We start from the raw sequence: 57,671 nt of genomic DNA on the forward strand, positions 1-57,671 counted from the left end.
GTGGCGAATGTTTCAAGCGACATATACGACCCAGACATGAGCAACAACAGAGCTAATGCGACTATCACTGTGCCACCAGCAGCAGACCTTGCCATCACTAAAGTTGCTAACCAGACAGTGGTTAATTACCTGGACACTGTCAAATTCACCTTAACTGTTACAAACAATGGACCAGATACTGGAGTGAATGTTAGGGTAACTGACTTGTTACCAGCCGGATTACAATTCTTGAGTGCAAACGCTTCACAGGGAAGCTACAATGAAACTACTGGCATCTGGACCATCGGCGAGTTAGCAAATGGTGCTGTGGCAACCTTGGATATCATAGCCAAGGTTGTGGCAAGCAACACCAGCATAACTAATGTGGCTACCGTGACAAGTGACATAGATGATCCAAATCCAAGTAATAACAGGGATTCTGTGACGATAAAAGTAGGCAAAAAGCCAACGCCAAAACCGCCGAAACCACCAGGGCCGGGTGAAGTTCCAATGCAACCAACAGGAACTTCATTATCCTTGATGTTATTAGCAGTACTGTCAATTATCGGTGGATTCGCAGTTTCAAGAAAAGTATAATAGAATTTCTCCCCCTTTTTTCCTTTTTTGTGGATATCATAATTTTAAATTTTTTGTAATTGCACATTATACATCAAGTATATATGCCTTTTATGTGAGATAATGATTTCAACTGGATTATTCCCCGGTGATGTTATGAAGGATCTTTCAAGGGAGATAGTATCAAGGATAAATAAAATTTCACGGCCAGTTAAGATAATGCATGTCTGCGGATCCCATGAACATACAATAATGCAACATGGTATACGATCCCTTTTACCAGAGGAGGTTGAAGTTGTCGCGGGGCCTGGATGCCCAGTATGTTGCGTTCCTGCGAGGGAAATTGATGAGTGTGTGGAACTTGCAAGGCAAGGCGTTACCATCACGACATTTGGAGACATGCTCCGCGTCCCGGGATCTTATGGTTCTCTTGCTGATGCAAAGGCTGAGGGTGCTGATGTTAGAATAGTCTATGGTGTGAATAATGCTGTTGAAATCGCGAAGAACCTTGACCGTGAAGTTGTTTTCATGGCAGCGGGTTTCGAGACGACAGCGCCCACAACAGCTTCTGCAATCTTGTCGGATCCGCCAGAAAATTTTTCGGTTCTTTCATGTCATCGTTTAATACCTCCAGCCTTAAAGTTTCTCATAGAATCTGGGGAAGTGAATTTGGATGGTCTTATAGAGCCTGGGCACGTTTCCACTATAATAGGTACAAGGCCTTATATTCCGTTTTCAAGGGATTATGGGATACCTCAGGTTATAGCGGGTTTCAACCCGATTGATGTTCTATTGGCAGTTTATATGATACTTCGTCAGATTAGAAATGGTGAGGCCAAGGTTGAGAATGAGTATAGGAGAGTTGTCAGGGAGGAAGGTAACGTTAAAGCTCAGGAGGTTATGAGAGAAGTTTTCTTTGTTACGAGTAGGGAGTGGAGGGGCTTCCCTGAGATCCCGGATTCTGTATATGAGATAAAAGATGAATTTTCGGATTTTAATGCTAGGGAGAAGTTTGATATAGAATTAGGGGATGTGGTTGAATGTCCCACAGGTTGTATTTGTGGTGCTGTATTAAGGGGTGTTGCGAGGCCTGAGGATTGTTCGCTTTTTAGGAGCGAGTGCACACCAACTAACCCTGTTGGTGCATGTATGGTTTCAAGGGAGGGGACGTGTAATATTGCGTACCGTTATAGTTCATTTTGAGGATAGATTATGAGGGCAATTGCTGTGGACATTGATGGTACCATAACTGACCCAACAAGGAAGTTGAGCATACCCGCCCTTAAGGCGTTGAGGAAGGCCGAATCCTTTGGAGTGCCCGTTATACTTGTCACTGGTAACATTCTATGTTTCACTAGGGCAACTTCTGTACTTATAGGAACCTCCGGGGGTCTTGTAGCAGAAAATGGTGGTGTAATATACTCTAGGGGGAAAGTTAAAGTACTGGGTGATATTAAAAAGGCTGAAAGAGCATATAAGCACCTTAGAAGTTTTTATCCTGTAGAAAAGGTTCAATTTTCAGAATTCAGAGTTTCTGAGATAGCCATATGGCGGACAATACCTGAAGATATCATAAAAGAAACTTTAAGGGATTTTGACATTGAAGTCTATGATACAAAATTTGCAATTCACCTTACAGATCCACAAGTCAATAAAGGCTCATCACTTAAAATAGTCGCAAAAGACATGGGACTCAAAACAGATGATATAATGGCGATAGGAGATAGTGAAAACGACATCGACTTCCTCAAAGTGGCCGGGTTAAAGGTTGCAGTTGCAAATGCAGACCCCCAACTTAAAGAGATGGCAGATTATGTGACAACCAAGGAATATGGTGATGGGGTGGCAGAAGCACTTGAAAAATTCATATTCCAACGGAGGGGGATAGATTGTATGATATAGCAGAAAAAACATTCAAAGAAGCTCTTAAACATGCCCCGAATGTGGAAGTATATGTGCAAAAGGAGGAAACATTAGAAGTCGACATTCAAAGGGATAAAATAGACCTTGCAAAGGAACAACATTTAACAGGCCTCGGCTTAAGGGTCATACAAGATAAAAAGATGGGTTTCGCTTACACCACAGACATGCGCCGAATAAAAGAAACAATAAAAATGGCCGTCTCTAACATGGGAGCGAATGAAGCAGATGAAAATTTCAAATTTTCCAAACCATCACATTATCCGCAAGTGAAAAAAATCTATGATAAAAGATTTCACGATCTTGAAGTTTCAGATGCCCATGAATTCGCTGAGAGAATGATAGATAAGGTTTTTGATGAAGGTTGTGAGCCTACCAGTGGCGGCTTCACCGCAAGCCACTTGGAAACCCTCCTATTAAATTCCAATGGGGTTGAGAGCGAATACAAGAGCACGGGATTTTCTGCCCACATATCAGTTAATGCCAAGGAAGGTGACCTTAAATCTACAGCCTATGAATCTGATGCATCATGCCTAATGAGCATAGAACCGGAAAAGATATCCCAGACTGCCTGCAAGATAGCTAAAGATTCCATTGGAGGCGAAAAAATTGATACGGGCGATTTGAGCATACTATTAGACTATCACGCCATAAATGGCATTCTCGCGACATTCACATCAGCAATAAACGCCGATAACGTCCAAAGGGGAAGATCATACCTTGCAGACAAAATCGGGGAAGAAATAGCGAACCTAACCATGAACATATATGATGATGGGAGAATAACAGGGGGCCTCTACTCAGCCCCTATGGATGATGAAGGCACGCCATCACAACGCACACCCATAATAGAAAAAGGAATACTAAAAAATTTCATATATGACCTCTATACAGCCTCCAAGGGAAACGTTAAAAGTACTGGTAATGGTATAAGACCATCATTCTCAAGCATACCAACAGTTTCAACCACTAACATCATCCTAGACTTCCAGGATAAAATAACAGTTGATGATATCGAAAGGGGTATGCTCGTAACTGATGTTCTCGGCGCCCACACAGCCAACCCGATTTCCGGAGACTTCTCATTGGAAGCTAACAACCCATTCTTCATAGAAAATGGGGAGATAAAATATCCAATAAAAAAAGCCATGATTTCAGGTAACCTCTTCAACATCCTAAAACAGGTAAAAATGATAGACTCCAAGATAAGGCAAATAGGAGCCTTCATAACACCAAGGATATTCATAGAAACCATAAGGGTTATTGGAGGATAACATACAAAAGGCAGAGACCCCCCATATAATATATGATGCTAGAAGATTACCATCTTATAAGAGAAGATAAAAAACTTGCACGATTTAAAATAGCAGCATCCATAAAGGCCAAGGACGTGCCAAAAGACAAATTATGGGACGAACACGAAAGAATCCGCAGAAAGTTCAAAGAGTATTATGAAAAACAGACCATAAGATCTCATGAGACATCATTCCTAGATTTGAAGATAAAAATAGCAGACAACATATTTAAATCATGTCATTTTTGCGAAAGACGCTGCTATGTCAACCGCAAAAAAGAACCAGGATACTGCGGCGTACTAGAAGCCAGGATAGCATCAGAATTTTTACACTTCGGAGAAGAAGCACCACTCGTCCCAAGTCATACAATATTCTTTTCAGGTTGCACATTCCACTGCGTATTCTGCCAAAACTGGGACATATCCCAAAATCCCCAAGGAGGCGTCCACATAAAACCTGGGAAACTCGCAGACATAATAGATAAAAAGAGGCGAAGAGGATCATTCAATGTAAATTTTGTCGGGGGAGACCCCACACCCAACCTTAACTACATCCTAAAAGTCATCTCAAAATGCAAAGAAAACATCCCCATAATATGGAACAGCAACTTCTACATGTCAAAAGAGGCCATGAACCTACTAGATGGTATCATAGACTTATACTTAACAGATTTCAAATTCGGAAACGACAAATGCGCCAAAACACTAGCGGACGTGGACAATTACTGGGAAATAGCCACAAGGAACCACCTACTAGCCAAAGAATCGGCTGATATGATAATAAGACATCTTGTACTCCCAGGGCACATTGAATGTTGCACAATACCCATACTATCATGGATAGCCGACAAACTAGGCAAAAACACCCCAGTTAATATAATGGGACAATACAGGCCGGTATACCATGCCATGGAATACCCCAGGATAGACAGATACCCTACAAGAGAAGAAATCCACACAGCAAGGGAATATGCAAGGGAACTAGGCCTCGCCAACCTACTATAAAATGATGTGGAGGATAAAAAGATTGAATATCATAATAACAGGAAAACCCGGATCTGGGAAGACAACACTAATCAAAAAAATAAAAAACTATCTAGAAAAAAAGGGGGCTAGCATAGGTGGAATATTCACACCAGAAATAAGAGAAGGTAAAAAGAGGATAGGCTTCGAGATAATAGATATAATGACCAATGAAAGGGGTATACTAGCAGAAAAGGGAGCTCCAGGGCCGAGGGTAGGATCCTATGGTGTTAACCTTGAGACGATCAAGAGGGTGGGCATACCCGGGATCGAAAAAGCCATTAAATCCGCGGATTACATCATAATAGATGAGGTCGCGCCAATGGAACTTAAAGACCCAAACTTCCTAGTTAAAGTGGAAGAAGCGTTTTCAAGCGACAAGACAGTGATAGCAGCCTTCCACAGGAAACTCATCCAGAACATAAAGGATAGAGAAGACGTGCAAATATTCAAAATCGACCCAAAAAATCGTGAAATAGTATACGAAGAGATAAAAAGCATAATAGAGGGAAAATAATGGAATGTGACGATTATGGGCTTGCAAGAGCCATTGAAAGGGAAAACCTAAACTTAAACCCCCTCCAGAGGGGTGGTGTCCTCCCAGCAGATGCCCGTGAAGCACTTTATGAATTCTCAGATGGTTATAGTATATGTGATTATTGTGAAGGAAGACTAGATCAGATAAGAAAACCAGACATCACAAGATTCCTTGAGGATCTCGCAGACTTCATAAACATTGACATTGTAAGAACAGTCCATGGTGCGAGAGAAGGAAAATTTGCCGTGATGCACGCCATCTGCGACAAAGGGGATACTATAGTAACAGATGGGAACGCGCACTATACCACACATTTAGCAGCCGAAAGAAACCGCCTTAAAATCATCGAAGCACCCAACAATGGATATCCAACATTCGAAATAAAACCAGAAACCTACAAACAAGTACTAGAAGACGCCATCGACAAGACAGAGATCAAACTAGCAGTTTTAACACACGTCGACGGAGACTATGGAAACCTTACAAATGCAAAAACAATAGCATCTATTTGCAGAAGATTAGGCGTCCCACTATTATTAAATTGCGCATACTCCATGGGTCGAATGCCAATAGACGCCAAGGAGATAGGTGCCGATTTCATTGTTGGCAGCGGACACAAGAGCATGGCAGCCTCCGGGCCTATAGGAGTGCTTGGCATGACCAGCGAATGGGAGGACATCATACTTAAAAAATCTGAGCGTCACGAAAAAAAGGAAATCGAAATGTTAGGCTGTACAAGTAGAGGTGCTCCAATAGCAACACTGATGGCATCATTCCCACACGTGAAAGAAAGAGTACACAGATGGAACGATGAAATTAAAAAAACAAGACACTTTATAAAAGAAATGGAAAAATTAGGGGAAATAATACAATTAGGGGTTAAGCCAAAAGAGCACGACCTGGTAAGATTTGAAACACCCATATTCGATAGTATAGCACGTTCACATCCAAGAAGGGGCTTTTTCTTATATGAGGAGCTTAAAAAGAGGAAAATAGTTGGTATAAAGAGGGGTCAGACACGATGGTTCAAATGCAGCGTATATGCCATGACCATGGAACAAGTAGAATATATAATCAACGCCTTCAAAGATATCATAGAAAAATACCAAAAATCCTAGATTATGGGAAACTGTATCTCCACTCTACTCCCATGATATATCTCCCTCGGTGAACCTATAACATCTATCTTATTCTCTTCAACAAAATCTATGAGAGAATCATAAGCAGCTCCCCTACCCGAACCTTTATAGAAAGTGTATAAAACCCTATGCTTGGGGATAGTCACAATCTTCACACGATCAGTACCCTCGACCTCCTCCTCTATAGGGAACCCCACATCATATCTTCCCTCATCCTCAAAGGGGCTAGTATAGAATATCACAAAACCAGAACCCCCAATCTTGACCTTATACTCCCTAAGCCATTCCTCGAGTTCTTGAAGTAACTTTTTGGTCTTCTTAAAACAGCCAGTATAACTTATAACAGCTATAAGCTCATCAGGGACCATTTTAGTCTTTATCATGACAGCACACCCAAGAGAGAATAAAATGATTTTTTGGGACGCCGGGACTGGGATTTGAACCCAGGAGGAGCAAAGCTCCACGGGATCTCAAGTCCCGCGCCTTACCTGGCTAGGCTATCCCGGCACATAAAAAAAGGATCACAAACTACAATGATAGGGAAGGGCTGCTCTTAGCCCTTAAGTTCTATTTCTATACTAACATTATCTGGTACGTTCACTTTCATGACCTGGCGCATGGCCCTTTCATCGGCTTCTATCCCCACGAGTCTCTTATGTATTCTCATCTCCCATTTTTCCCAAGTAGCGGTTCCCTCACCATCTGGGGATTTACGGGTTGGTACTATAAGCCTCTTAGTGGGGAGGGGTATGGGACCTGATATGTCAACTCCGGTTCTCTCTGCTATCTTCTTTATCTGTTCACAAACGTATTCTAATTTTTTTGGGTCAGTTCCTGTGAGTTTAATCCGTGCCTTCTGCATTTACATCCTCCAAAAAAATATAATATGGGGGAGCGTTTTATTTTGCTGGTACTAGGTCTATGCACATCCCAGCTGCGACTGTCTGTCCCATGTCCCTTATGGCGAATCTTCCCATGTGTGGGATGTCCTTGATCTTTTCTATTACGAGTGGTTTGGTTGGTTGTATTTTAACCACTGCAGCGTCTCCAGTTTTGAGGTAGTCTGGGTTTTCTTCTTGCACTTCACCAGTTGCAGGGTTTATCTTCTGGACGAGTTCTGTGAATGTGCATGCGACCTGAGCTGTATGGCAGTGGAATACCGGTGTGTATCCTACTGTTATAACCCCTGGGTGTTGTAATACGACTACCTGGGCTGTGAATTGTTTCGCGACTGTTGGTGGCGTGTCAGGATGTCCTGCTACGTCACCCCTTCTTATATCATTCTTTCCAACACCTCTCACATTGAATCCTATGTTATCACCGGGTTCTGCCTGTTCTATACGTTCATGGTGCATTTCTATGGATTTGACTTCTCCGCCAACGCCTGGTGGTTCGAAGATGACATTGTCACCAGTCTTTAGAACTCCGGTTTCAACCCTGCCAACGGGTACTGTTCCCACTCCTGTGATGGAATATACATCCTGGATTGGTATCCTTAATGGTAAGTCCACTGGTTTTTCTGGTGGGTTTAACTGGTCTAATGCCTCGACTATTGTGGGGCCCTTGTACCATGGTGTTTTATCACTCTTTTGGGTTATGTTGTCGCCTACGAATGCTGAGACTGCCACGAATGGGACTTCATTGGGCTTGTAACCGACTGTCTTGATGAGTTCGCTCACTTCATCTTTAACTTCATTGTATCTGTCTTCGCTGTAATCTACTAGGTCCATCTTGTTTATCGCGACGATTAACTGGTCTATGCCGAGTGTCCTTGCAAGGAATACGTGTTCTTTTGTCTGTGGCATCACACCATCGTCTGCTGCCACGACTAGTACTGCAGCGTCTGCTTGTGAAGCTCCTGTGATCATGTTTTTAACGAAGTCGCGGTGGCCTGGACAATCCACGATTGTGAATTCATATTTTTTTGTTTCGAATTTTGTATGTGCGAGGTCTATTGTCAGTCCTCTTTCCCTTTCTTCTGCTAATCTGTCCATAACATATCTGAATTTGTCTTCTCCTTCAGCTAGTTGCTGTTCAGTGATGACTCCTGCTTGTAGGAGAAGGTGACCTACAAGTGTGGATTTTCCATGGTCTACGTGTCCAATAAATGCCAAGTTTATGTGTTCTTTCTCTTTAGCCATAATATTACCTCCAATATTCTGTGATGATTTGAAGTTTGACCTTATTGGGGGTTAAATCTCCTATATTTATTATCTTATTATATAAATTTATGTGCTTTTTTAGCTGAGGTAATGGTCAGCACCATATGGTTCGGGTGATAATCCTTTCCTGGTTCTTATCTCTCTTATGATGGTTTTTTGGAGTTCATCAGGTAATTTCTCAAATCCTGCGTTTTCAGTGGACCAGAGGCATCTTCCTTCTGTGGCTGATCTGATGTCCCCTGCGAAGCCGAACATTTCAGCAACTGGAACCTTAGCCTCTACTGTTACCATGTCACCCTCTTGGCTCATATCTAAGATTTGACCGCGCCTGTTCTGTATCTCCCTTGTAGCGTTACCCATGTATTCTTGTGGAACGTTTATGAAAACTTTCTGTATTGGTTCGAGGATCTTAGGTTCAGCCATCATCATAGCAGCATACATAGCCCTTCTAACCGCGGGGAGCACCTGTGCGGGTCCCCTGTGCACGGCGTCCTCGTGGATTTTAGCATCCACGAGTTTTACTTTAACGCCCATCACCTTTTCCTTTGCTAGTGGACCATCATCTATCGCACTTTCAAAACCGTCTAATATGAGCTCTTTTATCTCATCAAGGTATTGTATACCTCTTGTCATGTTTATGAAGAGGTTCTTTTCATATACGTCCCATACTCTTCTAGCCTCTTCTTTGTCTAGGCCCGCTTTTATGAATTTATTCGCCATTTCTTTTCCTTTTATCCTACCCTCTTTGATCTGACCATCCTGTATGGCTTTGAATACTGACTCCTCCAATGGTTCTATGGTTATATAGAATCTGTTATGTTTGTTGGGTGATTTGCCCTCAACCGGCCCTGCAGTGTCCATGACAGTCTCCCTGTAAACTACTATGGGCTCTGAGGTTTCTATTTCAACACCTTTTTCGTTTATCCTATAGGCGATTATTTCAAGGTGTAATTCACCCATCCCAGATACGAGGTGTTCACCTGTTTCCTCGTTTATCTCGACTTTTACTGTCGGATCTTCTTTGGCTATCTGCCTCAATACCTCTATAAGTTTTGGAAGATCCTTTGTGTTCTTTGCTTCAACTGCTACTGTGACAACAGGCTCTGAAATGTGTTCTAGGCTCTCAAACGCTTCTATTTTCCTCTCGGTATCGCATATTGTTTCACCTGCAACCACATTCTTGGCACCGGTTATTGCCACAATGTTACCAGCTGGGACCACATCAGTGTTTATCCTCTCTGGGCCCATGTAGACTCCGACCTGTTGGACCCTGGAGGTGGTATGGGATCCTACAAGGAATATCTCATCACCCTTTTTGATGGTCCCACCGAATATACGACCAGTCGCCACTTCACCAGCATGTTTATCTATCCTAACATCTGTTATCATGACTGCTAGGGGCCCATTGGGGTCTGTTTTGAGCATTGCTTGGCCTTCTCCACTTTCTAGGTCTCCTTGCCATATGACGGGTACTCTATAAGTTTGGGATTCTGACGGGCTTGGCAGGTGTTCTACGACCATTCCGAGGAGTACTTTGTGTAGGGGGACTTTCTGGGCTAGTTCTTTTTGTCTGTCTTCTTTACAGTATTGGTATATGTCCTTGAAGGTTATGCCAGTTTCTTGCATTATTGGGACGTTTATGGCCCAGTTGTAGTAGGCTGATCCAAAGGCCACGCTCCCGTCTTCTACCCTTACTTGCCATTTTTCTTTGAATTCTTTGGGTGCCATGCTTTTGATTAGCTTGTTTACTTGGCTTATTATTTTTATGAATCTTTCTTGGAGTTCTTCTGGTTTGAGTTTGAGTTCGTTTATTAGACGATCCACTTTATTTATGAATAGTACTGGTTTCACGTGTTCTTTGAGGGCTTGTCTTAGTACTGTTTCTGTCTGGGGCATCACACCTTCGACTGCGCAGACCACGACCACTGCACCGTCAACAGCTCTCATTGCACGTGTAACATCCCCTCCAAAGTCTACGTGTCCTGGGGTGTCTATGAGGTTTATGAGGTATTCTTTGCCATTGTATGGGTGGACCATGGATACGTTAGCTGCATCAATAGTTATACCCCTTGCCTGTTCTTGTTCGTCGAAGTCTAGGAATAACTGGTCGCCTGCTAGTTCTGCTGATATCATCCCTGCGCCGGCTAGTAGGTTGTCTGATAGTGTTGTTTTTCCATGGTCTATGTGGGCGACTATGCCAATGTTTCGGATGTAATCTGGTTTGTACATTAATTCTTTGATCTTACTAATCATTTTAGCACGTCTACTCACTAAAATCACCTTAATGTGCTGATCTGGCTATTCTTTCTTTTTCTTCTTTCTTTTGGATTGCGAAGCTTCTTGTATCATACTCTGAGGCTAATATGATCTCTTGGGCTAGGCATTCCTCTATTGATTTCTTGGTTTTGAAGGCTGCTTGCATGGCACCCTTTGTGAGGAAGTTCAAGGATAAGTCGAGTCTGCGTTGTGGGGACACGTCAACGGCGACTTGGTAGGCTATACCCCCATATTTTATCCTTGTTGTCTCCTCTCTTGGGGATGTGTTCTCTATGGCCTTAACTAGGACTTCTATTGGGTTCTTCTTGGTCTGCTGGTTTATTATCTCAAATGCCTTTTTAACGATCTTGTATGCTTTATTCTTTTTTCCAGTGTTTTTTTCTGTTCTCATGACCTTGTTTATTAGTCTTTCAATTATTGAAACCTTTGATTTTGCGAATTGTCTTTTCACGTGTCTTCCCATTGTATGTGGGACTAGTACATCTGCTAGGGAGATGTATTTGGCCAGTCCCTTGTCTTCGACTTTCACCTCTTTTGTATCCCATTTATCAAAGACTAAACTCATAAGTATTACCTCACTGGTTTCTCTATCTTACCCTTAACCATTTCTTGGAGTGACACATTATTGACTTTAGTGACCTTCCAGCGGACGCCTGGAATGTCACCCATTGCTCTTCCAGCAGGGCCTCCTATACCTTCCACGATTACTTCGTCGTGTTCGTCGATGAAACCGATCGCACCATCTCCAGGGGCGAATGCGGTTATCTGTTTACCGTTTTTGATAAGTTGGACCCTTACACATTTTCTTATAGCTGAGTTTGGCTGTTTTGCCTCTATACCAACTTTTTCTATTACTATCCCCCTTGCCTGTGGTGCTCCTTCAAGGGGGTCTGCTTTAACATCTAAGCGTAATGCTCTTCTCTTATATTGTGGGTCTTTCCATCTAAACTTTTGTCTGTCTTTTTTGAGCTTTTTTGCTGCGAAAAGTCCTGGCAAGTGTGATTCCCTCCATTATTTAATTATGATGTTACTTATGTTATGCTGTCTCCTTGCTAATATCCTGGCTCTTTCAATATTCTGGCCCCTTCTCCCTATTACTGCCCTTCTATCCTTTGGGTTTACTTCTATAGTGGCTATTTTCTCCCCATTATCTCTTTGGAGTATTCTTATACTCCTCAGTTTGATGGGGGCGAAGAGGTTGGCTATGAATTCAACGGGATCGTCTGAGTGTTCAATTACTTCAACACCCTTGTCAACGGCCTTCTGGACCTTGGCCACGTTGCTGCCTCTTCTACCGATGGCGAGTCCCATGTCTCCTTTTTTAACAAGGAATGTTATCTTCCCATTTTTATCATCCACTATACAATCTTTTACCATTGCACCAGTCATGCTTTCGAAGAGTGCAATGTATCTTATCTCGTTTGTGGTGAATTTTATATTCACGGAATCTACCCCACTATTTCTAGTATTGTTGAGTCACCAGGATCTTGTATGAGGAGAGTAGTGACAGTGAATGGTTTACCACATACTGAGCCTAATTCAACGCTACTCCCATTGTAAACATAGACGGGAATATTGGAAAGTTTAGCATAATATTCTACGTCTTCTTTTACATCCTCTGGGGCGTTTTCGGCTATTATTACTAGTTTGCCTTTACCTAGTTTCAGGTTTTGGATGGATTTTTTCGAGCCTAATATAACATTACCGGTATCCACGGCTACTCTTATTCCTCTATCTATGTCCATTTACTTCCTCCTATCCTCTTGTTTCATTATAATGCTCACGGAGCCTGTGCCTAATGGTATGGGTTGTCCTATTATAATATTCTCTATGATGCCGTTGAGATTATCTACTTCCCCTCTTATGCTAGCCCTTAGGAGGTGTTTTCCGGTTTCTTCGAATGATGCTCTTGCAAGGACGCTTGCTTTCTCGCCGCTGACACCATGTCTTCCAATGGATTTCACTGTGCCGTCTGCTGTCATCATATCAGCTACTAGCATGATGTGTCTTATGTCTACTGTGAGTCCCTGTTCTTCCATTGTCTTCTTTGCCTCGTGTATTATGGCGTTCCTTGCCGCTTCTATCCCTAGAACCTTCTCTATCTCATGTATGTCATTTGTCATTGTCCTGACTTTATCAACACCATCTATTTTGAGAACAGCTCCAAGGTTCGAACCTTCAGTATGTATTACCCATTCGTCTTCTTCTTTTCTGACAACTACTTTACCTATATTTTTAACTCCACTTATTTGGTAGTTGCGTACTTTATCAGCTAAAAGTCTAAGATCCCTTATAGTACGTTTTGAAGGTTCAAGTTCAAATATTAGTATATGATTATTTATTTTTACTTCCTTAAAAGCTTTTTTTACACGTTGGATTATATCATCATAGTTAAGTCTCTTTTCCTTGATCTTTTCCTTGTCTAATTCAACTACGATGTTCATCTCAGCATAATTAATATTAAACTTCTTCAAAACATCATTTAGGGTGCTTTTACCAATCTTGTTAGCAATTTTTCTCACAAATTCTTCGTCATCCCTTTTATCCTCTTCAAAGTATATGTCCATTGTAGGTGTTGAAATCTTTTTACGAGCATCAACGATCTCTATAAGCCTAGGGAGGCCAAGTGTAACATTAAGTTCAGCCACACCAGCATAGTGGAAAGTACGCATTGTCATCTGAGTACCTGGCTCGCCAACAGACTGCGCTGCAACAGTACCTACGGCCTCTCCCTCCTCTACCTTAGCCCTTTCATATGCTCGATGAGCCCTATCTATCAATTCGTTGAGTTCATCATCATCTAACTGTTTCTCTTCCACTACCCTAGCCATTTCTAATATGAGTTTTTCTGGGAATTCAAGATTCTTTTTTTCCACAAATTTTTTAACTTTTTCTAATGTTTCCACGAAATCACCCACAATGGGATTTATTTACCTGCCCTAATTTCATCCACTAGTTTTTCAAGGTCTACTATTTCACCATAATCGCTTTTTGCTGGGTCGACCCCGTCTTCTCCGTAGAGTCTTTGGATTACAATTCCTCTATTGTCGATTACCATACCATCATCTGTTACTGTTAAGTCTTGGAGAGCGTTTACAAGTCTTCTCTGCATGTAACCACTTTGAGCCGTTCTGATAGCAGTGTCAACAAGGCCTTCCCTTCCCCCCATTGCATGGAAGAAGAATTCCAGCGGATCTAAACCTTCTTTGTAACTGGAGTGTACGAATCCTCTTGCTTTGGCGCCCAGTTCGCCTTTTTTGAAGTGTGGTAGCGTCCTCTTGTTGTATCCTCTTGTGATTCTGCTTCCTCGTACTGATTGTTGGCCAACACATGCTGTTATTTGTGTGAGGTTGAGCATGGACCCTCTTGCACCGGTGAGGGCCATTATTACTGCGTGGTTCTCTTCCATGTCGAAGTATTCTTCTGCTATTTCACCTGATTTGTCTCTGGCTTCTCCTAATACTTGCATTATTTTCATTTCGAGTGTTTCTTCAAGTGTTCTCCCAGGCAATGGTTCTAGTTCGCCGTTTTCGTAAGCTTCGATTAGTCTGTCAACTCTCTTTTCGGCGTTTTTTAGGTGGGCTTCTATTCTTTCTTTCGCTTCTTTGGGTATTTCCTGGTCTCTGATGCTTGTTGTGAATCCTACTTTCATTATGGCGGCTATGGCCAATTTTGTGGCCGTATCTAGGAATTCTCGGGCCTTGTCTGTGTCGTATTCTTTCACGATGTGGTCTAGTATTTTGCCTGAGAATGCACCGTAGGCCTTTTCGTCTATCACGCCGGATTTTAATTGTCCGTTTTCTATTATGACGTATGCGTCGTATTTACATTCTTCTTTGAGGCATTCGTCACATTTTCTGCATATTTCTGCTTTGTATGTCATGTTAAGGTCATCAGGCAATACCATGCTGAATATTTCCTTGCCAGTCCATTTCCTGCCCTTTCTGTCGGGTAGTGGAATGCCCGCCCTTTTTAGGAGTTGGAATGCGTCTCCTTCATCGAATTCCGTGCCTTTTCTTGTTAACAAGTATGCTCCTGAAATGTGGTCGTGTATGCCCCCGATTATAGGCCCGCCAAATCTTGGTGAAAGTATATGTTCTTGTACCCTCATTAGGGTCTTTGCTTCTGCACGGGCCTCCTCTGTCTGTAGGACATGGAGGTTCATCTCGTCCCCGTCAAAGTCGGCGTTATATGGTGGGCAGACGCATAGGTTTAAGCGGAATGTTTTGTATGGTAATACGCGGACTTCGTGGGCCATCATTGACATTCTGTGCAATGATGGTTGTCTGTTAAATAATACGATGTCACCGTCTTTTAGATGTCTTTCGACGATGTAGCCTGGTTCTATTTTTTCGAGTATGGCCTCTTTTGTTTCCTCATAGATTCTTATTTTGCGGTTGTCTGGTCTTATGACATAATTTGCGCCTGGATGTTTGTCTGGCCCGTTTTTGATGTATTTTTTGACTTCGTCTATGTTCCATTCGGTCACGTAAACAGGTACTGTGACTTCTTTGGCTATTATCTCGGGGACACCTACTTCGTTTATGCTAATGTTTGGGTCGGGGGATATTACTGTACGTGCGGAGAAATTAACCCTTTTACCTGAAAGGTTTCCTCTGAATCTTCCTTCTTTTCCTTTTAGTCGTTGAGCTAATGTTTTAAGGGGTCTTCCTGATCTGTGTCTTGCTGGTGGCACGCCAGATGCTTCGTTGTCAAAGTATGTTGTCACGTGGTATTGTAGGAGTTCCCATAAGTCTTCTATGATGAGTTGGGGCGCTCCCGCTTCCATGTTTTCCTTGAGGCGTTGGTTGATCCTTAGTATGTCGACAAGTTTGTGTGTGAGGTCGTCTTCTGAACGTTCACCAGTCTCTAGGGTGATTGAAGGCCTTACGGTTACGGGTGGAACTGGCAATACTGTGAGGACCATCCATTCTGGTCTTGCAACCTCTGGGTTAACTCCTAGGAGTAGTGAGTCTTGGTCAGTTACTTTTTCAAGCCATTCTCTGACTTCACTTGGAGTTAACTTGTAATCGATCATGTCAAGGAGTTTTCTGAAACTTCTGATCTTTTCCAAGACTTCCAGTGGCCTTATGATTTCCTTTAACTCTCCTTTAATCTCTGAGATTTTCTCCGGGCTCTCCTGAACTTTCCTGACTATTTCAAGGAGTCTCCTGATTCTTTCCCCAACTTCTGGTTCGTCTTTTAAGGTTTTGTCGAATTCTTCTAGTATTTTTGTTTTTTCTTTGAAGTTTATCCATTCGGTTGCCTGGTTATTTGATACTTCCTCTGGACTTTCATTTTCTAGGAATTCTATGATTTCATTGAATGTTGATTTTTTACCAGTTTTTTCAAAGACTCTTCTGAAACTTTTAACTTCTTCTATGTATTCTATGATCTCTTCTAGGTTTTCGTCAAGTTCTGCGGTTAGTCTTTTGATTTCGGTTGTGGTTAGTCTGTACTTTCTTTCTAGTAGTTCTGTTAGCTCGGGTGATGTTAGTGTATGGCCTTCTCCTAGCATTTCAATTATATCTTCTATCAGTTCTATGATTTCATCGGTTGTTAATTTGTAGTCTTCTTCTACGATGGAGACTGGCTTGTCTATTTTGATGTCTCCTTGGTCTTCGTCACAATGCGGGCACCTTTCACGCCTTGCAACATCATAAACTTCCTTTATGATATCTGTAAGGTTCTCCTCCCTCTCCATAGCCTCCTGGAATAGTGACGTATACTCCTCTATCTCATTATCATCTAGGAGGATCCTTCCGCATTTTCTACATGTTGACCTGAGAATCTTATGTATAGTGTCGGCGAATCCAACATGTATTACAGGCCTTGCGAAATTTATATGGCCGAAGTGGCCTGGACAGTCACCTCCTTTGGCTCCGCATGTTTTACATTTCAAGCCAGGGTCTATGACACCAAGGCGTCGGTCCATCAGCCCGTTCTCGATGGGGTATCCATCTTCATCATATGTGTCAGGTGTTATGATCTGGGCTACTGACATTTTCCTTATCTCATCTGGTGAAAGCAGCCCAAATTCGATCTTGGAAATCTTTTTAAGAATGCCTTTCAAGGTTGGTCTCTCCCCCTTCTTCTATGCCTTATCTTCTAGGATAAGTTTTGGGAATATGCAGAGGCTTTTAAGCTCATCTAATAATAATTTGAATGCATAGGATATTTCAACTGGGAATGATTCTGAATCTTCACAGATTGGACAATATGTTTTACCCCTTATAAGATCGTATATTGCTAACATACCACACTCGGAGCAGACGAGAGCCTCATACTTGTCCGATTCATCTAGGAGTCTCTCCTTGAGTGTTAATGCCGCTCCATGGGCTATTAGGCAGTCTCTTTCCATTTCACCAAATCTTAGACCACCTTCTCTGGCTCGGCCTTCTGTGGGTTGTCTTGTAAGTACTTGTACAGGACCTCTTGATCGTGCATAGACTTTATCTGTTGTCATGTGATGGAGTTTCTGATAGTATGCCACTCCTATGAATATTTCTGCTTGGAGCTTTTCACCTGTAACACCATCATATAATGTTTCAACCCCAGCGGTTTCGAACCCATTTGCTTGGAGAGCCTCCTTTATATCCTCTTCCTTTTCACCTGTGAATGGTGTCCCATCAACTCTCTCAGCGTCCATGCAAGCGGCTTTGCCAGCCATCATCTCAAGCACCTGTCCGACGGACATCCTTGAGGGTATTGCATGGGGGTTTATGATAAGATCTGGTATTATTCCATCCTCTGTGAATGGCATGTCCTCCTCTGGCACTATAAGTCCTACAACACCCTTCTGTCCATGTCTTGAAGCGAACTTATCACCTAATTCGGGCTGGCGCTGATCCCTTAAACGTATCTTAACCAGCCTATTGCCTTCGACAGTTTCCGTGAGGAGAACAGCATCTACAACACCCTTTTCACCATGTCTCACGGTGACTGAAGTCTCCCTCCTCCTCTCAGCAACAGTCCCGAACTCGTCTATCTCTTCAAGGAAACGTGGTGGGGATGTTTTACCGATTAGAACATCGCCAGAGAAAACCTTTGATTCAGGGTTTACTATCCCGTCCTCATCAAGATGTCTATAAGCTCTCTCTGAACGATAACCTCTCACACCCTTCTCGGGTATTTCGAAACGATCCTCCTGGCCCCCAGGATATCTTCTCTCAGAAGCCTCATAGGATCTGAAGAATGTTGATCTTGCAAGTCCCCTTTCAAGGGAGGCCCTATTTAGGATGAGAGCATCCTCCATATTGTAGCCTTCATAGGACATCACTGCAACTACAAAATTTTGTCCGGAGGGCCTATTATCATATCCTATAACATCTATTATCCTTGTCTTCACAATGGGCTCTTGTGGGTAATGGAGGAGGTGGGCCCTTGTATCTGTTCTAAGCTTATAATTGGATGCGTAGAAGCCTAGGGCTTGTTTGGTCATGCCCGCCTCCATTGTATTTCTTGGTGATGAATTATGGTTTGCGAAGGGTATGATACCAGCGCATATTCCTAACATTGTTGAAGGGTCGATTTCAAGGTGTGTGTGCTCTTTTGTCAATTCATCTTCTGACATTGCGATATAAGCGTTTTCTTCTTCTTCGGCGTCTAAGTATTCTATCACACCCTCTTTTATCAGGTCATCCCATCCAATTTCGCCTTCTTTTAGAAGTTCTAGATGTTCTTCTGTGAGGAGTGGTTTACCATCTTTTACTATTATGAGGGGTCTTCTAGCTCTTCCAGGGTCTGTGAAAATGTAGATTTCATTATTTTCAGGATAATATGTGATGTTCATTTCATGGGAGACTTCTCCTCGCCTCCTTTTTTCTCTCATCTCCTTGACGAATTCTTCGGGTTCATCGCAAGTGCCTATGAGTTCTCCGTTAATATAAATTTTGGTCATTTTACTAAACCCCTCCATTTTAGTTTATGATCCCCATCTTTTTTATCACATCTTTTATCTCGTGTGGATCCGCGCCCTCTGAAATTTTAACCATTAATGCGAGGTTTTTGACTAGACCGCAGTTGGGGCCTTCTGGGGTTTCATTTGGGCATATTTTCCCGAATTGTGTTGGGTGAAGGTCTCTGGCCTCGAAGTGTGGTTGGCTTCGGCTTAATGGGGATACTACCCTTCGAAGGTGTGATAGTGTGCCCATGTAACTTGTACGGTCGAGTAACTGGCTTATACCTGCTCTGCCACCCACCCAGTTTCCTGTGGCGATTGCATGTTTTATGTTCTCTGTGAGGACGTCTGAACGGACTGCCTGTCTCACTGAAGGTTCTTTGCCCCTTGCAAGGCTCCTTTCCAACTGGTATGTCATGTCCCTTGTTAAACTTGTGAATGCTACCCTGAAAAGGTCTTCCATAAGATCCCCTGAGACTCTTAATCTCTTGTTTGTATAGTGGTCCTTGTCATGGGGTTCTCTTTCACCGTATATGACTTGTAATAGCATTTCAGTCATCTCGGCAAGGTAAATTGCTTTATCGATCCTCTTTTCAGGTTCGGTGCCGATATGGGGTAATAAGTAGCGGTCTATCACGTCTTCCGCCCTTCTTATCCTGTAATCTTCTGTCATCCCCTTGGCTACCCGGTTACCAATATATTTAATGGCGCTTAATATCAAGTATTCTCGACGTTCTTCCTTGTCCAATCCCTCTAATTTCTCATAGTCTATTTTGAGTTTTTCAGAGGAGACTTCTATGTCATCAGTAGCTACCATCTGATAATTTAAGTCGTCAGAGATGCTTGTTATGATTTCTTCGTCTGTGGCTAATCCTAGGGCTCTTAGTAATATTACGAGGGGTATTTCTCCTGGGAGGTAGGGGAATGATATCCGTAGGTATACTCCTTTTCTCCTGGGCTTTTTATATTCAACTGATATCCTGGCCCTGAACCCACTTTTTATCGATGTTACAATGGCCCTGGCCCTGTTTTCTTCGATTTCACCCATTCTTTCTAGGATGATCTTGTTCGGGGCTATCTCTTCTGTAGTTACTAGTGATCTTTCTGATCCGTTGACTATGAAGTATCCTCCAGGGTCTCGTGGATCTTCTCCTTTTTCTATGAGTTCTTTTTCTTTGAGCCCGTGGAGATGACATATTTCTGATTTTAACATCACTGGTAATTCTCCGATGTAGACTTTTTCGAAATCTGGCTCTGGAGCCCCTTCTTTTAAAAGTCGCATTTCGAGGCTCATATGTGCGGGGTAGGTTAAGTTTCTAAGTCTGGCTTCCATTGGGAATATTTTAGTGGTGGATCCGTCAGCTTCCTTGATGAAGGGTTTCACTATTTCAAGTTTTCCTGTCTCCACCTTATATTTCCCTTCTTCGAATTCGATGGGTTCGCTAGTATCTATTATCTCCTGTATTCTATTGTTTACGAAATCGTTGTAGGATTCCAGGTGGTGGTCTACTAGATTGTATTTGTCAAAAAACGCATCTACCAATTTCCATGCACTTTTTTTCATGGACTTCCTCCAAAAAATAATAATATGATCAATCTTGAACTATCCTATATGTTACAAATTTACCTGCGGTTGGACTTTCCCTTATTATTTTCAGTATATCCCCCTCTTTCGCCCCTATAGCTTTCACTACAGGGTCATCAGTTCTTATACTAGGTAGTTGTTCGGCGTGGATTTTCATTTCCTTGAGGACTTTCTCAGCCTCTTCTTCAGATAAAATAACATGTTCCGGTACCAGTTGGTGTTTTAATATATCCTTCTTCACAATTTATCCTCCACACGAAAAATATGGCCTAGAATCAGGGGAACGGGCCCGACGGGAATTGAACCCGCGACCACTTGGTTAAAAGCCAAGCGCTCTTCCAGACTGAGCTACGGGCCCTATGGGGACGCCCTGGCCGGGAATTGAACCCGAGTCGCGGGCTCGACAGGCCCGCATGATAGCCCCTACACCACCAGGGCAATCTTCTAAAATGAGATTATCCCAATTTATCCATCTCACTCCTTTAAATATTTTACCCTCCATCTATTATCAGGATTTAAACATTTTTTTGATGAGAGCCTACACACACTATAATTGGAGTGTGATCATATCTACTCTATAGAAACGTTGAATATTATATATCTCTTGTAACATTTTATAAATATTTTTCCCTTTTTATAGTATTCTGGTGGGGATTTATAAAATTGGTAGGGGAGGTGGGTAAAGTCCCGCCTGCCGGACTTGAACCGGCAACCCTCGGATCTACAGTCCGATGCTCTGCCAAATTGAGCTAAGGCGGGTCTATAATATGGTATGGGACCACCCGGATTTGAACCGGGGTCTCAGGCTCCCAAAGCCCAAAGGATCGACCAGGCTACCCTATGGTCCCATTAAGATTATGTGAAGCCCCGGACGGGAATTGAACCCGCGACCACGAGATTACAAGTCTCGCGCTCCACCAGACTGAGCTACCGAGGCATTCATCATATTAGTCATTAATATTTAAATATTTTACGGTATAAAATAATATGCTATAAAGGTATGATATATTTTAAATATTCATGGGATTGCAGAGCACCTTGACAGCTGGTAATTCCTCACCAGCCAATAAACTTATAGCAGCACCACCACCACTACTTATATGGTCTATACCATCTTGAAAGCCCATTTGAACCACTGCAGCGGCTAAATGGCCGCCTCCTATTATGGAAAACCCAGAGGATGATGAAATGGCGTTAAGCAGATCCTCAGTGCCTATACTAAACTCTGGGTTCTCGAAAACTCCCGCAGGACCATTTGCAACTATCATTTTAGCGTTCCTTATCTTCTCTGCATAGACTTTTATGGTTTCTATGCCGATATCATAAATTGGAAGATCTGGGATATCCTTTATGGGAACATCTAATCTTTTATCATCTTTGCATACTGCCACATCGACTGGTATAAGTATTTTGTCCTTGAATTTTTTCATGAGCTTCCTAGCCACTTTTATGAGATTACTGTAGCCTCTTTTCTTTATCAGTTTCTCGTTACATTTACCTATATCTATTTTAGCCGCTTTCAAAAACACGTTAGCCACAAGACCCGTGGTCAATATATAATCAGCACTACCCTTCCCTAGGACATTTTCCATGACTTTTATGGAGTCATCGACTTTAACGCCTCCAAGAACATAAATGCAAGGCCTTTTAACATTTTCAAGGGCACTATATAGGATCTTTAATTCCCTTTCCATGACTCTCCCAGCCGCGGATGGTAGTTTCACTGCGAAGCCTACCAGTGAGGGTTGGGATCTGTGGGCCGCGGCAAATGCATCATTGATATAATAATCGATAAGGGGGGATAGTTTTCTGACAAGGTGGGTTTTTGCTTGGATTCTAGGCTCCCTTTTTAGGATTTCCTCTGAGTAAAAACGAACATTCTCTAGGAGTATTATATCACCTTTTTTCATCTTGGAGATTTCTTCCCTGGCAGCGCATCCAAAGATATCCTCCACGTATTTTACAGGACGTCCTATGATATCTGATAGAATCTCCGCATGTTTTTCTAAGGTTGTGAAATCCTTTTTACCTGGCCTGCTTTGGTGGGCTAATATAACAACTTTCGCTTCCATGCCCGCAAGCTCATCTATGGTTTCTGAGTGAAGTCTGAGGCGCGTATCATCGAGTATTCTCCCTGTATGGGGATCTACAGGCGAGTTTATGTCGATCCTTAAAAGTACGGTTTTACCATTTAATTCAAGATCATCTATGGTCTTGAAATTTAATGACATTCAATGTTCACCCCAAGGTTACTTATATTTTACTCACCAAGTCCAACAGAGCTTCACGGGGATTATCGGCTAATATGACACCGGATGCTAAAAGCACGCCCTCTGATCCAAGATCCAAGGCCGCTTTAAAATCTTCACCTGTAGATATCCCAGCCCCACAAAGCACTTTAACATTAGGGTTTATGTTTTTAACAGCATCCACGGTCCCGGTGACCACTTCAGGTTCTGCCTTGGATACTGGGATGCCAGATCCTATAAGTTCTGGGGGTTCCACTGCTACGAAATCAGGGCCCATTGCAGCTGCAGCAGCGCTTGTATCCACGTTATTTGTACAGACTATGCTAATGAGGTCTGCTTCTTTAACTTTTTCAATGACTCTTTGGACATCTGCGAGTTTCATCCGCTTCTCTGAGTGATTTATAAGGGTTCCTGTGGCTCCGGCTTCCTTTGCGCATTCTAAAAGGATGCTACCAGTGTGGCCACCGGCATCTATGGGGTCGATATGTTGGGCAACCACTGGTATTTTAACTCTTTGAGCCACCCTAAAAAGATCCATATGCTGTGGCGCGACCACAATATTAACACCACTTTCATCAGCCACTTGTTCACAAGCACGGGCTAAATTCACAGCATTTTCACCGGTAGATTCAATATAAGTTTTAAAATTCAATATTACAATGGGAGTATCATATTTCAATGATAAGCCTCCAAATTATTGTTCCACCCCTAAATTTAATATGGATATAATCATTTTATAAAAACTATTAAATAATCCCTCCTATTATTATCTTTTTTATGACCCTACACAGATATTATTATTGTTGGAAAAATCTTAATATTATTAACCTTTGACACACTCTCATGTTAGATCAACTCCAAGGTTACTGATAACATTGGAGGGAGTGTACTCCCTTTGGTTGATCTGTTGCGTATGAGTATGGGAACTATTTAGGTGGATGGATGTGTTTATTTCAAAATTTGAGAAACTCAAAAGATTAGAGAGGATGGGGTACAGGTTCGTTGGTAAAAATGCGCATACAGCAGTGAAGACTTGTCTGTGGACAAAAAAGAGCATATTAGATGAAGGAACATGTTACAAACAGAAATTTTATGGTATCAAAAGCCACAGGTGCTTGCAAATGTCCCCAAGTGTATTCTTCTGTCAACAAAAGTGTCTTTTCTGTTGGAGAGACCTCAGATACACGAAAACGGAATGGGATGGGGACTATGATGAACCAGCAGATATAGTAGATGAGTGTATCAACGCACAAAGAAGCTTACTTTGCGGATTCTTCGGGAACGAAAAAGCCAACAAAGAAAAACTCATTGAAGCACAAGAACCCAATAATGCAGCCATATCATTAGCTGGGGAACCGCTATTATATCCAATGATAAATGAACTCATCAGAGAATTCCATAAAAGGAAATTCACAACATTCCTAGTTACCAATGGCATCAATTACAAGGCGCTTGAAAGTCTTTCAGAAGAACCCACCCAACTATACATTTCACTAGATGCACCCTCCAAGAAAATCCACAAAAAACTTTGCCGACCACAAACAGAAAACGCATGGGAACATCTAAACAGATCCTTAGAATTACTCCCAACTTTTAACTGTCGAAAAGTTCTAAGGATAACAGCAGTCAACAGGAAAAACATGACAAAACCGAGTGCATACGCTTCCCTTATCAAAAAGGCCCAACCAGACTTTGTGGAGGTAAAAGCTTACATGTATCTTGGATATTCACGTCAAAGATTAGAAATGGAAAACATGCCATTATTCTTTGAAGTTTATGAATTCGCAGATAAAATAGCTAAATTAGCTAACATGGATATAATCGACAAATCAAAGGAGAGCAGAGTAGTACTATTAAGCTAAATTGGGGGGATTCCAATGAGATACATCCTATTAACTTTAATATTTTCCATATTTTTTGTTTATGGGGTTTCCGGGCTTTCGATCACACTAGGAGAGGCCACTTATAACAATCCAGAGTATAAAAAGGCTATGATAGATTATTTCCAATCAAAAACAGATAAAAGTATAAAAGATGTTAGTGTAGAGGTTATCAAGGCCCAGGATGTTAATAGGATATCCGAGGATGTTACAGGCGAAGTATATAAGCCGGATCAAATATTTTCATGTGCAATGGTTGATCTGGACAATGATAACCTTACGATAGTCGTTGATCAGAGTAAAATAAAGAATGTAACGCCTCAAATGTATGCGAACAGTTTAAAATCTGCTGGTATAGAGAAGGGTTATGTGGTGGTTTCAGCACCATTATCAATATCTGGAGAAACAGCTCTCATGAGCATATTCAAATCTTATGAAACCCTCACAGGAACTGAGATACCAGATGATGTTAAAAAGGCATCCCTTAGGGAACTGCGCCTCCAGACCAGACTAGTTACTGAGACTGGTGAAAATGGTGACACTATTGCCCAGTTAATTAGTGAAATTAAAAATGGATCTGAAAATATAAATGATACTCAGAAGATAAAAGAGATAGTCATTCAAGCCGCGGATAAGCGAGATATTGATCTAAAGAGTACCCAGATAGAGGATATATCACAGGTAATCGCAGATTCACAGAAAGTACAAGGACTAGCCACTAACTTCAAAAAGAGATTGGAACATGAGACTGGTGGTGGATTAGAAGATCAATTATATTCATGGTTGCAAAGTCGCTATGATTACCTAATAGATTTATTATCAACATGATCCAGGAGTATTAACATGTTAATAGCAAAGAACAACCTCCAGTTCATCATAGAAGTTGCCATAATAATCCATATAGGTTTAGTAATATTATTCAACCTAGTAGGAGTTTCTCTGAGCTTGGTCCTCTTTCTAGGCACTATTCTCACAATATTATTCGCCTTCTTATTCTCCGTTGATACCATCCTATTAATTTTACCTTTATTCACACATCAAGAATTCACACACCCATTCGGCCCATTCGCAGTCTTATCATGGGTTAGTGTACTGGCAGCGTCAAATTTATTATCAGAGGCTGGTATACGTTCAACTTCTATCAAAACGCTGAATTACATCCTATTTTTCGTCATAGCAATTGCAGGGGGTTTGATGCACCGATCATTCCTGCTTTTATGGTTCCTTGGAGGGGCCCTAGGATATTATATAATGTCTAAAAGTTTCAAAAGGAGTGCGAGGATAACAAGAAAATCGGTCATAGGATTCATATCAGCCCTTATAGGCGGATTCGCACTCATGGAATTCTTAGCAAAGATACTTGACATGCCAGTTTTAAGTCCACTTCTTAGGATTGCAAGGTTGGAAAATTATACTATCCCTAGTCTAAAGTTAGTCCTTACAAAAACAACATTTTGGGGTCATGTAGTAGGATCCTGCTATTGGAAGTCGGAGTGTCTAGGCGGGGCTGATGGTTATATAACACTCCCAGTGACGCTAATCCACAAGTTAGGGTTACCCTACCATATATTTTATGGTGTGCTCATCTATAAGAAGGATTATATAGATTATATGCTACCTGGTATATTCGCAGTATCCTTTGATGCTGGATATTTCGGTCTCTTATTCCTATTATCATGGGTGCTTATAGTGACCATCACAGGATTTAAAGTTCTTAAAATATACAGAGAGAGAAGATTAAATGGTATTAAAAGATATCTTGGGAGGGAGGCCATCCTTATAGGTTCTCTTTCGGCTTTTCTTACGCAGAGCATCATCGGCCTTTTCTTGTTTAATCGTTCATTTAATTCGTCAGCACTCCTTACCTATATTATATTATCGGCTCTTGTAATGGCACATTCTATAAATGTTAAAAGGAGAATATCATGAAAACTATAGTTTTCTCGCGATTTCAACAGCCTTTGCAGCGGCCTTTTCAAGTGATGTTTCGAATGGTATCCCCGCTTCTTTGAGGATTCTCTGCCCTTCCTCTTCGTTCGTACCCGTAAGCCTTATTACAAGGGGTATATCCCTCTCAGCATCCTTTAGAGCTTCAACAACACCCTTTGCCACATCATCTGCTCTTGTTATACCACCGAGCACGTTTAGAAAGACAACATCAACCTTAGGATATGATATTACATGGTTGATCGCCTTTCTTATAATTTCTGGAGAAGCACCACCCCCTATATCAAGGAATGTTGCTGGTTCTCCACCTTGTAATTTTATAAGGTCCATTGCTGTTAATGTGAGCCCTGCACCATTCCCTATAACTGCTATGTTACCATCCAATTTAACAAAGGCGAATTCGCTAGCCTCATACTCTTCCTGTTCCCTCAATTCAGGGTGTCTGAAGATAGAATCATCATCGATTTCGAGTTTGGCATCAACTGCGATCAGGTTACCTTCAGAAAGGGCAAGTGGATTTATCTCAGCGAGGAGCGCATCATATTTTCTGAAAAGATTATATAGTCTCCAGATTATGCCACCTACCTGGCTTATGAGTTTACCCTCTATGCCCATTTTTCTGGCGATCTCCCTAGCCTCATAGGGTAAGAATTCTCCAAGCGGATCGACATAATATTTAATGATCTTTTCCGGGTGTTCGCTGGCAAGTTCCTCTATTTCAACACCGCCTTCGCTACTTGCCATTATAAGGGGCTTTTTCATTGCCCTGTCAACTATAATACCAACATAGAATTCTCGTTCAATGGGGATCTTCTCTTCTACAAGGACCTTATCTATTCTCTCCCCTTTAATCGAAGAAGATAAAAGCTCTTCACCGACTTTATAGGCGCTTTCTGGGTTTTCAGCGAATCTTATACCACCGGCCTTACCCCTACCTCCTATGAGGATTTGTGATTTTATAGCTACTGACTTCCCTAATCTCCTAGCTATTTTCTCAACATCCTCTGGGGTTTTAGCCACACCACCATCTGGTGTGGGTATGCCCTCCTTTCTAAAGAGTTCCTTAGCATTATATTCATATAACTTCATCTGGGATCCCCCACTTCTAGTATTCTTTTCCCGGCTTCGAACGCTTCAAGGTTCTTCTTCTCAGTTCCGGGCGGCACACTATCCTCTATGGCCTTTTTAGCCGCCCGGTCACTGATCACCCTAGTAGCTTTTGTGAGGGCTCCTATCATCACCATATTAGCAACTATTGGGATGCCTATCTCCTCCTTCGCTGTTCTAGTAGCCGGGGCCCTATAATATTTTATCTTTTTTTTCTTGATGAAATCTTTTATCTCCTCTTCCTTGATCATGTCAGGATCGGCTATGAGTGTAGCTCCAGTTTTCAGATCATCCAAATAGGTTATAAGGGCTTCGTGTGACATTGCCACGAATATGTCAGGTTCACGGACCTTTGGATAATCTATTTCCCCATCACTTATAACTACTTCAGATCTGGATGCACCACCCCTTGCCTCTGGGCCATATGATTGTGTCTGCACGGCATAGAGTTCATCATATAAACTCGCGGCTTTCCCTATCACTATCCCCGCCAATACAACACCTTGCCCCCCAAAACCTGCGATCCTGATCTCCCTTCTCACTCCAATCATCCCCTATAAGCTGATTTTATCGACTTGAATCTTTCACCACACTTCTCCTCGATGAGATCATACATTACAGTGGTCAACTCTTCCTTCTCTTCTTTTACAAAATCTCCCACGATTATTTTACCCTCTAGTTCCTCTGGCTCCATCCTCAAAGCTTTCCTCCTATTTATACTATTGTCTTTCATCCATTGTAGCATCTCAACTGGGGATCTCATACGATTTTTACGGCCGAAATATGTTGGACATTGTGATAACACTTCTATAAAGGAGAATCCTCTATTTTCAAGGCCTCTTCTAATGGAATTTGCAAGTTGTAATGGATGGGCTGTTGTCCACCTGGCAACATAACTGGCTCCTGCAGCCTTCACAAGCTCGGCCAAATCAAAGGGTGTTTCGATGGCACCGTAGGGTGCTGTGCTACCATAACTTCCACGTGGGGAGGTTGGGCTTATCTGGCCGCCGGTCATGCCATAAATGTTATTGTTTATACAGATTACTGTGAGGTCGATGTTTCTCCTGGCTCCATGGATGAGATGATTACCACCTATTGCAGCAGCATCCCCGTCACCTGTGAAGACTACAACATCAAGGTTGGGGTTTCCTAGTTTGAGTCCGGTGGCGAATGCTATTGGCCTTCCATGTGTTGTGTGAAGGGAGTCACATTTCACATAACCTGGGATCCTTGATGAGCAGCCGATACCAGAGACTAGGACTATATTTTTGAAGTCAATATTTGCAAGTTCCATGCCTTTGAAGAATGTGTTCATTACGATCCCGTTCCCACACCCTGCGCAGAAAATGTGTGGGAGCCTATCCTTTCTCAAGTATTTTAGGAACGGATTTTCAAGGGTCATTAAGCGAATCCTCCTAAATCATGGATTTTATCTTAGCCTTTATCTCATCTGGGTCATGAATTTCTCCACCCAATTTTGGGAGGAGTTCGACTTCTGCCATGCCATTAGCCGCTCTTTGAACTTCATAGAAGATCTGTCCAAGGTTCATTTCCACGACAAGTAATCTATTAGCAGCTTCGGCGGCCTTTCTCACTTCATCTTCTGGGAAAGGCCATGGCGTGTCTATCTTAATATGACCTACCTTGTAGCCTTCTTTTCTCAAATCCTTTATGGCTGTTGCAACAGAACGGCTAGGGGCTCCATAGGATATGGTTATAAGGTCCGCATCTTCGGTATTGGAATTTTTAACCCTAACTATATCCCTTTGGTGGTTCAGTATCTTGTCACATAACCTTTTCACGAGCTTTTCATGGCCTTCAGGGTTTGAAGCGTCGGGGTATCCCTTTTCGTCGTGTGTGAGTCCAGTGACGGGGATATTGTAACCTTCACCGAATGGTGGCATTGGTGTTGTCCCATCAGCAACTGCTTTGAAGGGTATGAACTCTTCAGGGTCTCCCTGGGGCCTTCTCCTTTTTATAATCTTCACCTTGTCAGGGATTGTTATCTTTTCTCGCATGTGGCCCACGATTTCATCAGCCATCACCAGTACAGGTATTCTATACTTCTCTGAAAGGTTAAAGGCTTCTATGGTGAAATCGAAGCATTCTTGGACTGATGAGGGTGCTAAGGCTATGATTTCATAATCTCCATGGGATCCCCACCGAGCTTGCATCATATCACTCTGAGAGGCCATTGTAGGTTGGCCTGTTGAAGGCGAACCCCTCTGGACATCTATAACTACTAGTGGTGTTTCTGTCATGGCAGCATAGCCTATATGTTCTTGCATGAGTGAAAATCCCGGGCCTGAAGTGGCTGTCATCCCTTTTAGACCGCTCCAAGCAGCTCCTATCACGGCTCCTAGCGCTCCTATCTCATCCTCCATTTGTATGAAAATGCCACCCTCCCTTGGCAAGAGTAGGGCCATCTCCTCGGCTATCTCTGTTGATGGTGTTATGGGGTAACCTGCGAAGAATCTGCACCCTGCTTTTATAGCCCCTCTTGCACATGCCTGGTTCCCTTGTATGAAGTATTCTTCAACCATTTTCATCCACCGCTATGGCTTGGTCTGGACATAATAAAATACAGATCTTACATTTCTTACACTTGTCCTCATGTTCGGGTACTGGGACGTAAACTCCCCTTTTATTTAATGTATCAGATTCTTTATAGACCTTCTCGGGGCAAAACTCTATGCATATGTTACATCCTTTGCAGAGTTCAGGATTTATATGTATCATAGGACATCTTCCCAAAAAATCCTTCTTTCACTATACCCTTATGATATCTTGACATTTAACTTATTCGCTGGCAACCCTCCAATAGTGTGGCCAGTATAAAATCCCCCACACAATGGGGGGGGGAGCATATAGAACAGTGGGTGTGATCCCCCTTGCTCATTCTTCTTTTATGTTCTCTACATAGATGAGTGGATATTTGAGTCTATCAATGTACTTCATCCGTATAATGGCCTTCACATTCTTGAACTTGGAGGTTATCTTAACGTCTAACATTTTCCCTTCGAGTGAGACATATCCAAACTCATTTTCAGCATCATCTAAGTTTATTCCAACCTTAACATCCTCTATACTCGGTTGAAGTCTTATGGAATCCTCAATAGCCGTCTTAAGCGATTCTAGAGTATTCTGATTGACTGGGGTGCCGGTGAACTGATGGAAAAGAGCACCCATACTTATAGCACCCTCAAATATGGCCCTCTCCCTATCAGAAAGACACTTAAAATATTCATCTAAACTACCCATAAACATCCCTCGCAGAATCCCATTATCTTATTTAATTCTCCAAGTTTCTCTGATATAAACTCTGGAGGTGTGGGGAAACAATAACCAAAAAATAGGAACAGAGTCAAGGCTAAAGTGGCGATCAAAATAAACTTCCTATCTTCCACCACAGGATAAAGCCTGGTGATCAAGATACCGCCCATAAAAAATGCTCCGATAATTATGAGGGCATAATATTTCTTAGGATTCTCCACCTTCAAATTCTTTTGAAATGGATGAACCTTCACAAGATCACATTCAACTATCAACCTTTCACTCATAGAACCAATAGGATGACAAGTAATAAGAAATAACTTATCCCCCTGATATATTGATATTTGATACGAAGCAGGAACTGTAAAAGACCTGTTCACAACATACTCAGCCTTCCCAATCCCAGGCCAATTAAGATAAACCTTATCACCCTTCTTCAGTTTATCCAAGTTAAAGAATGGGGATCCATACATGGTCCTATGACCGAAAAGGATAACAGTACCATTCCCAGGCTTAAATGACTTGGGTTCATGATAAACACCATAAAAAACAGATTTATTATTTATCTCCTTGGTTAAATTAATACCTGGGATTTCAACGATAGGAGCATTAGGCTCCTTTTGTTCTATTTCAATTTCAGAAGCATAAAAACTCACTTCAATAAGAGCATAAAGAGATAATATGAACATGCCGGTTATCACTAAAATTGTTGATATTCTCATGATCTCCACCAAAAAAATGGAAATAAGGGTGGAAATGCTAACGTAACCTTGTATATGCTAGGGCTGCTACTGTGACCAAACCACCTATTATCAAAGGACCCCAAGGAGCCCCAGTCTCTCTACCAGGAACTGTACTGGTCCTGTTACCACCGTACTCCCCACCAGCAGCGCCAAAATTGGACTTAAGAGGCGTGCCATAATAACTGTAACCTTCCCCTCCTCCAGCAGGCCATTGATAAGCGTATTCAAAGTATGAATAACTCCGTCCTGGCATTGCAACATCCCATGCCGCAACATAAGCTCCTGGAACAGACTCATAATCAATGAAAGTGGCCTTTGGATCGCTGTAGATGAGCTTTGAATTTGATGGTACAATAGGCGCCCTAACTATACCATAAACTGGCTCATAATCAACATTATAAAGGCTGAACCCAAATGTTCCAGTCCAATTCATGATCTTAAGATCAGTGTTTAATGTTTCAAGCTCATTAGGCAAAAACCATGAAGTATAAAGACCTGGTTCACTCACAAGAGGCCAATAATAAGTTGGGTCCTCTCCCGCTCGACTAATGTAACTGAGTTCGTCGCCGAATGGGCCTGTTGCCTTTAGTTTGAATTTGACTGTTCTTGTTTGGCCCGGGTCTATTTCCCATCCATAGTCCCCGCCTAGTTCAGGGAATTGATTTGGCCATTTTCACAGCTGGTGGATCAGTCCACTCAATAAGCCATTTTATCGTCTCATTTTCCATAAGATGATCATGGTATGCTTGTCCTATCTTGAAATAGTATGGTCTATCAGCTTTGTTTTTCACTGTTACTGTTATGATCACCCATAGGCTATCCATTTTTAAGCTGGCTTTGGTATGGTTAACCCAAGTTTCTCCACCTGTTTTATTTTCTTGAGCAAAGCCGGTTTCGGATGTGGCGAATATTGAAAATAAAAAAATTGCAATCAATCCAGTCAAAAGCACATATTTTAATTTATCCATTTATTAACACCCCTTATTTTATCCATAAATCTTATGTAATTCGCGGATCATCCACTCAGGTGCATTCTGTGTCGGGACAGTTAATATTATACTGTTCATGTTCTGTATCAAGAACGGCACATCATCCCTCGGCACCTCCAATATTACAAGGTATGTGGCGTCAAGTTCCCCAAGGTTCGCGGCCCTCTCATAATCAGACAATCTTATACCATAATTTTGTAGGATGGCCCGAATATCCTCTTCACTCAAACCACCCGCCGCAGCTGCTCTGAGGAGCTGTTCAACATCGGTAGTTGTTTTTTTCTCCATAGACATTCCAGAAGTCATTGTATTGATGGAGATATTCTGTGATCTTAGAATACTAGCATCTACGGATCCGCTATCCTTTGCCCTGAGGATTGCAAGTACAGTGGCGCCGCTTATCTTTGGCGTGGTTTCTTGGGAAGTTACGGTAGTATTGTTACCAGTCTGGTTCACGTTAAGGTATACGTCTACCATGCTACCGACACCTATAAGTCCGCCGGCAGCTTGTAATCTTGATATCATAATGGGAACTGCGACAGTGTCAGGAGTTTGGATCACCATATTAGCGAGTACTGTTGCATCTGCTTCGTTCACTATTTTCTGCGCATCGGAGGCCTTCATTATAACCCTCTTCGACTCTGACTGGTTCCCATTCTCTGTGACATTATACACTACCATGACTCTATTGAATTTGTCCTTTTTGGTGTTGATTTCTTGAGTCTGGTATCTGCGCCAAGATTTGGTTGCGGGTCCGAGCACATCAACTGCTAGTACTTCCTCTGGTGTCTGCCCACTATCTATCTCGGCAAGGATTGCCTGTTTTTGCGGGTCTGTGGCGAGCGGCCCCTTGAAGTATGCGTCCACTTCAGCTATTTTCTGATCTTTAGCAGCCTGGAGCGTCTGCTGGTATGGTTGATATACGAGAAAATAGTATCCACTTGCAACGATAATTATTATTATTATACCAAAAACTATGGCTCCTACGAGGGTGCGTTGATCCTCTTCTGGGATCTTTGGACGCATACCCCTACTAGGAGGTTTTCCAGGCGGTGCTAAACCAAGTTTTCTCTCAGGAGGCTTCTTTGGAGGTTTTAATCTAGGTTTTTCTTCCTTTTTACCTACTCTTAGGCGGGGTCTGGGCATGGGCCTTTTCCCTGGTTTTTTTGATGGTTCCTTCCTGGTGCCTGTGAGCTTGTCCACGAGCCCTTTCACTCTTTTCATGATATCATTGTCATCCCCCTTTTTTCGGAGATCTGGAGGCTTATTATTATTGCCTTTTATTTTATCTATCATTTCATATCCCTTTTTAAAATTTTCGTATTAATGGGATTAATACGTAGGCCATGGCCAGGATGAGGAGTGTTGTGGCGAATATTTTGAAGTTTGAGCCTATAAGTATGGTTAGTATCAATAGTATGACTATTATTGTCCCCTTTTTCGTGTTGATCTTTGGATATTCTACGGAGCTTATCATTATAAGTGATGTGAAAGCTGCTATGGTGAGGTTAAGATATTCATTGAAAATACCGCTAAGGTATAGGGAGGAGACAATTACGGCCATTACTGGTATTGGCAAGCCAATGAAGGTACTTTTTTTGACATTTGCAATTACATTGAATCTTGAAAGCCTTAATATCCCACATGTCATTATTAGAAGACTAACTAATATATTAATGTATCGAAAACTTGTTGTGGAATATATGAAAAATGCAGGGGCCAGACCAAATGAGATAATATCTGAGAGGGAGTCAACATTCCTTCCAAAACCTTCATCATCTTCTCTTTTTATTCTACGGGCAACCCACCCATCAATTGAGTCAAAAATAACCGCCAATAACATTAACTGACAAGCAAAGCCTATAACCCCCTTTGATATCATTATTATTGATAGGAATCCGAGAGAAGCGTTTATAATCGAAAATAGGTCGGGAACCACCATATAATATTGTATATTATATTTTCTTTCTGTCATCGCCTATAGACCTCTCTTCCTCTGTATGTGGGAATCGTGCTATTATTGTCTCCCCTGCCTTGGATTTTGACCCGATATTAACTAGAATTTCACAATCCTTAGGTATTATAAGATCCACCCGCGACCCGAAACGGATCATACCTATACGGGCGCCAATTTTCACTTCTTCACCCACATTTACATATTGTATTATCCTCCTAGCTATGAAACCTGCTATTTGGATGATCCCCACCCTACTATATTTACCTTCAATGACCATTAAATTTTTCTCATTTTCTTTTAAAATTTTACCCTTCGCTATTTTGAATTTCCCAGGATAATAACTGGCGTGGATGATCTTCCCAGTGATGGGCGCCCTGTTAACATGCACATCAAATGGGGACATGAATGTGCTTACAAGGATGGCCTCATTATCCTCTGTGATTTTATCTAATAGGGGATGGGAAGAGTCTATAACTTCTATTCTATCTATCTTCCCTGATAGTATCCTCCCATCAGCGGCTGCCACTATTATACCTTTAGAGTTTGGTGTTTTCCGCTGTGGGTCCCTGAAGAATTGTATTAAAAAGGCTAGAAATGATAGGATGAAGAATGTTATAATATAATATCCTAGGAGAAAGAAAAATATGGAGAATGTTAAGAGTATCCCAAATTTTTTTGAGGCTCCATTCACGAGCATAGGATCACCAGTGGAATATATTCTTTTTCCCGGAACTGATAAAATATATATAAAGTTTCTTAGATATTAATCTCTACATCCTCTAGATAAAATTTAAAGCTTATCTTTAACTTGTGATGTGATGGTGATGATAGAAAGCAAGATCAGGGTTCTTCGACAAGCAGCGCAAGTATCAAGCGCCAGTTCGGACAGGATATGGTGTGTCGCCGTTGGTAATGAGGATACGATTAACAGCGTAGCCTATGAGGCCATAGCATCAAAGGATAAGGTTAAAATACTCTTCAGGGAACATGTATCGGTTAAGGAGGCTTTTGTCAGGAAAAAGTTCGATTTGATGATGCTTTATGGTGAGGAGTCCAAGATACGGGATCTATCAATCATATGTAAGGAGAATGGAGGGGCTTTTTTAAAGATAGCACCATATTATGTTAAAAACGAACCCCATCTCTTGCTTCTTGTAGCACCTGAAAATTTGATCAAAAAATTTGTTGGAGAAGCAGAAAAGAGGAAAGCCAATTTCAAGTTAATCCTCCAAGATAGGACAACAGGTTTTATAGAAGCAGATGTTTATTTAACTGCAAGATTGCCAAAGTTTATAAGGGAGATTATTGACCCATTATTTAAAGTTACAGACATTGTCTTAACAACACTATTAATATCAGTCACCAAAAGAGAAGATGCTGAGAAGATAAAAGAAATCTCGGCCCACAATAATATATTTATTGTGGATTTCAAAGACATTTTAGAGGAGGATTGAAATGTTTTCATTTAGAAAAAAGGAAGAAGGAGAAAAAGAGGAAAGTAAAACAGTCACAAGCACTCTTGGTATAGATTTAGGGACGCTAAATACCGTGATAGCCAAGCCATCAGGGGATAAATTTGATATTTATAAAATACCTTCAGTAGTCGCTGTTAAAAAGGACGACCCATCTTATGTCCTCGCGGTGGGTGAAGAAGCGAAAAAGATGCTTGGCAGAACACCCGAGGATATAGTGGCTGTCAGACCACTTAGAAAGGGTGTTGTGGAGAGCGTGGCGCAAGCAGAGGCGCTTATAATCCATGCAATAGAAATGGGTGCAGGTGACATATCAGAGATTGAAAGGATAGTCATAGGCATTCCAGGTAACGCGTCAGAAGTTGAAAGGAATGCAGTTGAAGAAATCGGCAGGAGAGCTGGTGTAAAATACGTTCTAGTTATAAGTGAGGGTCTTGCAGCGGCAATAGGCGAGGGATTACCAATAGCGGAAGCCTCAGGTACTATGGTCATCGACATAGGCGCAGGATCAAGTGACATTGTTGTCATATCACTCGGAGGGATAACAGACATTGAAACAGTACGAGTCGGTGGCGACGACATAGATGAAAACATAGTAGAACTAGTTAAAGAAAAACACAACGTAGAGATAGGACTACACGAAGCAGAAAGGGCCAAAATCGAAGTTGGCATGGTTCATTCAAAAGCAGAAATTGAAAACGAGAAAACCACAGTAATAGGAAAGTGCATGGAGACAAACAAACCAAAAGAGGTTGAAATAGATTCAAAATTGGTCGCTGATGCAGCGGAACCCGTCATCACAAAAGTGATAGATGCAATTTCAAAAGTCCTTGAAAGGCTATCACCAGAACTCATATCAGGAGTATACAAGAGGACAATACTAGTCGGGGGCACGTCCCTCCTAAGAGGGCTTAAAGAAAGAATCTACGATGAAGTAGGCATCCCAGCCGAAGTATCAGAAGACCCCATGACCGTAGTAGCAAAAGGCACCGCCATCGTCGCAGCCGAACCAAGAGCACTAGAACCAGAAGTAAGACTAAAAGCCATGAAATAACAGCTGATCCAATGAAAATACTCGGAATTGACGAAGCAGGCAGAGGACCCGTGATAGGACCCCTCATCATAGCAGGAGTCATGCTACCACAAGAAAAAATAAAAATCCTCGAAAAACTCCAAGTTAAAGACTCCAAAAAACTCACACCAAGAAAACGCACATACCTCGCTAAAAAGATAAAAAAAATCAGCAAATATTATATAACAAAAATAGACGCCCCAGAAATAGACAAATTACGCCAAGAGGGTGTTAACCTCAACGAAATAGAAAAAAGGGCCATCGTAGATATCATCAACAAAGCCCGGCCAGACCATGCAATAATAGACTCAGTTGACATAAAACCCCAAAGATTCGAAAAAGAAATAAAAAAATTAATAAAATATAAAATAAGCATCAAAGCAGAACACGGTGCCGACACAAAATATCCAATAGTATCAGCCGCATCCATACTAGCCAAAGATCAAAGAGAACAAGAAATAGAAAAAATAAAAAGGAAATATAAAATAGAATTCGGTTCAGGCTACCCAAATGACCCCCTTACAAAAAAATTCCTATCCAAACTAGAACATGACAAACTACCAGATTTCATAAGAAAATCATGGGCCACAATAAAAAACATGCAAAAAAACTGGGGGGTTCTAAGATGATCACAGAGCCGATAATAAATTTCCTCACAACAATACTAGAAATGTTCAAAAGTGGGGGCATAATCACCTACGCCATCGCAATCATAGGAATATACGGACTGGCACTCTCCATAGAAAAAATATATTATTTACGCAAAATATCACGTATCAGCACACCAGAAATTATAGGAATAGTCAACGATTCCATGGAAAAAGGAGGCGCCCTAGAAGCCCTCAGAGCCATAGGCCAATACCAAAACCCAATCTCGAAGATAATCTCAGAAGCTCTTAAAATAGGCTACAGGAACAAAGCAGAAGTCGAAGATGCCATGGAAAGAGTTTTCATCGTCGAAATGAGTAATATGACACGTGGCCTCGGCACCCTCAAGACAATAATCGAAATCGCACCACTACTAGGTCTTATAGGCACCGTCATAGGAATATGGCACACATTCAAAGTCCTCGGAGTTAACGCAGACCCCACTTCAATGGCACAAGGAATCTACATAGCCCTTATAACAACCATAGCAGGGCTCACAGTCGCAATACTATTACTACCATTCTACTCATACATAACAAGTAGAATAGAAGCTGAAATAGATAAAATAGAACTTATAAAAAAGATGACAAACTGGAATTATGCGGTCATGAAAATCAAGGTGGAAGGAAACATCGAAGCCGTGATGGAAGCCCTCAGAGAATCAGAAGGTATAGTTAACGTGAAACCCATCAACGAACCCGAAGCAAACATGCAAGTAGCCTTCAAACCTAGCATGCTAGAAAAGAGTATAAACAACATAATACTCGAAAAATGTAATAAAAGCGCGGATATAATAGAAAGCAGACTAAAACAATAACTGGGTGGAATAATATTGCCCATTGACGTTGAAAGATATAAAAGGAAGATTAAAAAAGCCAATCCACGCTTCAACCTCGTCCCATTTATAGATATACTATTTACTTTACTCATTTTCCTCGTTGTAACAAGCAGCTTTCAAGGAATAAATGAAGGAGCATCCTCTTCGGGCAAGCCAGAACCGGGAGAAAGTTTAGGCCCCTCTGAATATTATCTTATCCCCGTCGCCGGCTTGAAAAAGGTTATAGTCAATGGTGTCGATAAATCAGAGTATATAAGAAATAGTGCGATCGCAGTCCACACACGCGTATTAGATGAAGGTGAAATAACAATAAGACCAAGGGAGGGTCTTATAATCATACAAACACCACCAGGTTTCCCGCTAGATAAAGCCGTTAAAAGTCCAGCCTAGTAAGGTGATAAAGAATGTATCTTGGCAGAATATTAGCTGTTGGAAGTAGCGAAGATGGTGTATTCGCCGCTTACAGGGTTTCGAGCAGATCATTTCCCAATAGGATCGCTAAGAAATTCGAGGACAGAGTCGCCATCATCCCCAAGAAAGGCCACGAAACCGATGTCTTCAAGAACCCTTATATTGCATACAATTGTATAAGGATAGTAGAAGACACGGCAATAGTATCCAATGGTTCACATACAGACGTGATAGCTGATAAGATAAGCTTGGGCATGAACATAAGAGATGCCATAGCATTATCCCTACTTACAATGGACTATGAAAAGGATGAACTAAACACCCCAAGGATAGCAGCAGCCATAAAAGATGATGGTGAGGGCCATATAGGGATAGTAACCTCCCATAATATCCAAGTAGAGAGGGTGCCAAGTGGGAGCTCATATTACATATCCACATATGAGCATACAACACCTCGAAGAGTTAAATTCGAGGCTGAGAACGCGGATGAGGCAGCCGCTTATATAATGGGTGAGGGAGAATTCTCCAAGTTCACAAATCCGGTAACGGCTGCGGCAGCTTTTAAAGGGGCCCGTGAATGGGAACTTAGCACCATTTAACCAGATCTTACCAATTTTAGGGTGCTCTAATTGGAGATAAAAATCCTAGGACTTTCCACAATACCCCTCATAAAAGAAGGTGACGATCTAGCAACTCTTATCATCGAAGCTTCTAAGAGGGAAAATATAGAGATCGAAGATGGGGATATTATTGTTATCGCAGAGACCATAGTATCCAAAGCTGAGGGGAACACAATAAATCTTAAAGGGATAAAACCTGGATCAGTAGCTAAAAGATTAGCCGAACAAACCGGTAAAGACCCTAGGTTGGTTGAGGCAATATTGAGAGAATCAAAGGATATAATAAAAGTTGGACACGATTTCATAATATCTGAAACAAAACATGGCTTTATATGCGCAAATGCTGGTATAGATGAATCAAACGTTGAAGAGGGAATGGCAACACCCCTGCCAGAGGATCCGGATGCTACAGCAGAGAGCATAAGATTTTCTTTAATCAACAAATTAGGTAAGGATATCAGTGTTATAATAGCCGACACCCAAGGGCGTCCTTTTAGAGAAGGTGCCGTTGGGGTTGCCGTGGGAGTTTCAGGCATGAACCCAATCTGGGATAGGAGGGGAGAAACAGACCTATATGGTAAGAGCCTGAAAACAACCAAAATTGCGGTTGCAGATGAGATAGCATCAGCAGCTTCCATGTTAATGGGACAAGCAGACGAAGGGATACCCATAGTCATAATAAAAGGCTATCACCACGACCATCTTAAAGGCGAAGGCACATCCAAAGACCTTTTAAGGCCAAGGGAATTGGATGTTTTCCGTTGACAAAAGTGGAGACTTTAAAATGATAACCGTATTATCTGGGGGTACAGGAACTCCTAAACTCCTCCAGGGAATGAAGGAAATTATCAACCCATCCCAAATAACTGTAATAGTTAATACGGTGGAGAATGACTATTTCTCAGGCTTATATGTTACACCTGACATTGACACGGTCCTCTACACTCTAGCAGATATTATAAACGAGGATACATGGTATGGTATAAGAGATGACACATTCATCACACATGAAATGTTAAAAAAGCTAGGATGCCCCGAGCTTCTAAGGATAGGTGACAAGGATCGTGCATTCAAGATCCAGAAAACACTATTATTAGAGGATCATAGTCTCTCAGAAGCTGTAAATATCCAAAGGAAGGCCCTTGGTATAAGATCGCGAGTAATACCAATGAGTAACGAGCCCTCAGAAATAAAAATACTAACAGAAAAGGGGCCGATGAGCTTCCACGAATTCCTCATCAAAGAAAATTCTAAACCTGAAGTTATCGACATACAATACAATATTCTAAGACCAGCACCCGGCGTTATAGAAGCCATAAAAAATTCAGAGATAGTTATCATAGGACCATCTAATCCAGTGACTTCAATTGGACCGATAATCTCAACAAAAGGAGTTAAAAAAGCATTAGAGCAAGCTTTTGTAACCGCGGTATCCCCTATCGCTGGTGGAGTGCCATTCAGCGGCCCCGCAGCGAAGTTCATGAAAGCTTTAGGCTATGAGGTTTCTTCTATGGGGGTTTGCCAAATTTATGCAGACTTCCTAGACAAATTTGTCATTGATGAAAAGGATTCCCATTTAAAAGAAAAAATAGAAAAACTAATAAAAGAGGTTACGATAACAAACACCAAGATGGAAAATCTCGAAGACAAAATACGGTTGGCTAGAATAATTTTAGGTGAAATAGTATGATTCAAATGACCCTAATCCAAATAGATAATTATGGGCCATGGACTGTAACCCCCACCCCCAGGCGAGAGTCAGACCTTCAAATATTACAAGCCGAACTTTACGCTGACCTCCAAAGACAATTCGCCGCAAAACAGGGACTAGTTTTTTTCATGAGGTTCGATAACATGCTAGCTATAAGTAACGGCATGGACATGGAGGACCATCTAAGAATACAAGAGTCCATAGGTAACAGGTACCCTATAACTGTAAGTATGGGGGTTGGAACAGCAAGGACACCCTATGATGCGCAGAGGAAAGCTACAAAGGCTCTTCAGAGTCATGGGGGCGCACAATCCGAGGACAGGAAAGAAGTGCTTGCAATCGACAGTTTAGCTGATGAAAACGGTTTTGTGCAAATAGCTCACATCGACATTAATGGGATAACAGAAACACTCACTGATACTATGCCAGCCTATGACACATCCTTTGTGGTTAACCGAGTCCAACATTTTTTAATGAAAAAATTGATCAAAAAAGGTTCGCTACTATTTTTCATAGGCGGAGACAATTTCATGTCCCCATGTAATGGCCTGGCACCAGAAGGATTGCTCAAGATTATAAATGAAAAAGATGAGATAAAAATCGCATTAAAAGCGGGCATAGGTAAAGCTTCAACAGCCGAGAAGGCAGCTAACTTGGCAGATCTTGCACTTGAAGAGATAAGAGGCGGTTTCACCTACGATTTAGTACATCTCATGAAGGAATGATAAATGATCCTTAAAGTATTAGCTCCCATGGCCGGTATTTCTAATGCAAGGTTTTGCCTCAAGCTCATCCCTTATGGTTTTAACATGGTCACTTTAGGCGGGTACAACGCTGATAAACCAACAGTAAGAGCCGCCAAGAAGATAATAGAAAGAGGAAGATTGGAATTTGATTTTAGTGCTGATGAATTACCAACTATAATCCAAGAAGAAGCTTCTCTGATAAAAAACAATGCAGATGTTATGGTATCTGTCAATTTAAGATCGGTTTCACCAGATCCTGTTATAGAAATTTCAAGGATAAAAGAAGTCGATGTTGTGGAGATAAATGCACATTGCCGTCAAGAGGAGCTTACAAGTATTGGCTGCGGCCAAGCACTCTTAATGAACCCTGAAAGATTGGAAGATTTCACAAAGGAAGTTGCAAAAAAATCTGATTCAAAGGTTTCAGTCAAGATAAGGGGTAACATACCAGGGGTTGATGAATTGGAGATCGCCAAAGTTTTGGATAACAGTGGAGTGGATTATATCCATTTAGATGCTATGAAACCTGGTTTTAATTATGCGGATCTTAAACTAGTAAATAGAGTGAGTAAGGTGATAGAACATGCTGCTTTGATAGGTAATAATTCTATAAGGGATTTAGAGTCTGCCAGAAGAATGTTAAACGCAGGTGCGGATGGCATATCCATCGCAAGGGCCGCTATGAATGGAAAATTATCATTTAACCTATCATTATTATGACCAAAAAAACTTTTAATATAAAGTTTAATATCTAATATAATTAGGTTATCATATTTACCTATCCAATCCACATAAAAAGGGTGATTACATGGCTTTTATAACACTAGAAAATGTTACGAAAACCTTTAAGGGAAGAGAAGCTATTAAAGATCTCAGTATAAAAATAGAGGAGGGGACGGTGCTCGGTATTCTAGGTAGAAGTGGTGCTGGGAAATCAGTGCTCATTAACATGCTACGTGGCATGAAAGAATATAAACCTACTAAAGGAAAGGTCATATATACTGTCGCAATCTGTCCAGAATGTCTACACATCGAACCCCCATCATATGAAGGTAAAGAATGCAAATGCGGCGCCACCCTAGAATTAAAAGATGTTGATTTTTGGAACACCGACAAGAAAACATTCAACGCAATCAGAAGACGAAGCGCAATAATGCTCCAGAGAACCTTCGCATTATACGAAGACGACACAGTAATCGACAACATAACAAGAGCAATACCAGAAGGCGACTACGAAGAAAAAATCTACAAAGCCCTCGAATTATTAGAGATGACCCAGATGACCCACAGGGTAACCCACGTCGCCAGAGACCTAAGTGGAGGTGAAAAACAAAGAGTCGTCCTCGCAAGACAACTTGCAAAGGACCCCATGATCTTCCTTGCAGACGAACCCACAGGAACACTCGACCCTAAAACAGCAGAACTCGTACACGACGCCCTCATCAAAGGCGTGAAGGAAAAAGGCATAACAATGGTCATAACATCACATTGGCCAGAGGTCATAAAAGACCTATCAGATCACCTAATATGGATCGACAAAGGAGAAATAGTCGAAGAAGGAGACCCAGAGGATATAGTGGCTAAATTCATGGAACAAGTACCCGCCCCCGAAAGGGTGAAGGAATATGAGGTCGCAGAGCCGCTAATAATCATGCGAAATGTTAAAAAACATTATTATTCCATCGAACGTGGAGTTGTTAAAGCAGTTGACGGCGTAGACCTAACAGTCTATGAAGGTGAAATATTCGGAGTAGTGGGCCTAAGTGGCGCAGGTAAAACAACCCTCTCAAGAATACTCTTCGGATTAACAGAACCCAGTGACGGGGAAGTATGTGTCAGACTCGGAGACGATTGGATTGACATGACAGAAAAAGGACCCCTCGGACGTGGAAGAGTAACACCATACCTTGGCATATTACACCAAGAATACAGCCTATACCCCCACAGGACAGTTTTAGGCAACCTCACAGAGGCCATAAGCTTGGAATTACCCGCAGAATTCGCTAAAATGAAGGCAATTTACGTCCTAAAGGCTGTGGGATTCGACGAATCCTACGCTGAAAGCCTATTAGAAAAATTCCCGGATGAATTAAGTGGTGGTGAACGCCACAGGGTCGCGCTAGCCCAGGTCCTGATCAAAGAACCTAAGATAGTCATCCTAGATGAACCCACAGGTACCATGGACCCCATAACAAGGGTACATGTTGCAGATTCTATAATAAGGGCGAGAGATGAATTAAACCAGACATTCCTAGTAATATCACACGACATGGATTTCGTGCTAGATGTATGTGATAGAGCATCCCTAATGAGGGCCGGTAAAATAATCAAGACAGGAGATCCAAAAGAGATAGTCACAGAACTCACACCACCCGAAAAAGAGAAAATGTTAACAGAAGAATAATACGCTTTCTCTTTATTCTATCAGGAGGATTACCCTTGGGATGGGACGATGCACCTTCACACGTTTGCAGAGGCGGAGACAAAAGAGCGCTAGCATTCTGCTGTCCCCCAATCAAACCTTGCCCCATACTATATGCCCTAGAAGATGCGGGCTTAACACCCCAAGAATACATAGCAATAAAAGAAGAATTCGCCAAAAAAACAAGACTAGGTGAAGGTGAAGGTACCTGTTTCGGATCCTTGGTATGGTGCTGTAAACCATCCAAACCCTGCCCTTTCAGAGACTTAGTCATGAAAAAAATCAACATGACAGTCGACGAATACATGGAACTCAAGAAAGAACTAGCCAAAAGACTGGTCGGAAAAGCGGAGATAATCGATAAAAAAGATATAAAAGCCCTCGCGGAAGCCTTCAACGTCACCATGGAAGATGCGAGAGAAGCCCTAATACAAGCCAAAAACGACCTGAGAACAGCCATGAAAATACTTAGGATGAAAACCCTCGAACAGGGATGAAAAAATGCCATGGACCCCATTATTTTTAAAATTGGATGGTAAAAAAGTTTTCATATTAGGTTCGGGGGAGGTGGCTACTAGAAGAGCTATAAGGTTCCGAGAAGCCGGAGCCAAAGTAATAATCTGTGGGGATAACATACAACCCCGTCTCGAAGAGATGGGCATCATATACAAGCCATTAGAAGAAATGGAAGAGCTAATCAAATGGGCGGATATTATCATAACCGCAAGTGGAGATCCAACACTAAACGAGAAAGTAGCATCCCTCTCATCAGGGAAACTCTTAAACAGAGCCGACAAACCCCAAGATGGGAATCTGATCGTCCCAATCACGTTCTCAACTGATGACGTGGGAATAGCAATATCAACTCATGGTAAAAGTCCAATAATGGCCCGTGCCATACGAGACAAAATAAAGGACGCGATAACGGAGGAGGACATCCTCCAGATAAGATTACAAGATTATGCACGCCGCAAACTTAAGAAGATCATCCCAGATCAAAAGAAAAGGCGCAGAATACTCTATAGTCTAACCAAAGACAATAAAATCCAACTCCACTTAAAGAATAAGGACCTAGAAGAGGCTAAAAAATATGTGGACTCCCTCATCGAGCATCTGGGGGTATCCTAGCTGATACTAAATATTAGAGTAGATCATAAAATAGCAGACATTGAGGGGATAGAAAAGGCAGACAAAATACTCGATGAAATATTAGATGAACTAAAAGGGAATATAAAAGAACACATCCCAATCAAAACATGTAACAGGATAGAACACTACCTTATAGTTAAAGAACCCACCCCAGCTATAAATCACCCAAACATAATCAGAGAAGAAGGGCAAAATGCACTCAAACACTTGCTAAGATTAGCAGCAGGATTAGAGTCCATGATAATAGGCGAAGACCAGATACTGGGCCAGATAAAAGAAGCCAGGTTAGCTGCATTAAAAAGAGGATCATGCGGCCCCATCCTTGACATGATCTTCAACAAGGCCGTGCACGTGGGGCAAATGGTCCGTAACAGGACTCAAATAAACAAAGGGTCAATTTCCATAGGCTCCGCCGCGGTAGAACTTGCTGAATCAGTCCAAGGAGACCTAAAGTGTAAAAAGGTCCTCGTGATCGGAGCAGGGGAAATGGGCGCACTAGTTGCCAGGGCTTTGGCAGAGAAACAATTAAGGGCCATAGTAGTTGCTAACAGGACATATGACAGAGCAGTTAAACTTGCAGAAGAACTTGGAGGATATGCAATCCAATTCGACAAATTAGACGAGGCACTATCAGATGCGGATGTAGTTATAAGTGCAACAGCAGCTCCACACTACATATTAACCCATGAAAGAGTGAAAAAGGCCATACCAGTAGAAAGACGTGATACTGTTACAATGATAGACATAGCAAACCCAAGAGACATAGAAGAAAAGGTCAAAGAACTAGGGATAAAATTATTCAATATCGACGACTTGAGAGGCATAGCGGAAAAAAATCGTAGAAAACGTGAAAAAGAAGCGCAAAAAGCAGAGCAGATCATAGAAGAAGAACTAGAATTATTAGTCAATTCACTTAAATATAAAAAAATAGAACCACTCATTTCAAAAATACGTAAAAAAATGGAAGAAATCAGAGTAAGGGAAACAAAAAAGGCAATAAAAAAGCTGGGCAAAATAGAAGGTGAAGAAAAAATAATAGAGGATCTTACAAGATCCATAGTAAATAAAATATTCCATGACATAGTATCAAGGTTACGTGAAGCTGCTGAAAAAGACGACGAGGAACTTATAAAAGCTTGTGAAAAATTATTTAACTGACTAATTTCCGTATTTATGTGTTCTCAATGGGGGCTACTCCTTTAAAAGGGAACCTCTCAACCATAAGAAAAGGTCTCGTAAAGTGGGGGTTGATCTTTTATGCGAACATGTGTTTTGGTTCCTTGGCCTTTTTATTGTTATCTCTAAATATCTTTTCTATATGTTTCTCTGTTATAGTATCTGAGTCCTCGGCTATGGCCTGGTGGAGAGCATTCTTTAATATCTTCTCTTTTATGTCTCTCCCTGACATGCCCTTCGTCAATTTCACTAGTTTTTCGATGGGATATTCTATTTTGAGTGGCATGGTCTCCATGTATCTTTTTATCATTTCCCTTCTCTCATCCTCTGTTGGGAGTGTGAACTCTATTTCATCCTCGAAACGGCTTCTAAGGGCGCTATCGAGTAGAGATGGGTTATTGGTGGCTCCTATTGTGACTACCCCATAATTTTCGTTTATACCATCCATTTCTGTGAGGAGTGCGTTCACTATCTCTGATACGTCACCCCTTATAGACTGGTATTTTCTATCTAATCCTATAGCGTCTATTTCATCTATGAAAATGACTGATGGGGCTGTCTTTGAAGCAAGTTCATATAATTCATGGATTTGACGGGCACCATCCCCTACATGGTCTCCTATAAGACTTGTTGCCTTTATAAGATATAATGGGACGTCTAATTCATTGGCTAGAGATTTTGCTAGCATTGTTTTACCAGTTCCGGGCGTGCCATAAAATAACACGTTCCTTGGAGCCCATTCCTTGAAGTTTTCCGGATCTTCAAGATACTTCATTATAATCTTACATTTCATCTTAGCATGCTCTTGTCCTATAACATCATCCATTCTAACGTTGCTGCGGACTTCATGGAAATCCTCAATGTTCTTTGTTTCTATTAATACGATGGACGTATTTCTGTTAATCTTTGAATTATCTGGGTAAGCTCTTATAATCTTGAATGCATAGTCTGGTAATAGTCTCTGGTCAAATAGGTATGAGCCTTCAGTTACCAGGAACCCCTCCCATTGTTCTCTTGCGTATAATTCAAAAAGTTCATTATTGATAACTTCTATTTTAGGCGTTTCAATAAGACTACAAACGAAGGGGTACCCTACTGGTTGCAATACCACTAGTTTCGCTTTTTTCTCTGGTTTCACTATTCTTTTAGGGGTTTTGTTATCTTTGGTCTGTGAGTCATGGACAATATTACTAAATTTCACCGCATCACCGAGAATAAAATTTTTTCCTATACTATGCTAAGGAAACTACTAATATATTATATTTTCCCACTTGATATATCCATCAAGATTTCCTTAATTTTGAGGGCGTCAAGATCTCTATGGGGCGTCTCACAAATTATCGTATAATCCCAACCTTTTTCGATGAGAGCATAAAGTATTGGCTTTAAAGGGGGTCCATAGTCTTTCTCATCCAAGCTGTGATGTTTCTTCTCCCCCTTATCCGTATATTCGATTCTAGTGTAATGACAATGTAAATGCTCGATATCTAGATTATCCTCTAATAGGTTGAGTATGTTCATATAATCTTCAATTTCCTTGGGCGCTCCCCTCCTCCTGGCATATATGTGGGCGAAGTCAATTGTTGGTTCGAAATTATCAAATGATTGGCAGATTTCGATAATCTCAGATAAACTTCCAACCTGGGATATTCTACCAGTAGTCTCCGGGGCGAAACAAAAATCTCGGATCTCAGATGCCTCAATTTCTTCTAAAAGCAAACTTATAGACTCTTCACAAACTTTAAGGGCCTTTTCTTTATCCTGACCAGAATAGAAGCCGGGGTGGAATACTATCCTGTAGGCTCCCATCCATTCCCCGGCCCTTGCAGCTTGCATTAACCGTTCAATAGACCTTTCACGCACATCATCCTTAGGAGAGGAAAGATTAATATAATAAGGTGCATGGATTGACACTATGATATCATTCTTGCTAGAATCTTCCTTGATACCCTCGGCGATCCTTTCACTTACCCTAACACCATAGGTGGCCTGGTACTCATAAGCATCAAGGTTCATGGCCCGGATATAACTGCAGACTTTACTGGATTCTCCTTTATAATTAACTGGGTTACCTGCTGGGCCTAACCTTATCATGTTGATCATCGGACTCCTTTTAGAGGATCCCCATAGCCTTATTTGTCTTCTCTATAGACTTTTTGTTATCCTCTTCAAGTTCTAATAGGGCCCTTATAGCATCTACACTCTCTGGTACCGCATCAGCTTCCTGGTGCACGGCCTGCATATAATATAATTCGCCATCCACTATATTAAGGGATTCTTCCCATACAGCAATTTCATAGAGGTCGTTGCGTGGACGGCCTAACTCCCTTGCATATTCCATTATCTCTGCTGTGGATGCGAGACCTTCACTCGCTTTTACTAGCATAACCCTAGATGTTTTGTTAAGTTCTTCTTTTATTTCTTCTATATCAACTGGGTTTTCAAGTTCTACCATGATATTGTGTTGGTGCATTAAGGTTGTGGGGACTAGTAAAGCCACTGTATTAATGTTAATACCGTACATGACTGTTTTAAGGTCTGGGCCGTGGTGTGATGGTACTGTTGGAGGGTTTGGCACGATAGCATTAATCGGACCCTTTTTAACTTGGGCTGGGTCTGCTGCTCTTCTCACCATAACAGCTCTAACCTTTTTTATACCACAGAGATCATCTATGGGTTTTAGGGTTCGGCAAAGGCCTGTGGTATTACATGATACTACCCTTGTATAGTCTGCTCCAAGGGAATCATCATAGTTTGTGAAGGAGTTGAAGGACAATCCTATATCTTCGTGTTTTTCTCCTCCCTGGAATATTGCTTTTATGCCCTTTTCCCTGTACATTTTAAGGTTCTTAGCACCTATGCCCTCTGGCGTCGCGTCTACGATTATATCTGCTTCATCTATCATATCCTCAACTGTACCGCTTATTTCGATGCCTGCTTCTTGAAATAGTTTTTCTCTTTCAGGTATGCTTATATAGAGGTCATACCCTTTCTTAAGGGCCATTCTAGCCTCGAAATCAGGTCTTGTTTTGCTCACACCAACTATCTTCATGTCCTTTTGGGCGGCTACAGCATCAGCCACCCTTTTACCTATGGTCCCATATCCATTTATAGCTACAGATACCATCTTTATAACCTCCCCCATCCCGTGGGATGACATGTGAAAATTCTATTTTTTGATTCAGATATAATCTTTTCTTCTGGATTCCAAAGAGTAAAGTATTTAGGTTTCTATTTCATCCAATTTTTCTGGGAGATATGTGTCAACAACATACTCGAGACCATATTTTGAAAATGATTGTTGTTCGGCCTTTTTACCTATCTTTAACATTTTCTTGATTTCTCTTTTCCAGAAATCGTCCTTGTAACGGGGGTCACGTAGGAGTTCTTTGAGTCTTAGAATGTCTATATCCTTCAGGGGGTCTGTTGGCAAATCGTAATTTATTATATCGGTTGCTGTCACTCCGAGGAACTTGGCATCTGGAGTGGCTAATTCATGGTTTACATGGGCTAGTTTAGCGCTCCCTGATATTATTACCATGGCTATGTGGAATCCCCATGGGTCTCCGTCATTGCAAATATATATTGGTAGGTTTAATTCTTCGTTCACTCTTTTGAGGAATCTTCTTGTTGCCCTTGCAGCCTGGCCTTTTAATCCTACAATGAGTGAATCGAATTTTTTGTAGGCCTTTTCTTGGACGAGACGATGGTACATACCCATGGTTTCGACTGCTATAACCCTTTCAACGTCATGGTCAACGAATTCTACTTCGTCGATGGTTGGTGGTATGGTATAACCTGATTTACCAGCCTTCAAGGCGTTTATTTCAATGTCGCCTTCCCTTACTGTTAATTCTCCGTATACTGCTGCGCCGTCTTCTTCTGGTAGTAGTCCAAGGTCTTCGCGGGTCATTCCCAAGGTGACTTCAAGGTCTTCGCCTATTATATTAGACTCTTGTTGGTCTGCGAAGTCAACATCCCAACCTTCCGAGACATAATATAATTCCCTCAGAGTTGCTGTTTTGTTTCTCTTGACAAGATCTTTGCAGAAATTGGCTATGTATAACATCTGGGCTATCTTTTTTATCTGTTTAACGTTTCCCATGGATCTGATACCATATTTTTCGCCTAGGATGTAGTGGCGCTTTTTATCATCATATATGATATTAGATGTGCTCCTTGAAGGTACTCTTATCCTTGGCACCTTATCTTTGGTGACATCTTCTATTATCATCTCGCCTAAGCCTTTGAGCTTTTGTAGTGCTATTTCCCTTCTATTCATCATCTGATTCACCTAGGAGTTCTGTCTTCGCTCTTCTTGTCACTTTTCTAAGTAGAGGTTTATAATCTGGTTCTTCTTTTTCTGCTAAGAGCGCCGCTTCCCTCATTATAATAGGGATGTATGTTTCGAAGACTTTGGCCCGTTTAGCTTCTTCCTTAGCCGCTTTTTTAGCCCTTATATGTTTCTGGAGTTTGCGGGCTACTTGCATTGTGGCTTGTCTAACTTCTTGTAATATTTCGGGTTCTGGGGCTATGCTTTGTTTTCCTGTTGAGAGGTATGGTACGTTGGTTGATACTATGTTTACGAAGATTGTGAGTGGTGCATTTTCGAAGTCTCTTATACCGTATCTTTTCCAGTCAAGACTTCTAACCCCCTCGGTTAGTGCACAACTTCCCTGGTCGAATGTGAGCGGCACGCGGTTCGCGAACCTCATTATCTCGGTTTTCCGTTGTTCACCGACGAGCCTACCTGCTTTACCGCCATATGCTACGGCTGCTTCTATTATGAATGGCACACCACCCCTGTAGGTTAGGGGCCTTCTTGTGGTGGCTGCTACGAATTCTGGGCTTAGTATTTCTTTCATGCCTTTTTCTATTTGGTCTTTTCCTATTGGTATGAGCCCTTTGGTTGGCGGGGCCATGAAGTCCATTTTTTTGAAGGCTTCTACTATTTCTTCGGCTTCTTCCCATGTCATGTCCCTTGGTCTTTTGTTAAAGTCTATGTTTGTTAGTTTTTCGAGTTCTTTGACCTTTTTTGTGGACATTCTGGAGAGTGAGCTTGTGAGTAGGCTTCTGAAGCGTCTTTTGTCTGTGTGTTTTGCCATGAATATTAGGTCGTCTGCTGTTACACCCTTTGGGTGGGGTAGTATTTCCTTTGGTAGTGGGGGTATGACGTTTGAGGCTCTTTTAAATACGTATTTTCTTCCTGCGGGGTCTGTGAATGTGATCTGGGCGTGTGGGTTTCCTATCATGGTCCTCCGGATATATTCGTAGGCTCCTTGTTCTGAAAGTGAATATGAAACTTCTTTGAAGTGGAGTTTTACGTATACTCCCGTCCCATTGGGGTTGACCTCTTCTTTTTCGAGAATTAGTCCCTTGTTCTTTTTCACATCCATTTTTAGGGACATTTTAACTCCTTTGAGTTCGCCGTCTTCTTTGTATGCTGATATGATAGTGGCTGGTTTTCCTGTGGTCATCTGGGATAGTAGTACGCAGCCGCTGCATCCGAGGCCTTGTTGCCCCCTTGATTGGATGTTTCTGAATTTTGAACCTGCAAACATTGTGCAAAAAACTTTGGGGATGTAATCTTCTGGTATACCCGGGCCATTGTCCATATGTTCTAGGATGTAATGGTCTTTGCCAACTCTTTTCAAGTTTATTTTTATATGGGGGAGTATGCCAGCCTCTTCGGCGGCGTCAAGGCTATTTGTTATTAGTTCATGGAATACCATGGTAAGGGATCTTATCTTACCCGAGAAACCTAACATTTGCCTGTTTTTACGGAAGAATTCTGATGCGGTAAGTTCTTGAAATTCTTCAAATAGTTCTCCTGCTTGTCTCTCCAAAAAGTAGCCTCCCTTCAACTTTTAGAATTATTCCCTTATAGATTATATTATAATTCGTACCATATATATCAAGCGATTATAAAATAGGGTTTTCGTTAATATCTTTTGAGTATTTTAAAGAGACCTTTTATTAAAATTGTGGATTTTTGTTGATTTTATCTTATATTAACCCGCTCTTCAAACTCTTTCATTTCTAGTTCTTGTTTCTTTTTTTCGAGGAAGGAGTATACAGACTTGTGTCTGGCCCCTTTAAGGAGCATTTCAACGGCTTCTCTTGCAACCATAAGATTTTCGAACTCGCCTATTAATGCAACTGTTTTACCATAAACTGAAATGTCAACACCTGTCATGTCATGGATTATTTGGCGTGTTATACCACCACGTCCTATTATTCTACCTTTTTGTCTTGCTATGGCCTTTTTGGATTTGCCCACATAATCTGGTATGTTTATAATATCAAGGGTTACATTGTCGTGTATGAGACGCATTGCAATCTCTGGATTGAAACCCCTACCTATGGCCTTGACAATATTACGCGCCTTCCAAGGGGAAAGAGGATCATCAAGCTTCTCCTCAGGTATTATAGTCACGGCACCCGTTTCACTATCAATATTAAGCCTAGTCTGTGTTAACCTTTCTATACGCTCTTTAACTTCCCCTTTTTTCCCGATGAGAACCCCTATCCTGTCTTTTGGAATTTTCAAGTATTCTTCTGCCGCCACTTGGACACACCTCACAGGTGTAGGTTAATCTATTATCTTCTCCCTGATCTCTTGGGGAGTTGATGAAACACCAAAACGTTTAAAATCCCTACTAATATTCCTAATATCCCTTTCAAGTAATTCTCCTGCAATTGGATGATCAACCACCACAGCCTGTGAAATATCAATGATAACAGGCTCCTCATCAAAATTGAGAATATTAAATGCTGAAAGATCCCCATGAACTAGCCTGGCCTCCCTATACAATAACCTCATATAATATATTATCTTATTGAACATCTCCTCAGGATATAGGGGTGGGGCCTCCCTTAATGTTGGTGCAGGGTTACCTTCTATGTCACCTATAAACTCCATTATTAGAATATTCTCTCTTGAAACAAACGGCTTTGGAACCCTAACACCGTTCTCATATGCCCTTTTAAGGTTCCTGAATTCCTTGTTCACCCAAGTATGGACTATCTGCCTCTTGTTGCTCATCTTAACCTTGAAACGCGGGTCGCCTTGGATATAATATTGCATTTTCCTAAAATCAGAAGTTGCAATACGATAAATTTTAACAGCTACAAAATTATCATTATCATCCAAGCCCTTAAAAACGTTAGCCTCCTTACCAGTGCTTATAACCCCATCAAGAATAGCGAGATAACCAGTATTTGACAACTTATAGAGAACTTCAAGTGTCCTTTTATCAAAGACTTCGCTTGCAACACGCCTATCCTCCACGCCTTTAAGGCGCTTCTCGGATTTCAACCTTTCCAATGCAGAATCGACCTCGTGGAAGGTCTTATCCTTCTTATCAGCGGACAATTCAACCATCTACTCTATAAATTCAAGTAACCCCTTCTCTCAAGCCAATTAGCCTCGGTACGCGTATACCTCCATACTATATCAGCCCTCTCATCACTTTGAAACTCCCATGGCTTCACAAGTACAACATCACCTTCCCTGATCCATATCCTCTTTTTCATCTTACCAGGTATGCGCCCAAGGCGGGTTTTACCATCACTACATATAACCTTCAACTTACCATGACCTAGTATCTGCTCGACAATCCCAGGTATTTCACCCTTCCTAGGTATCCTAACTCTTCTAACCTCCTCAGTATTACCTTTACCCAAATAATCTCCTCCCTCTACAACTTTAATTATCTAGAAAAAGACAATATAATATCTCTATAATATACTATAAAATAATTATTGTTACCAATAAAGAAGGAGGCACACCCTCCCAATCTTGGAGGAGAATAATGAAAAATTAAATGGAATCTTGGAGGGATCTATGGGATGGGCCGTGAATTCTTAGACCTTGTAGATACAAGAGAGGCTCATAGTATAATCCGCAGCCTTTTCCAGGAAATTTATCACCCACCAAAGGTGGAAAAGATAAACCTAAAGTATGCGTATGGTAGAGTCTTAGCCCAGGATGTGAAAAGTCCAATTGACCTGCCACCATTTAATCGAGCTTCTAGGGACGGATATGCTTTAAAAGCAGAGGACACATTTCACGCCTCTGAAGATAATCCAAGCATCCTAAAGTGTATCGAAGTGATAGAAGCCGGTGCAATCCCACAAAAAAAAGTCAGGAGAGGATACTGTTCACGTATAAGCACAGGAGCCCCAATACCCGAAGGCGCTGATGCCATAGTCATGATCGAATATACCGAAGAAGAAGATGATAATATACTAATCTATAGGAGCGCATATCCTGGCCAGCACATCGCCCCAAGAGGGTCAGACATGCCAAAGAATGAAATCATAGCCAAGAAAAATTCAATATTATCACCAGAAAAGATTGGGGCGATAAGCGCAGCCGGCATATCCAAGGTGCCTGTCATAGCCAAACCAAAGATAGGTATACTCTCAACTGGGAACGAATTAATAGAACCCTCAAATCATTGGACTCCTGGCAAAATCTTCGATTCGAATTCTCATAGTCTCGCTGCTGCAGTTAAGAATTGCGGATGCGAACCAAAAATCCTAGGTATTGTGAAAGACGATTACACAGAAGTTTATAAGACCATCCAAGAAAGTATTCAAGAGTGTGACATCCTCATAACCTCTGGTGGAACTTCAGCCGGAGCCGGTGACATGCTCAGAGAAGTAATCGAAGACATTGGTGAAGTGATAATCCATGGAATCTCCATAAAACCAGGGAAACCCACCATCATAGGTAAAATAGATGATAAACTTGTATTCGGACTCCCTGGCTTCCCTGTTTCTGCCCTGATAATCTTTGATGTTTTTTTACGCCCTTATCTGATGGAACTTTCAGGCAAACCCCAAATGGAACATCGCACAATAGAATTACCACTCGCACGCAGATTACATTCATCAAGGGGTAGAATACATTATGCCCTCGTAAAAATCGAAAATAATAAAGTATACCCTATACTGAAAGATTCTGGCGCCATAACTTCACTTGCAGATGCAGATGGTTACATTAAGGTCCCGAAAAATGTGGAGATACTCGAAGAAGGCTCCAATGTTAAAGTTTCACCATTCTCCCAATGAATGCTAGAAGTTCATCAATATCATCAAATACAAGTTTACCCTCCAATTTTTCAATAAATGGCCTGTCCACGAGTATAACTGGAACCCCAAGATCCTCAGCAGCCTTCACTTTCTCTATTAGGCCCCCAGTTTCTCCACTCTCCTTTGTGATCACGGCAATCGCATTATATTCCTTCATAATTTCCCTGTTAAGGGCTCTTGAGAATGTTCCCTGCATTGCTATTATCTGCTCCGCTGGTATGCCCATCCTATAACATGCTTCTATAGAACGTGGATGGGGTAAAACCCGGACCACTATATTCTCAGTCCCAACCTGATCAATCACATCCTTAAGTGTTGAAACACCGGCCAGATGTAGGATATTACCATCCCTCTCTTCCAGGATCTTGGCCGCTGCCCGTCCAGCCTCCTTAAAGGATTCAACTCTCAATATATCCCCATCTAATTTCGGGGTTGGCCTTTCAAAACGGATATAATATGTTAAATTCTCTTCAGAGGCTTTGATCGCGTTTTCCGTGGCTTTCACGGCGAATGGGTGGGTTGCATCTATTATAATGTCAACATTTTCAATTTCAAGAACCTTGGCTAAACTTGCCTTGTTAAGGGCCTCTGTCATTATCTTATCTGCCCCGGCAGCCTTGGCTAGTCTACCACCATAATCTGTTGTAGTGGTTGCTATTATCCTATGATCTGTGGATTCCTTAAGTTTTTTTATTATTTCTACTGCATCGTGGGTTCCTGCCATTATGAGAATGTTCATAAGTTTCTCCTCTTATCAACCTGCCTAATTATCGCTTCATGTACTAGTATGAGTGAAGCCACCAATATTATGAGTATCCAATCCATGATTGAAATGGCCTTGGTCCGGAATATACCCTGGAATGGTGGTAGGTAGATGACAAATAATTGTAGTATGAATGAAGTTGCAATGGCAAAAAAGAGCAGTTTATTTGAAAATCCACCCTGTGATTTGCAATTAAACACGTTGAAGATCTGGAACATTACAAATGTTGTGAATGCTATTGTAGTTGCATTCTCATCCCCAGAATATAACTTGTATGTGTAGATGGCTAATGTGCCTATTGCCATTATAATACCTGCTAATACTATACGGAGCAAGTTCCTCTGGGGTAGTATCTCTTCTTTTTCCGGTTTTCTCGACATTATATCCCTTTCTGGGGGTTCAACTCCTAGTGATTGTGCTGGGGGTCCGTCCATGATAATGTTTATCCAGAGGATCTGGATGGGATTGAATGGGAGTGGCATGTTCATCACAGAAGATGATACTATGGTGAGGATGGCTCCAACATTCGTTGAAAGTTGGAATTTAACGAAACGTCTTATATTATCAAATATTGTACGCCCTTCTTTCACTGCTTTTACGATAGTGGCGAAGTTGTCGTCTTGGAGCACCATATCAGAAGCTTCCTTAGCAACATCTGTACCACTCCCCATTGCAACGCCAATAGCAGCTTTTTTGAGTGCTGGCGCGTCATTAACCCCATCTCCTGTCATTGCAACTACATGACCACGACGTTGGAGTGTTTCGACAATTCTAACCTTCTGTTGGGGGAAGACCCGTGCATAAACTCTTATATCCTCTACCATAGACTCGAATTCTTCATCAGTAAGCTTGTCTAATTCTTCACCAGTAATAGCTTCACCATCCTCCATTAGATTCAATTCCTTGGCAATTGCAACTGCAGTATCTTTATGATCCCCAGTTATCATCACAACTTTTATACCAGCCTTTTTACAAGTTTCTATGGCCTCAGCAGCCTCTTTCCTAG

At 41.6% G+C, this 57,671-nt stretch carries 62 protein-coding genes and 6 tRNA genes (1 of these 68 running past the window's edge); 25 read left to right on the top strand and 43 right to left on the bottom strand.

Annotated elements, in window-relative coordinates:
• From DPC56_RS02715 to pscS, 7 genes are all read left to right on the top strand, one after another.
• The coding region (locus DPC56_RS02715; RefSeq protein ID WP_146737604.1) for a DUF11 domain-containing protein at window positions 1-576 on the top strand (576 nt) is incomplete at its 5' end.
• Window positions 577-711: 135 nt separating this feature from the next.
• A complete protein-coding gene (gene hypD, locus DPC56_RS02720) occupies window positions 712-1,758 on the top strand; it encodes a hydrogenase formation protein HypD (protein ID WP_112093741.1) in 1,047 nt (348 codons plus the stop codon).
• Between the two features lie 9 nt (window positions 1,759-1,767).
• Window positions 1,768-2,457, top strand: coding sequence for a phosphoglycolate phosphatase (locus tag DPC56_RS02725; RefSeq protein WP_112093544.1), 690 nt, complete (start codon window positions 1,768-1,770; stop codon window positions 2,455-2,457).
• Window positions 2,445-3,749 carry a TldD/PmbA family protein gene (locus DPC56_RS02730; protein ID WP_112093545.1) on the top strand — a complete coding sequence of 435 codons (1,305 nt, stop codon included), beginning with the start codon at window positions 2,445-2,447 and terminating at the stop codon, window positions 3,747-3,749. Before DPC56_RS02725 ends, DPC56_RS02730 begins: the two co-directional genes overlap by 13 nt.
• A gap of 32 nt (window positions 3,750-3,781) precedes the next feature.
• Window positions 3,782-4,774: a radical SAM protein gene (locus DPC56_RS02735; protein ID WP_245923848.1), complete on the top strand. Its 993-nt coding sequence runs from the start codon at window positions 3,782-3,784 to the stop codon at window positions 4,772-4,774.
• 1 nt (window position 4,775) lies between these two features.
• Window positions 4,776-5,309 carry an NTPase gene (locus DPC56_RS02740; RefSeq protein ID WP_245923850.1) on the top strand — a complete coding sequence of 178 codons (534 nt, stop codon included), beginning with the start codon at window positions 4,776-4,778 and terminating at the stop codon, window positions 5,307-5,309.
• Complete coding sequence (gene pscS, locus DPC56_RS02745; protein ID WP_112093547.1) at window positions 5,309-6,448, top strand: O-phospho-L-seryl-tRNA:Cys-tRNA synthase; 1,140 nt, start codon at window positions 5,309-5,311, stop codon at window positions 6,446-6,448. The genes DPC56_RS02740 and pscS overlap by 1 nt, the downstream gene beginning before the upstream one ends.
• Here the strand turns inward: pscS and DPC56_RS02750 are convergent.
• The 21 genes from DPC56_RS02750 to tpiA all read right to left on the bottom strand — a co-directional run bounded on the left by DPC56_RS02750 (window position 6,445) and on the right by tpiA (window position 23,321).
• Window positions 6,445-6,852, bottom strand: coding sequence for a GyrI-like domain-containing protein (locus tag DPC56_RS02750; protein WP_112093548.1), 408 nt, complete (start codon window positions 6,850-6,852; stop codon window positions 6,445-6,447). The genes pscS and DPC56_RS02750 overlap by 4 nt on opposite strands.
• Before the next feature lie 39 nt (window positions 6,853-6,891).
• Window positions 6,892-6,976, bottom strand: a tRNA-Ser gene (locus DPC56_RS02755).
• A gap of 46 nt (window positions 6,977-7,022) precedes the next feature.
• Entirely contained in the window at window positions 7,023-7,331 is a 309-nt protein-coding gene (gene rpsJ, locus DPC56_RS02760) for a 30S ribosomal protein S10 (RefSeq protein ID WP_112093549.1), read from the bottom strand.
• A 37-nt stretch (window positions 7,332-7,368) separates the two neighbouring features.
• On the bottom strand, window positions 7,369-8,610 hold the full coding sequence (tuf, locus tag DPC56_RS02765; RefSeq protein ID WP_112093550.1) for a translation elongation factor EF-1 subunit alpha: 1,242 nt from the start codon (window positions 8,608-8,610) through the stop codon (window positions 7,369-7,371).
• A gap of 99 nt (window positions 8,611-8,709) precedes the next feature.
• On the bottom strand, window positions 8,710-10,902 hold the full coding sequence (locus tag DPC56_RS02770) for an elongation factor EF-2 (RefSeq protein ID WP_112093551.1): 2,193 nt from the start codon (window positions 10,900-10,902) through the stop codon (window positions 8,710-8,712).
• 10 nt (window positions 10,903-10,912) lie between these two features.
• Window positions 10,913-11,473 (bottom strand): 30S ribosomal protein S7, encoded by a 561-nt coding sequence (rpsG, locus tag DPC56_RS02775; protein WP_112093552.1) that lies wholly within the window; start codon window positions 11,471-11,473, stop codon window positions 10,913-10,915.
• 5 nt (window positions 11,474-11,478) lie between these two features.
• Window positions 11,479-11,904 carry a 30S ribosomal protein S12 gene (locus tag DPC56_RS02780; protein WP_112093553.1) on the bottom strand — a complete coding sequence of 142 codons (426 nt, stop codon included), beginning with the start codon at window positions 11,902-11,904 and terminating at the stop codon, window positions 11,479-11,481.
• Window positions 11,905-11,919: 15 nt separating this feature from the next.
• On the bottom strand, window positions 11,920-12,351 hold the full coding sequence (locus DPC56_RS02785) for a NusA-like transcription termination signal-binding factor (RefSeq protein ID WP_112093554.1): 432 nt from the start codon (window positions 12,349-12,351) through the stop codon (window positions 11,920-11,922).
• A gap of 5 nt (window positions 12,352-12,356) precedes the next feature.
• Complete coding sequence (locus DPC56_RS02790; RefSeq protein WP_112093555.1) at window positions 12,357-12,653, bottom strand: 50S ribosomal protein L30e; 297 nt, start codon at window positions 12,651-12,653, stop codon at window positions 12,357-12,359.
• Window positions 12,654-13,814, bottom strand: coding sequence for a DNA-directed RNA polymerase subunit A'' (gene rpoA2 / locus DPC56_RS02795; RefSeq protein WP_245923852.1), 1,161 nt, complete (start codon window positions 13,812-13,814; stop codon window positions 12,654-12,656).
• Between the two features lie 20 nt (window positions 13,815-13,834).
• Complete coding sequence (locus DPC56_RS02800) at window positions 13,835-16,981, bottom strand: DNA-directed RNA polymerase subunit A' (RefSeq protein WP_112093557.1); 3,147 nt, start codon at window positions 16,979-16,981, stop codon at window positions 13,835-13,837.
• Window positions 16,982-17,002: 21 nt separating this feature from the next.
• A complete protein-coding gene (gene rpoB / locus DPC56_RS02805) occupies window positions 17,003-18,808 on the bottom strand; it encodes a DNA-directed RNA polymerase subunit B (protein ID WP_112093558.1) in 1,806 nt (601 codons plus the stop codon).
• A 19-nt stretch (window positions 18,809-18,827) separates the two neighbouring features.
• The gene (locus DPC56_RS02810) at window positions 18,828-20,372 is read right to left on the bottom strand and encodes a DNA-directed RNA polymerase subunit B'' (protein WP_112093559.1); all 1,545 of its coding nucleotides are present in this window, start codon (window positions 20,370-20,372) and stop codon (window positions 18,828-18,830) included.
• Window positions 20,373-20,400: 28 nt separating this feature from the next.
• Window positions 20,401-20,634 (bottom strand): DNA-directed RNA polymerase subunit H, encoded by a 234-nt coding sequence (locus DPC56_RS02815; RefSeq protein ID WP_181454365.1) that lies wholly within the window; start codon window positions 20,632-20,634, stop codon window positions 20,401-20,403.
• A 43-nt stretch (window positions 20,635-20,677) separates the two neighbouring features.
• Window positions 20,678-20,751 (bottom strand) — tRNA-Lys (locus tag DPC56_RS02820).
• 8 nt (window positions 20,752-20,759) lie between these two features.
• Window positions 20,760-20,831: transfer RNA gene (locus DPC56_RS02825), tRNA-Asp, on the bottom strand.
• Window positions 20,832-21,078: 247 nt separating this feature from the next.
• Window positions 21,079-21,152, bottom strand: a tRNA-Tyr gene (locus DPC56_RS02830).
• A 14-nt stretch (window positions 21,153-21,166) separates the two neighbouring features.
• Window positions 21,167-21,241: transfer RNA gene (locus DPC56_RS02835), tRNA-Pro, on the bottom strand.
• Window positions 21,242-21,256: 15 nt separating this feature from the next.
• Window positions 21,257-21,330 (bottom strand) — tRNA-Thr (locus tag DPC56_RS02840).
• Between the two features lie 73 nt (window positions 21,331-21,403).
• Window positions 21,404-22,624 (bottom strand): phosphoglycerate kinase, encoded by a 1,221-nt coding sequence (locus tag DPC56_RS02845; protein WP_112093561.1) that lies wholly within the window; start codon window positions 22,622-22,624, stop codon window positions 21,404-21,406.
• 22 nt (window positions 22,625-22,646) lie between these two features.
• Window positions 22,647-23,321 carry a triose-phosphate isomerase gene (gene tpiA, locus DPC56_RS02850; protein ID WP_112093562.1) on the bottom strand — a complete coding sequence of 225 codons (675 nt, stop codon included), beginning with the start codon at window positions 23,319-23,321 and terminating at the stop codon, window positions 22,647-22,649.
• Between the two features lie 265 nt (window positions 23,322-23,586).
• Here tpiA and twy1 point away from each other — a divergent pair, with 265 nt between their 5' ends.
• The 3 genes from twy1 to DPC56_RS02865 are packed head-to-tail and all read left to right on the top strand — an operon-like array spanning window position 23,587 to window position 26,451.
• On the top strand, window positions 23,587-24,504 hold the full coding sequence (twy1, locus tag DPC56_RS02855; RefSeq protein ID WP_181454377.1) for a 4-demethylwyosine synthase TYW1: 918 nt from the start codon (window positions 23,587-23,589) through the stop codon (window positions 24,502-24,504).
• 15 nt (window positions 24,505-24,519) lie between these two features.
• Complete coding sequence (locus DPC56_RS02860) at window positions 24,520-25,350, top strand: DUF1002 domain-containing protein (protein ID WP_112093564.1); 831 nt, start codon at window positions 24,520-24,522, stop codon at window positions 25,348-25,350.
• A gap of 15 nt (window positions 25,351-25,365) precedes the next feature.
• Entirely contained in the window at window positions 25,366-26,451 is a 1,086-nt protein-coding gene (locus DPC56_RS02865; RefSeq protein WP_112093565.1) for a hypothetical protein, read from the top strand.
• Between the two features lie 3 nt (window positions 26,452-26,454).
• Here the strand turns inward: DPC56_RS02865 and sucC are convergent, their stop codons facing one another.
• The 12 genes from sucC to DPC56_RS02920 all read right to left on the bottom strand — a co-directional run bounded on the left by sucC (window position 26,455) and on the right by DPC56_RS02920 (window position 35,235).
• Window positions 26,455-27,558: an ADP-forming succinate--CoA ligase subunit beta gene (gene sucC, locus DPC56_RS02870; RefSeq protein ID WP_112093566.1), complete on the bottom strand. Its 1,104-nt coding sequence runs from the start codon at window positions 27,556-27,558 to the stop codon at window positions 26,455-26,457.
• Window positions 27,555-28,118 carry a 2-oxoacid:ferredoxin oxidoreductase subunit gamma gene (locus DPC56_RS02875; RefSeq protein WP_112093743.1) on the bottom strand — a complete coding sequence of 188 codons (564 nt, stop codon included), beginning with the start codon at window positions 28,116-28,118 and terminating at the stop codon, window positions 27,555-27,557. The genes sucC and DPC56_RS02875 overlap by 4 nt, the downstream gene beginning before the upstream one ends.
• A 5-nt stretch (window positions 28,119-28,123) precedes the next feature.
• Window positions 28,124-28,978 (bottom strand): 2-oxoglutarate synthase subunit KorB, encoded by an 855-nt coding sequence (gene korB / locus DPC56_RS02880; protein WP_112093567.1) that lies wholly within the window; start codon window positions 28,976-28,978, stop codon window positions 28,124-28,126.
• Window positions 28,979-28,991: 13 nt separating this feature from the next.
• Window positions 28,992-30,119 carry a 2-oxoacid:acceptor oxidoreductase subunit alpha gene (locus DPC56_RS02885; protein ID WP_181454366.1) on the bottom strand — a complete coding sequence of 376 codons (1,128 nt, stop codon included), beginning with the start codon at window positions 30,117-30,119 and terminating at the stop codon, window positions 28,992-28,994.
• Window positions 30,112-30,315 carry a 4Fe-4S dicluster domain-containing protein gene (locus DPC56_RS02890; protein WP_112093569.1) on the bottom strand — a complete coding sequence of 68 codons (204 nt, stop codon included), beginning with the start codon at window positions 30,313-30,315 and terminating at the stop codon, window positions 30,112-30,114. Before DPC56_RS02890 ends, DPC56_RS02885 begins: the two co-directional genes overlap by 8 nt.
• 156 nt (window positions 30,316-30,471) lie before the next feature.
• Window positions 30,472-30,837: a dihydroneopterin aldolase family protein gene (locus DPC56_RS02895; RefSeq protein WP_112093744.1), complete on the bottom strand. Its 366-nt coding sequence runs from the start codon at window positions 30,835-30,837 to the stop codon at window positions 30,472-30,474.
• On the bottom strand, window positions 30,825-31,571 hold the full coding sequence (locus DPC56_RS02900; RefSeq protein WP_112093570.1) for a class E sortase: 747 nt from the start codon (window positions 31,569-31,571) through the stop codon (window positions 30,825-30,827). Before DPC56_RS02900 ends, DPC56_RS02895 begins: the two co-directional genes overlap by 13 nt.
• Before the next feature lie 37 nt (window positions 31,572-31,608).
• Entirely contained in the window at window positions 31,609-32,100 is a 492-nt protein-coding gene (locus DPC56_RS08395) for a hypothetical protein (protein WP_245923853.1), read from the bottom strand.
• Window positions 32,101-32,242: 142 nt separating this feature from the next.
• Window positions 32,243-32,560 (bottom strand): hypothetical protein, encoded by a 318-nt coding sequence (locus tag DPC56_RS08400; protein WP_245923855.1) that lies wholly within the window; start codon window positions 32,558-32,560, stop codon window positions 32,243-32,245.
• Between the two features lie 18 nt (window positions 32,561-32,578).
• Window positions 32,579-33,877 carry a DUF515 domain-containing protein gene (locus DPC56_RS02910; protein WP_112093571.1) on the bottom strand — a complete coding sequence of 433 codons (1,299 nt, stop codon included), beginning with the start codon at window positions 33,875-33,877 and terminating at the stop codon, window positions 32,579-32,581.
• A gap of 13 nt (window positions 33,878-33,890) precedes the next feature.
• On the bottom strand, window positions 33,891-34,556 hold the full coding sequence (locus DPC56_RS02915; RefSeq protein ID WP_112093572.1) for an archaetidylserine synthase: 666 nt from the start codon (window positions 34,554-34,556) through the stop codon (window positions 33,891-33,893).
• Window positions 34,537-35,235 (bottom strand): archaetidylserine decarboxylase, encoded by a 699-nt coding sequence (locus DPC56_RS02920; RefSeq protein WP_112093573.1) that lies wholly within the window; start codon window positions 35,233-35,235, stop codon window positions 34,537-34,539. Before DPC56_RS02920 ends, DPC56_RS02915 begins: the two co-directional genes overlap by 20 nt.
• Before the next feature lie 127 nt (window positions 35,236-35,362).
• Here DPC56_RS02920 and DPC56_RS02925 point away from each other — a divergent pair, with 127 nt between their 5' ends.
• From DPC56_RS02925 to hemA, 14 genes are all read left to right on the top strand, one after another.
• Entirely contained in the window at window positions 35,363-35,992 is a 630-nt protein-coding gene (locus tag DPC56_RS02925) for a hypothetical protein (RefSeq protein ID WP_112093745.1), read from the top strand.
• 1 nt (window position 35,993) lies between these two features.
• Entirely contained in the window at window positions 35,994-37,064 is a 1,071-nt protein-coding gene (locus tag DPC56_RS02930) for a rod shape-determining protein (protein WP_112093574.1), read from the top strand.
• An 11-nt stretch (window positions 37,065-37,075) separates the two neighbouring features.
• Window positions 37,076-37,711, top strand: coding sequence for a ribonuclease HII (gene rnhB / locus DPC56_RS02935; RefSeq protein WP_112093575.1), 636 nt, complete (start codon window positions 37,076-37,078; stop codon window positions 37,709-37,711).
• Window positions 37,708-38,547 (top strand): MotA/TolQ/ExbB proton channel family protein, encoded by an 840-nt coding sequence (locus DPC56_RS02940; protein ID WP_112093576.1) that lies wholly within the window; start codon window positions 37,708-37,710, stop codon window positions 38,545-38,547. The genes rnhB and DPC56_RS02940 overlap by 4 nt, the downstream gene beginning before the upstream one ends.
• A gap of 15 nt (window positions 38,548-38,562) precedes the next feature.
• The gene (locus DPC56_RS02945; RefSeq protein ID WP_112093577.1) at window positions 38,563-38,958 is read left to right on the top strand and encodes an ExbD/TolR family protein; all 396 of its coding nucleotides are present in this window, start codon (window positions 38,563-38,565) and stop codon (window positions 38,956-38,958) included.
• A gap of 14 nt (window positions 38,959-38,972) precedes the next feature.
• A complete protein-coding gene (locus tag DPC56_RS02950) occupies window positions 38,973-39,578 on the top strand; it encodes an IMP cyclohydrolase (protein ID WP_112093578.1) in 606 nt (201 codons plus the stop codon).
• Between the two features lie 30 nt (window positions 39,579-39,608).
• Window positions 39,609-40,364, top strand: a complete 756-nt coding sequence (locus tag DPC56_RS02955) for a coenzyme F420-0:L-glutamate ligase (RefSeq protein ID WP_112093579.1) — start codon at window positions 39,609-39,611, stop codon at window positions 40,362-40,364.
• Between the two features lie 19 nt (window positions 40,365-40,383).
• On the top strand, window positions 40,384-41,289 hold the full coding sequence (gene cofD / locus DPC56_RS02960; protein WP_112093746.1) for a 2-phospho-L-lactate transferase: 906 nt from the start codon (window positions 40,384-40,386) through the stop codon (window positions 41,287-41,289).
• Complete coding sequence (locus DPC56_RS02965; RefSeq protein WP_112093580.1) at window positions 41,286-42,035, top strand: GTP cyclohydrolase III; 750 nt, start codon at window positions 41,286-41,288, stop codon at window positions 42,033-42,035. Before cofD ends, DPC56_RS02965 begins: the two co-directional genes overlap by 4 nt.
• Before the next feature lie 27 nt (window positions 42,036-42,062).
• The gene (locus DPC56_RS02970; protein ID WP_112093747.1) at window positions 42,063-42,776 is read left to right on the top strand and encodes an MJ0144 family RNA dihydrouridine synthase-like protein; all 714 of its coding nucleotides are present in this window, start codon (window positions 42,063-42,065) and stop codon (window positions 42,774-42,776) included.
• Window positions 42,777-42,864: 88 nt separating this feature from the next.
• On the top strand, window positions 42,865-44,460 hold the full coding sequence (gene atwA, locus DPC56_RS02975; protein ID WP_112093581.1) for a methyl coenzyme M reductase system, component A2: 1,596 nt from the start codon (window positions 42,865-42,867) through the stop codon (window positions 44,458-44,460).
• 35 nt (window positions 44,461-44,495) lie between these two features.
• Entirely contained in the window at window positions 44,496-44,975 is a 480-nt protein-coding gene (locus DPC56_RS02980) for a methanogenesis marker 9 domain-containing protein (protein WP_112093582.1), read from the top strand.
• A gap of 4 nt (window positions 44,976-44,979) precedes the next feature.
• Window positions 44,980-45,606, top strand: a complete 627-nt coding sequence (locus tag DPC56_RS02985; protein ID WP_112093583.1) for a precorrin-2 dehydrogenase/sirohydrochlorin ferrochelatase family protein — start codon at window positions 44,980-44,982, stop codon at window positions 45,604-45,606.
• A complete protein-coding gene (gene hemA / locus DPC56_RS02990; protein WP_112093584.1) occupies window positions 45,607-46,785 on the top strand; it encodes a glutamyl-tRNA reductase in 1,179 nt (392 codons plus the stop codon).
• Window positions 46,786-46,882: 97 nt separating this feature from the next.
• Here the strand turns inward: hemA and DPC56_RS02995 are convergent, their stop codons facing one another.
• The 8 genes from DPC56_RS02995 to eif1A all read right to left on the bottom strand — a co-directional run bounded on the left by DPC56_RS02995 (window position 46,883) and on the right by eif1A (window position 54,489).
• Window positions 46,883-48,004, bottom strand: a complete 1,122-nt coding sequence (locus DPC56_RS02995) for an AAA family ATPase (protein ID WP_112093585.1) — start codon at window positions 48,002-48,004, stop codon at window positions 46,883-46,885.
• Window positions 48,005-48,060: 56 nt separating this feature from the next.
• Window positions 48,061-48,906 (bottom strand): TIM barrel protein, encoded by an 846-nt coding sequence (locus DPC56_RS03000; protein WP_112093586.1) that lies wholly within the window; start codon window positions 48,904-48,906, stop codon window positions 48,061-48,063.
• 10 nt (window positions 48,907-48,916) lie between these two features.
• A complete protein-coding gene (locus tag DPC56_RS03005) occupies window positions 48,917-49,930 on the bottom strand; it encodes a phosphorylating glyceraldehyde-3-phosphate dehydrogenase (RefSeq protein ID WP_112093587.1) in 1,014 nt (337 codons plus the stop codon).
• Window positions 49,931-50,026: 96 nt separating this feature from the next.
• A complete protein-coding gene (locus tag DPC56_RS03010) occupies window positions 50,027-51,085 on the bottom strand; it encodes a DNA topoisomerase IV subunit A (protein WP_112093748.1) in 1,059 nt (352 codons plus the stop codon).
• Entirely contained in the window at window positions 51,078-52,649 is a 1,572-nt protein-coding gene (gene top6B / locus DPC56_RS03015) for a DNA topoisomerase VI subunit B (RefSeq protein ID WP_112093588.1), read from the bottom strand. The genes DPC56_RS03010 and top6B overlap by 8 nt, the downstream gene beginning before the upstream one ends.
• A 155-nt stretch (window positions 52,650-52,804) precedes the next feature.
• A complete protein-coding gene (locus tag DPC56_RS03020) occupies window positions 52,805-53,371 on the bottom strand; it encodes a KH domain-containing protein (protein WP_112093589.1) in 567 nt (188 codons plus the stop codon).
• Window positions 53,372-53,395: 24 nt separating this feature from the next.
• Window positions 53,396-54,187 carry a serine protein kinase RIO gene (locus tag DPC56_RS03025; RefSeq protein WP_112093590.1) on the bottom strand — a complete coding sequence of 264 codons (792 nt, stop codon included), beginning with the start codon at window positions 54,185-54,187 and terminating at the stop codon, window positions 53,396-53,398.
• A gap of 5 nt (window positions 54,188-54,192) precedes the next feature.
• Window positions 54,193-54,489, bottom strand: coding sequence for a translation initiation factor eIF-1A (eif1A, locus tag DPC56_RS03030; protein ID WP_112093591.1), 297 nt, complete (start codon window positions 54,487-54,489; stop codon window positions 54,193-54,195).
• Window positions 54,490-54,654: 165 nt separating this feature from the next.
• Between eif1A and DPC56_RS03035 the strand changes: the two genes are divergently transcribed.
• Window positions 54,655-55,881, top strand: coding sequence for a molybdenum cofactor synthesis domain-containing protein (locus DPC56_RS03035; protein WP_112093592.1), 1,227 nt, complete (start codon window positions 54,655-54,657; stop codon window positions 55,879-55,881).
• On the opposite strand, the gene cobK is transcribed toward DPC56_RS03035, so the two are convergent.
• Both cobK and DPC56_RS03045 read right to left on the bottom strand, forming a co-directional pair.
• Window positions 55,856-56,641 carry a precorrin-6A reductase gene (gene cobK / locus DPC56_RS03040; protein WP_112093593.1) on the bottom strand — a complete coding sequence of 262 codons (786 nt, stop codon included), beginning with the start codon at window positions 56,639-56,641 and terminating at the stop codon, window positions 55,856-55,858. The genes DPC56_RS03035 and cobK overlap by 26 nt on opposite strands.
• On the bottom strand, window positions 56,638-57,671 hold the final stretch of the coding sequence (locus tag DPC56_RS03045) for a calcium-transporting P-type ATPase, PMR1-type (protein WP_245923867.1). 1,450 nt of this gene lie beyond the right edge of the window; 1,034 of the gene's 2,484 nt are visible here — the last part of the coding sequence; its start codon lies beyond the right edge, outside the window; it ends in the stop codon at window positions 56,638-56,640. Before DPC56_RS03045 ends, cobK begins: the two co-directional genes overlap by 4 nt.

The sequence above is a fragment of the Methanothermobacter tenebrarum genome (assembly GCF_003264935.1).
GTDB lineage: Archaea > Methanobacteriota > Methanobacteria > Methanobacteriales > DSM-23052 > Methanothermobacter_A > Methanothermobacter_A tenebrarum_A.

What these genes read in the sequence shown, in the direction of transcription:
- DPC56_RS08400 (WP_245923855.1), bottom strand. Translation starts at nt 32,560, where the DNA reads ATGGATAAATTAAAATATGTGCTTTTGACTGGATTGATTGCAATTTTT.
- DPC56_RS03000 (WP_112093586.1), bottom strand. Translation starts at nt 48,906, where the DNA reads ATGATCAACATGATAAGGTTAGGCCCAGCAGGTAACCCAGTTAATTAT.
- DPC56_RS03025 (WP_112093590.1), bottom strand. Translation starts at nt 54,187, where the DNA reads ATGGTTGAATTGTCCGCTGATAAGAAGGATAAGACCTTCCACGAGGTC.
- rpoB (WP_112093558.1), bottom strand. Translation starts at nt 18,808, where the DNA reads ATGACCAAAATTTATATTAACGGAGAACTCATAGGCACTTGCGATGAA.
- DPC56_RS02920 (WP_112093573.1), bottom strand. Translation starts at nt 35,235, where the DNA reads ATGCTCGTGAATGGAGCCTCAAAAAAATTTGGGATACTCTTAACATTC.
- DPC56_RS02735 (WP_245923848.1), top strand. Translation starts at nt 3,782, where the DNA reads ATGATGCTAGAAGATTACCATCTTATAAGAGAAGATAAAAAACTTGCA.
- hypD (WP_112093741.1), top strand. Translation starts at nt 712, where the DNA reads ATGAAGGATCTTTCAAGGGAGATAGTATCAAGGATAAATAAAATTTCA.
- DPC56_RS02965 (WP_112093580.1), top strand. Translation starts at nt 41,286, where the DNA reads ATGATTCAAATGACCCTAATCCAAATAGATAATTATGGGCCATGGACT.
- DPC56_RS02860 (WP_112093564.1), top strand. Translation starts at nt 24,520, where the DNA reads ATGAGATACATCCTATTAACTTTAATATTTTCCATATTTTTTGTTTAT.
- DPC56_RS02845 (WP_112093561.1), bottom strand. Translation starts at nt 22,624, where the DNA reads ATGTCATTAAATTTCAAGACCATAGATGATCTTGAATTAAATGGTAAA.
- DPC56_RS02910 (WP_112093571.1), bottom strand. Translation starts at nt 33,877, where the DNA reads ATGATAGATAAAATAAAAGGCAATAATAATAAGCCTCCAGATCTCCGA.
- korB (WP_112093567.1), bottom strand. Translation starts at nt 28,978, where the DNA reads ATGACCCTTGAAAATCCGTTCCTAAAATACTTGAGAAAGGATAGGCTC.
- rnhB (WP_112093575.1), top strand. Translation starts at nt 37,076, where the DNA reads ATGAAAATACTCGGAATTGACGAAGCAGGCAGAGGACCCGTGATAGGA.
- DPC56_RS02970 (WP_112093747.1), top strand. Translation starts at nt 42,063, where the DNA reads ATGGCCGGTATTTCTAATGCAAGGTTTTGCCTCAAGCTCATCCCTTAT.
- DPC56_RS02950 (WP_112093578.1), top strand. Translation starts at nt 38,973, where the DNA reads ATGTATCTTGGCAGAATATTAGCTGTTGGAAGTAGCGAAGATGGTGTA.
- rpsJ (WP_112093549.1), bottom strand. Translation starts at nt 7,331, where the DNA reads ATGCAGAAGGCACGGATTAAACTCACAGGAACTGACCCAAAAAAATTA.
- sucC (WP_112093566.1), bottom strand. Translation starts at nt 27,558, where the DNA reads ATGAAGTTATATGAATATAATGCTAAGGAACTCTTTAGAAAGGAGGGC.
- tuf (WP_112093550.1), bottom strand. Translation starts at nt 8,610, where the DNA reads ATGGCTAAAGAGAAAGAACACATAAACTTGGCATTTATTGGACACGTA.
- atwA (WP_112093581.1), top strand. Translation starts at nt 42,865, where the DNA reads ATGGCTTTTATAACACTAGAAAATGTTACGAAAACCTTTAAGGGAAGA.
- cobK (WP_112093593.1), bottom strand. Translation starts at nt 56,641, where the DNA reads ATGAACATTCTCATAATGGCAGGAACCCACGATGCAGTAGAAATAATA.
- DPC56_RS02915 (WP_112093572.1), bottom strand. Translation starts at nt 34,556, where the DNA reads ATGACAGAAAGAAAATATAATATACAATATTATATGGTGGTTCCCGAC.
- pscS (WP_112093547.1), top strand. Translation starts at nt 5,309, where the DNA reads ATGGAATGTGACGATTATGGGCTTGCAAGAGCCATTGAAAGGGAAAAC.
- DPC56_RS02985 (WP_112093583.1), top strand. Translation starts at nt 44,980, where the DNA reads ATGCCATGGACCCCATTATTTTTAAAATTGGATGGTAAAAAAGTTTTC.
- DPC56_RS02810 (WP_112093559.1), bottom strand. Translation starts at nt 20,372, where the DNA reads ATGAAAAAAAGTGCATGGAAATTGGTAGATGCGTTTTTTGACAAATAC.
- DPC56_RS02750 (WP_112093548.1), bottom strand. Translation starts at nt 6,852, where the DNA reads ATGATAAAGACTAAAATGGTCCCTGATGAGCTTATAGCTGTTATAAGT.
- DPC56_RS02900 (WP_112093570.1), bottom strand. Translation starts at nt 31,571, where the DNA reads ATGAGAATATCAACAATTTTAGTGATAACCGGCATGTTCATATTATCT.
- DPC56_RS02940 (WP_112093576.1), top strand. Translation starts at nt 37,708, where the DNA reads ATGATCACAGAGCCGATAATAAATTTCCTCACAACAATACTAGAAATG.
- DPC56_RS02890 (WP_112093569.1), bottom strand. Translation starts at nt 30,315, where the DNA reads ATGATACATATAAATCCTGAACTCTGCAAAGGATGTAACATATGCATA.
- DPC56_RS02725 (WP_112093544.1), top strand. Translation starts at nt 1,768, where the DNA reads ATGAGGGCAATTGCTGTGGACATTGATGGTACCATAACTGACCCAACA.
- DPC56_RS03005 (WP_112093587.1), bottom strand. Translation starts at nt 49,930, where the DNA reads ATGGTATCTGTAGCTATAAATGGATATGGGACCATAGGTAAAAGGGTG.
- DPC56_RS02895 (WP_112093744.1), bottom strand. Translation starts at nt 30,837, where the DNA reads ATGGGTAGTTTAGATGAATATTTTAAGTGTCTTTCTGATAGGGAGAGG.
- DPC56_RS02885 (WP_181454366.1), bottom strand. Translation starts at nt 30,119, where the DNA reads ATGGTTGAAGAATACTTCATACAAGGGAACCAGGCATGTGCAAGAGGG.
- DPC56_RS02790 (WP_112093555.1), bottom strand. Translation starts at nt 12,653, where the DNA reads ATGGACATAGATAGAGGAATAAGAGTAGCCGTGGATACCGGTAATGTT.
- DPC56_RS02740 (WP_245923850.1), top strand. Translation starts at nt 4,776, where the DNA reads ATGATGTGGAGGATAAAAAGATTGAATATCATAATAACAGGAAAACCC.
- DPC56_RS02930 (WP_112093574.1), top strand. Translation starts at nt 35,994, where the DNA reads ATGTTTTCATTTAGAAAAAAGGAAGAAGGAGAAAAAGAGGAAAGTAAA.
- DPC56_RS02925 (WP_112093745.1), top strand. Translation starts at nt 35,363, where the DNA reads ATGATAGAAAGCAAGATCAGGGTTCTTCGACAAGCAGCGCAAGTATCA.
- DPC56_RS03035 (WP_112093592.1), top strand. Translation starts at nt 54,655, where the DNA reads ATGGGCCGTGAATTCTTAGACCTTGTAGATACAAGAGAGGCTCATAGT.
- rpsG (WP_112093552.1), bottom strand. Translation starts at nt 11,473, where the DNA reads ATGAGTTTAGTCTTTGATAAATGGGATACAAAAGAGGTGAAAGTCGAA.
- cofD (WP_112093746.1), top strand. Translation starts at nt 40,384, where the DNA reads ATGATAACCGTATTATCTGGGGGTACAGGAACTCCTAAACTCCTCCAG.
- DPC56_RS02865 (WP_112093565.1), top strand. Translation starts at nt 25,366, where the DNA reads ATGTTAATAGCAAAGAACAACCTCCAGTTCATCATAGAAGTTGCCATA.
- DPC56_RS03010 (WP_112093748.1), bottom strand. Translation starts at nt 51,085, where the DNA reads ATGAATAGAAGGGAAATAGCACTACAAAAGCTCAAAGGCTTAGGCGAG.